We start from the raw sequence: 57,671 nt of genomic DNA on the forward strand, positions 1-57,671 counted from the left end.
ACTGTCGCTAAAGAAAAATTTAAAAAATAAAAAACAATAACGCCGATTGAAAAATGTTTCAATCGGCGTTATTGTTATAATTTCAAACAGCTCCGCTGTTGTCTAGAGTCTAAATATCTTTACCCCTAAGAGTAAGTTTATCCTTCACAACTTTCACAGCTTTTCTTCTGCTTAAATTTTTGTGCAGCATTCATACTATGCTGGTAGTACAATGACTTTAAGCCCAAACGCCAAGCGGTAACGTGGATTTTATTAATCTCTTTTACAGGCATGTCTGGATGTACAATTATATTTAACGACTGCCCTTGATCGATGTGGTTTTGACGGTTGGCCGCTTGGTAAATAATCGTCATTTGGTCAATTTCTGGATAAGTTTTAAATACAGCTTTTTCATTTTCTGTTAAAAAATCCAAATGCTGTACCGATCCGTCACGATCTCTAATATCTCGCCAAACCTCTGGTGTGTCCATGCCTTTTTCAGCCAACAATTCCTGTAAATAAGGATTCTTTATTGTGGTTTTTAACTTGGCAATGTCTTTAACATAAATATTAGACCAAATAGGTTCGATACCTTGAGATACTTGACCTAAGATAAAAGCGGACGATGTTGTTGGCGCAATGGCATTAAGCGTCGTATTACGTCTTCCATAGCCTTCCAATACTTTTGGCTCACCAAATTTTTCAGCCAATTGCTCAGAAGCATGAATCGAACGCTCTTTAATTTCTCTAAAGATTTCACTATTTAAATCAAACGCTTCTTGGCTATCAAACGCATGCATTTTAGATTGCAATAATGAGTGCCAGCCCAAAACGCCCATACCCAATGCACGGTTTTCTTTGGCAAAGTTGTAGGCGCGTTCCATAAATAGGAAGGTTTGTCGGTCTTCACGATCTTCAGAATCTTTGTATGATTCTAATTTCTCAAGAAATTCCGTGATTACAGCGTCTAAGAAAAAGATCATGGTTTCAACAGCATCAGTATCTTTCCACTTATCGTAGTGCAGTAAGTTTATACTTGATAAAACGCATACGAATGACCAGTTATCATTAGATGGTAACATAATTTCGGTACACAAGTTACTTGCATAGATCTTATGCTTTTTATCTTGGTATACGTCTGCGGCACCATTGTTGGCATTGTCATTAAAGAAAATATATGGGTAACCCATTTCGCCGCGACGTTGTAACACTTTTGCCCAAATAGCACGCTTTTCAGAGTCGCCATCAACCATTTGCTGCATCCATTCATTACCAACGGTTACACCATGCGTTAATTGCTGAATTGGGTTACCTTCCGTACCAATCTCCAAAAATTCTCCGATATCAGAGTGCTCAATCGGTAAATACGGTGAAAAACGGCCGCGTCTTACAGAACCTTGGCTAACCACATCGACCATACTTTCAAACAATTGCATAATATGTACGGCACCAGAGGCTTCACCATTATTTTTTACTGCAGCACCGCGATGTCTGATCTTCCCAAAGTATCCTGATGTACCACCACCAAGTTTAGACATCATACCAACTTCAGATTGTGTATACAAAATGTTGCCCATGTCATCGGCAATGTGCGATCCAAAACAACTAATTGGTAACCCACGCTCTTTCCCAAAATTAGACCATACTGGTGATGCCAAGGAATAGAATCCGTGTGACATATACGTGTAAAACTTATCCGAAAAACCAGGCATTTGTAAAATTTGCTCGGCTCTATCTGCTACTTCACGGATGCGTTGCTCCGCCGTAACACCTTCAATTAGGTAACCTGCACCTAGAAATTTACGGCTGTTGTCGTTAAGCCATTCAAAATTACCTAAGGGTAATGTATTGTTCTTTTTTAGCGCTTCTGTACGTGCTTCTTTTAATGGATTAGTTTCTTTTGACGTTTGGTGGGACGCGAGGGTTTTGTTTTGCATAGCCAGTGATGTGTTTGTATGTCGTTAGTGTAGTTAGTGTTTTTAAAATAAATCGTCTCCAGAGAAACTTTGGGTCTTTTTACTGTAATTGATAGAGCGTTTTACGAAGAAATCACCGTGCTTGGTACCAATAATTTCATCGTCGAACCATTCCGTTTCGCCTACAAGCGCCTCATCAACCTCAAAAATAGTATCGATACCAATGCTTTGTAATGAACGGTTGAACCTGTTTTTGATGAACTCAATCACTACTGCTTTTGGTAAGAAATCTAATTCGCCTTCCTCAAAAATCCAATCCACAATCTCAGCTTCGGCCTCGTAGGCGGCGTAGCACATATCCTTAATGTGGTTATTGTACTCTTCGTTAAACCATTCTGGGCGCTCGTCTTTTAATATTTTAATTAAATCGATACCAAAATCGCCGTGGATTTGCTCTTCTTTAGACGTTGCTTCAACCACGTTAGAGATGCCTTTCAACATGTTTTTATGTTTGTTGAAAGCCATAATGATTAAGAACTGAGAGAATAGCGATACATGCTCAATAAATAGAGAGAAGAGCAATACAGACTCCGAATACTCCTGGAGCTCTTGGCTTTTTGAATTGCGCAACGCTTGTTCCAGGTACTGAACACGCTTCATTATGACAGGTTTGCGTTTCAGTTGTTCAAATTCTCCGTTTAATCCCAAGATTTCCAAAAGGTGCGAGTAAGCATCGGCATGTCTCACTTCACTCTCGGCAAACGTGGCACCAACCGATCCAATTTCTGGTTTTGGCATACGTTGGTAAATATCTCCCCAAAAACTCTTTACCGCGACCTCAATTTGAGAAATGGCAAGCATTGTATTTTTAATAGCGCTTCGTTCTACTTCGGTAAGTCCAGATTTAAAATCTTGGATATCGCTTGTAAAACTAAACTCAGAATGTATCCAATACGAATGACGAATTGCAGGAACATATTCATACAATTGTGGGTACTCGTATGGTTTTAGGTTAATACGCTTTTCAAAGATGTCCGATTTGCGTTTTTCGGCTTGTTGATTTCGATAAATAATATAAGCTTTCGCCACTTGATGGAAGCCACCTTCCATAAGTTTGCTCTCTACATTATCCTGTATCTCCTCAATGGTAGGAATATAGTCTGCATCTACCGTTTTACGGCTTTGTAATGCTTGGTAAACAGCAAGTGCAACATTCTGCGCATCTTCTGTATCGCCCTGATTTACAGCACTCATAGCCTTAAAAATGGCGCTTGTTATTTTTTCTAGCTCAAATTTTTTAGTCGAGAAGTCCCTCTTGACCACGAAATCAATTTTTGTCATAATTGTAAAATATTGGAGATTCTTGGAGTTGTAAAGATTGGATTTTTTGTCTTCGATATTCCACGAAACCCAATTTGGTTCTCAACATTTTATTAACATTGCCTTCACACTTTGCTATCATTGAGATTGTGGCAAAAATTTTTTTCTAGAGGTATGATTTTGAATAAATTTTGAACACTATTTTTCAGTTTGAAGTCAAAAAATTAATAACTCAAAAATTGAATTTGGAAGTTGCTAAAGGAAATCTGACAGTCATATATTGGCTGTTTCTTTTTTAAAAGAACTAGAGGGTCGGAAGAGCTGACTTTTTTATTGAATAAACTGAAATTAAGACTAGAAAATCACGGATAATATTACATATAAGAGAAGACTCGTTAAAAAAATATAATTTAAGATGTAATTATTGAGCTATTATGTTAACATATTCGATGGATAGAAGAACTATCCACTTAGTTATGATTCATTTTTTGAAAAATATAACAACCTCAGGTAATAAAAGACGAAATCAAAGTAGCTATTGAGCAACGAACAACTTGAAATAGAATTTTCAAAACGTATCCAGGAATCACAGGGTATTATCCACAAGGTGAGCAGGATGTACTGTGATAATGAGGAACACCGTAAAGACCTATTCCAAGAGATATTAATTCAACTTTGGAAATCCTATTCTTCATTCCGAGGGGATTCAAAATTTTCTACGTGGATGTACCGTGTAGCTCTTAATGTTGCCATTCAAGATTTACGTAAGACCAAAAGGAAACAACAGCTCTTTTTTCAAACTAACAAATTTAAGGACACCTCTGAAGAAAGTAAATCAGATCTTCAAAATGAAAAATTAAAGCTAATGCACGTGGCAATTGCAAAGCTAAATAAAGTAGAAAAAGCGATTGTGATGTTGCATCTCGAAGAAAAATCAAATGAAGAAATAGCAGATATTATTGGGATTACTCAAAACTATGTCCGTGTTAAAATGAACAGGATAAAAATAAAACTGTCTAAAACACTAAAGAAAAACTAAGATGGAACTACTGGAATTAAAATCGGTTTGGACCAAAGTTGTTGATAATGACCAGACGCTTTATACAGTTGCTGAACAGGACATTAAAGAAATAATTTCGAATAAATCAAACGCACTGTTTTCAAAAATTATTCGTGAACTTAAGCCCAAGCGTTGGTTTATGGGGGTGATTGGTGTACTGACGCTACTTTCTTCAAGCGTTTATCTTTTTAGCGATGATAATAACCACATATTTGATGATATTTTTTCAAAAGAAGAGATGGGATTCTTTGCATTTACCTTGGGTATAGTAATTCTTATACTGTTTGTAAACATTGTTCGTAGCTATAATCAGTTTAAAGCTTTCGAAGAATCAGCCCCAAACCTTAAAATGGCCTTGTATGATTCAATAAGTTTATTACGACGAATACAGAAGCTTGCTATTTTCTCAGATAGTGTAACCGCTCCCATAGTAATTGGATGGTACACATATAGAAAGTTTTTTAAGGAAGACGTATTTTTTTGGGATAAACGTGTTTTTTATATTATTCTATCAATAGTGATTTCACTAGTTCTTTTCTACTTATTTTCTAGAGCCATGCAACACAGAAAATTTGGAAAATATATTGAGCAGGCAACGCAAAATCTTTCCGATTTGGAAGCCCTAGAGAAAAAATAAACCTTTAAAAATGTAATTCTGAAAAGCGACTTGTAACCTATTGGGTAAACAATACTAAATTCAGATGAACACATCAACAAAATTCAGAGATTTTAAGACAATTCAAAAGATAGGTTTTATTCTAATTGTACTAGGTGCAGTAATTATACTGTTGAAAATTATCGGCCTATTGTCGGCAAGCCATTTTATAGAAGAAGATATACCAAACTATTTATTTTTAACTGGCGCATTTTTATTCTTACTGCCTATGTTAAAAAAGCTATTAATGGGTAGAAAGGGGTCTAAAAAAGCTTCGATTTTACTACTTGCCCTTAGTATAGGCATAAGTAGTACGGCACAGAATTATTCTAAGCAAATTGCTGCTTTTGAGCAAAGTTTTACTGAGAAATCTGTTAGCCCAATACAAGCGTATTTGAGTCCAACCTTGAAATTTGACCCAATACCCGTAGCAAACACTCCAGCGATACTCAAGAACATTGTTTCCAATCTGCCCAAACTGAACTCAATGACCATTTTGGAAAGTGCAGAAGGAAAGGCAAAAATAAAGTATGATTTTGTGGGATTAGGTGTTCGTGAATCTTATGTTCATTTTGATGAAGAAGGCAAATTTACGCGTATCGAGTTGATAGAAAATCTCATCAAAATGGAATTGGAAGCCCAGAAAAAAATGAGGGAAAGTGTTCAAACTCCAACGCCAGGACCATTAGGCGAAAAATTCCAACCTAAAAATATTGAATTTAAGACTTCAGATGGGCTTTTGGTCAACGGAAACCTCTATGAGGTAGGAGAAGATAAGCCTGTAATATTATTATGCCATCAAGCAGGGTATAATCGTGTTGAGTATGCCGACATAGCGCCCAAACTTAATGAGATGGGGTATAATTGTCTTGCCATTGACCAGCGTTCAGGTGGAAATTTTGCCGACAAACCAAATGTTTCAGCAGAAAGCGCCAAAGAGAAAGGACTGCCTAATGAAATGATAGACGCTCGTGCTGACATCAAGGCGGCAATTGATTTTTTACATAAAAGATACAAGCAAAAAGTTATCGTATGGGGGAGCTCCTATTCGTCAAGCTTGGCTTTACTTGAAGGTGTTTCAAATGATAAGGTCAAAGCTATTATTGCTTTTAGTCCAGGGGACTATTTCGGTGATGCAGCACCATCATTGAGCACTGCCTTCTCAAAAGCGGATAAACCCTTCTTGGTAACCTCATCCAAAGAAGAAGCTTCAGCATTGACAACTTTGATGGGGACTATAAAATCAAACGAAAATCAATCACAGTTCATTCCTGAATCCAGTGGCTTTCACGGTTCAAAAGCCTTATGGACAGGTCAAAAAGGAGCTGAGGAATATTGGAATGCTGTAACCGCCTTTTTAAATAAAATATAAAATGAAAGCAACATCTTGGAAAACAATAAAAGAGAGAGCTAAAAAACGCAAAATATGGATTGCTTTTGGTAACACACTATTTATTGCTGGGTTCCTATCTTTTAGTAATCATCCAGATTGGGGTATTTGGTGTTCTGCGGTTGGTTTTGTGATTACTGCGGTAAGTCTTGTTAAATAATGACACCATGAAATTACTTACCGTCATTCTTTTTACAATACTTATAAGTGATGCAACTTTTGGTCAGTCAATGATTACGGAAAACTCATATTTGGAAAATGAAGATGGGAAAGAAATAAGCTATGCAATTTTCGTAACGAAAATGGATTCAGGAAGGTTTACGATGATTCCTTTAAAGGATGAGACAAAAAAAGTAATTGGTTATAGGCTAGAACCGTTAACGTCTATTAAAAGCGTTTCTAAGACTACAAACAATCCTAAAATTGAAATTGGTGAGATTATGGAATTGGATGTCATTTACCATAAACACATCTTTATTCTTGTGACGTTCAATTCTGAAAGTGAATCTAAAGCGGGTTGGATGATATTTGATACAGGTACTTTTGTACCTATCATAATTACCAATGAAAAATTTAAAGCAAAACTAGGAGCTGTAAAAAGTGTTGAAGTAAACGGGTTTGAAATAAAAAATCCAAGAACGGGTACTTATGGATTTCCAGAAGTCATTCAACAATATCATGAGACGTATACTAAAGAGATTGGCGATTTTCTTGGAGGAAAAGAAATAATCGGAATTATGGGTTATCAATTGTTTAAGGATTACTTGGTGAGCATTGATTTGAGTAAGAATAAAATATACTTAAGAAATCCACTTACAAAAGAGAAATCAATTATAACAAATAAAACATACAAGGTAAATTACCGAGACGATTTACAGAATATTTGGCTTCCTGTAACAATTAATAATAAAGAAGGATTGGCACACTTGGATACAGGCTACCCATTTACTTGGATTGAAGAAAGTATAGTAAAAAATGAGGTGGAGAGCTTTACGATTGATGGACTAGATGTCTTTGAAAAAATAGATTTTAAGTATAAAATGGCTCAACAGTCCCAAAATTATGCTAACCTTAAATTCCCATTGATCGCTAATATTGGAAATGATTTTTTAAGTCATTTTGTGCTCACTATTGATTCTGTTAACAAGCAGTTATTATTTGAATTGATTAAGGATTAAATAGAACGAGGTGTATAAAACAGATTAAACCATGAGAAATAAACTAATTAAATTCTCGGTATTTGTACTTATAATATTTTTTAGTGCATGTAAAACTGATAAACCTACTTCAAATAAGAATAATTCTCCAGATAAAGATAGTTTATACCTTGGTCAAAAACCACCAGGTTTAACACCTGAAATTTTTGCTCCTGAAATTGTTTCAATCCAAGGAAGAAATGCCTCGACTATTTCGGTTTCTCCTAATTTAGATGAAATGTATTTTTCAGCTCATGAAAAGGGTGAAGAAGCATCATCTATCTATTTCTCAAAATTTAAAGGTAATAAATGGACTCCCGCTAAAAGAGTAAATTTCACCGATGGAAAAAAAAATGAAGAATTGTATCCATCCGTTAGTCCTGATGATAGAAGGATTTATTTCACAGCTTTTGATTCTATTTTTTCGGATGAGAAAATTTGGTACGTCAACCGTTTAGAGGACTCCTGGAGTGATGCAAAACAACTTGATTCACCTATTAATGATGATATAGTTTTTTATATCAATCAAGCTAAAAACGGAGACCTTTTTTACACAAGTATTTCAAAAGGGAAAGTGTATTATGCACCTAACAGAAATGGTGAATTTCCCGAAGTACAGGAAGTTGAACTAGAATTTGGTCATCACGGGTTTATTTCCCCATCTCAAGAGTATTTGCTAGTATTTACTCGAAACAAAGTAAATAAAGACCATGATATTTTTGTCTGCTTCAAGGAAAAAGACGGTACATGGACAAAACCAATCCCTTTTGGAAAGGAAGTGAATTCTAATTTTAGCGAATCGTGCCCGAGTATTACTCCAGATGGCAAATATTTCTTTTTTAATAGATCCAACGAAGATGAGTCATCAAATGTGTATTGGGTGAGCACAGAAGTTATTGATAAGTTAAGACCAAAATCCCCAAATTTTGAAAATCGTTATTTTGGGCAAAAACCACCTGGTTCAACACCAGAAGTTTTTGCGCCCGGTATTGTTTCTATCGACGGAAGGTTCGAAGGCACCGTTTCATTTTCTCCCACATTGACAGAAATGTATTTTGCTGCGGATGATGGAGACGATATAACATCTATCTATTTCTCAAAAATCCAAGATGATAATTGGACTCCAATTAAAAGATTAGAATTAACCAAGGGCAAAAAAAAGGAAGAAATGCATCCGTTTGTGAGTCATGATGGTAAGAGGATTTATTTTACAGCTATGGATGCCGCTTTTGCAGATGAAAAAATTTGGTTTGTCAATCGTTTAGGGGATTCTTGGAGCGATGCAATAATGCTTGATTCATCTGTAAATGATGACCTGGTGTTTTATCCTAATCAGGCTAAAAACGGGGACCTTTATTATTTCAATTTGTCAAAATTCAAAACATATTATGCTCCTTTTGTAAATGGCAAATTCGAAGAACCAAAGGAAGTTCAACACGAATTTGGCCATCATGCGTTTATTTCCCCATCTCAAGATTATATAATATTTACTGGGAAAAGTCAAGATGAAGAGCGTAAAGACAATGATATGTATGTTTGCTTTAAACAAAAAAACGGAGCATGGACAAAACCCACAAATCTTGGAGCTACCATAAATACTAATTTTAATGAAAAAGGGCCAAGAATTACTCCTGATGGTAAGTATTTGTTTTTTGGCAGAGATGAAAGAGATGTAGAACCTGGACTAGCTAATATTTATTGGGTGAGTACGGAGATTATTGAAAAGTTAAGACCAAAGCAATAAAATTGAATCTATTTTTTAAAGACAAAAATAGGAGAATTTGACTTGGTCATTCTGATTACACGAAATCATTTAACTTAAACCCAGAAAGTATGAAGCCAAGCCGTTATTAATTAAAAAAATATGAAAAATACAGCAATACTACTTTTGACTATAGTTTTTCTTTCATGTAAAAACGAATCAAAGGAGGAGTCAATTACTGAAAGCACTAAAGGTCCAAAATATGAAACTTATAATTATACCGGATTTACAAAAGAAGAGAAATACGCCTTCCACAAACATATTTACGATGGTGGCAGTTGGACCGTCTATGGCGATACCGAACGGTATTTTTATCTCAATTTTTCAGAAATAAAGAATCATTCTCACATACCCAAGTCACACACTACAAAAATTCTTGAAGAAACACCAAGAGACGATGTGAAGAACTTCATAACTCCTCCGAACTTAAAAAAAGGAGGTGGACTTTCATTAAACGACTATGTGCAACAAGTAGAAGTTAACGGTCTCATAATTATTCATAAAGGCAAGGTTGTATTTGAGGGCTATCCAAGAATGTTCCCAGATGATTTGCATGTCAATTTTCTAATAACCCAAGTGTATGTTAGCACTGCTGTTGCTATTTTGGAGGATAGAGGGCTAATCGATACAAGTAAACCTATTGATCACTACTTTGGTGAGCTTAAGGATTCCGGTTGGGAAGGTGTACCTATTGTAGATATATTGTCCATGAGTTCTGGAATTGATCGAGCATCTTTGGATATCTTTGAGGCTAGTTTTGACCCAGTACAAGATTTAGCTACTGCAAAATCTGCTAAACCTTCAGGAACTGAGCACCAATTTAACAATGCCGATGCTATGCTATTAACGCTATTGGTCGAAAAAATGAGTGGGCTTACTTTTCGTGATTTTTTGGAACAGGAAATTTGGCACAAGATTGGTGCCGAACATAGTGCTCTTTTAGCAATTAATATAAACGGCCTCTCTCTTTCGTACCTAGATGGATTGTCAACATCACTTCGGGATCTGGCTAGATTTGGTCTTACTTTTACACCAAGTGGTAGAAAAAGTGCCAATCCAATAATTTCCGAGGCGCACTTAGCTAACATCCGTAATGTAAACGAAAATCTAAAAAAGGAATCACGTCATACGGGGGAAACAATATATAGTAGCTACCAATGGAGTGCCGTGTATGAAGATGGTGATTTTTATAAAGGTGCACATGGGGGGCAAGGCCTTTACATATCACCCGCAAAAGATTTGGTAATTGCGTTTTTCGGAACGTCTAATACTGATCGTGAACGAAATCAACTTGACGTTATTTCTAGACAGCTTTCCAAATCTGGATTATTCGGTCTCGAGTAAAAAATCTTATATCGTAAAGGCTAAGATATTAATGCCAATAACTAATAAAAGCAATAACTATTAGAGCAACTTTAGTTTCTGAATGTTTGTAAAGCCAGCTCGGGAGAGTTGTTTTTCTACTGCAGGGTATCCGTCCCCAAATACTCATCATTCTTATTATAATACCAGGCTCTAACCTTTGGCATTTTAATATCGTTGATGGTCGTTTCTTCCGTAAGCAAGATATATTCGCCGGTATCTAATTTTGGTTGGCCATTATCATCGATTCTGTAGAACTGATAGATTTCCATTGCGTAGGTTTCTGGATTAAAATAGAAATACCAAGCATCGCTACCTACAGCTTCGTCATAAGTAGCTTTGAGTACTAAATAGTCTTTGCCTTTAAAGAATTTGCGTTCAACCTTAGGGTCGATGTTGGTGCCTGGGTCGTTCAATTTCATGGGTAAGCCATAGAGATAGGTATAGTAATTTTTCATAAAGTCTCCACGCTCGCAAGTCATCTTTTTGACTTTGGCATCGTCTTCGGACAAAAGCGTTCCGTTTGCAAACATTTGGCATTGGCCTTTATTTAGCTCGTAACTTGTGGTTTCAGAATCTCTTGTAGCATCCACTTTAAAATATTCTGACGGGAGATTTATGGTGATTCTGCTTGTACGAGGGCTTCGATTCGGGGTTGTCATAACCACGGTTAGTCCTCCGTTAAAGGTAGCCCAATTGCCGTTAGGGTCATGGTAAGCAATGGCTTTTTCGAGAACTTGAGTTCCTGTTAAGGTTTGAGATTGGCCAATGCTTCCAACGAAAAGAATAAAAGCTAAAACGAAGATTTTCATAGTTTCAAAATTTGAAAACTAAAGGTATAAAAAAAGCACTAGCTCAGTTGCCTGAGTAGTGCTTTGATGCTTACCAAATAGCTCAATGGATTAATTCGCCTCCATAAGTGCGAAGAACTTATCAATATTTGGTAAAAGAATGATGCGCGTTCTTCTATTTTTAGAACGGTTATCTCTAGTGTCATTATCTACCAAAGGCTGATAACTGCTTCGCCCAGAAGCAATTAATTTTTTTGGAGCTACATTGTATTTGTTTTGTAGTTTTCTAACAACTGATGTGGCTCTCAAGACACTTAAATCCCAGTTGTCGGCAATTTTGTCGGTACTTATGGTTCTAGAATCGGTGTGGCCTTCTACCATCACATCGATACTTTCTTCAGAATTAATAACATCGGCCAATTTCTGTAAAATATCATTGGCTTTGTTGCTGATACGGTAACTACCGGTGTTGAATAACATCTTATCCGAGATTGAAATCATCACTACAGTTTCATTAATGTCAACCGCGATGTCTTCATCTTCATCAAGATCACTTGTGTCCATGGCTTGGGCTAAATTGTATTGCACAGCAAGGTTCATAGAGTCTTTCAAGGTTTTAGCATTTGCCAATTCTGCTGGATCTACCTTTGCTAATGTAGCGCGCATTTTACGCTTGCTTTCATTTGACATTACTGAGCCATCGTCATTTACTTCTAATTTAATATCGTTTTCAATCTTAAGTCCCTCAACATCTTCGTTTAAAGAGGCTATCTTTTGATTGTAATTGTCAACTCTAACTTGTATAGCTGCAAACTTGGCTTCTAAGTCTTCTTTTGCGACTCGTGTTTTGGTCAGTTCACTTTTTAATTCTCCATTTTCCTGTTCTAAGGCGACGTACTTTTTCTTTGAGACACAAGAGCTCATTAAGAGCACTGTGACAAGAACTATTGAAATTTTCTTCATAATGTTTATTTAGGTTTTCTTTGTTTAAAATCTATATACGCATAGTATAATATCTTAGACGTTTAATGGATTAAAAAATCCGATTAGAGACAAAAAATCTAGCATATGGACACTTTACCGCATAAAAAACCCGAAGATTCATCTTCGGGTTTAAATTATTCTAAAGACTAGTATTAGTTATCTTCCGTATTTATAGTTGCAGGAGGTACCGAGCTGTCATGCGAATTATGGTACTCTTCGAGCAAGTTCATCGTTGCCGTTAAGAAATCTTTGGTCTCTAATAGTAACCCGAAATAAAGCGTAGTGTTCTTAGGACTTGACTCTTCATTTCTGGTGCGCTCTACTTGTTTAGCAATTTTAGCTTTAACCATATCGAAAAGCTCTTTCTTCTTGTCAACAATAGCACCAATCTGTTCAAAAGAATGTGAATCAAAAGCTGATTTGGTATCGTTAAGTAGTTCTTCTAACGCATCATCAATTTCTTTAAGCTCTTTAATCTGACTAAATTTTAGCTTTTTATGATTGTTGTTAATATGCTTATGGCTGACTTTTGAAATATATTCCAATGACTGCGTCATATCTTGAAGATAGCCCAAGATGTTTATATAGAAGCTACTAGCTCTTAGACTTGTTTCATCTAAGTTTTTTATAAAGTAAAAGATGTTATCTCTAAGACTATCCACCTCTTTAGACAGTTTATCGACTTGTTTCTTATTCTTTTTAAGTAAGTCCAAGTCTTGTTTTGCCAATCCGCTTACGGCATTGGTGTAAATTTTATTGCCTCGTTTAACAACATTTGAAATGTTTTTGGCACTTTCTAAAATGACACCCTGAACTGATCTGCTTCCTGTTTCTTTTAAGCTGTCTTCTTCAATAACTTTATTTGACTTGGTCTGGTGCGATTTGTAATTTCTATAGAGCAGAAAAGCGGTTATTAACAATAAAATAGGAACCATAACCTTTGGATTCCAATTGATTAAAAACACAACCGTTCCTGCCGCCAAGAAAGCGCCGATTGCAGTACCGAACCAGCCACCGATGACATTTAAAACACCAGCCACCCTGTAGACTGCACTTTCTCTACCCCAAGCGCGATCGGCTAACGAAGTACCCATAGCCACCATAAAGGTAACGTAGGTGGTAGACAAAGGAAGTTTCATTGATGTTGCAATAGCAATCAATACACCAGCAACCATTAGGTTAACGGATGCTCTAATCATATCAAATGCCGGAGCATCGATACTTTGGTCCTTTGTCATTACAACGGTAGGCTTATCAAAGCTTTTGTTGATGCTATTTTGCAAGGATTTTGGTACTATAAACGATAAATAGGTTGAAAGGCTTGACGTTCCTTTTACAACGGCTCTCGAAAGCGCGTTTGGTTCAAATTTTTCATGTGTTTCTCCTTGACGTGACAAACTGATTTCAGTTTCTGCTACGGATTTAGCTTTCTTTGAAAACCATAATGTTAATACCATAATTGCCCCTGAAATAAATAATAATAGCGGTTCAGCAGGTACTTTCTTTTCTAAAACAGACATTGACATTGTTACATCCATGCCACCTGCAATCCATGCTTCATATGAATGGTACGCCGCCATTGGTACACCGATAAAGTTTACCAGGTCATTACCAGAAAACGCTAAAGCCAAACCAAAAGTTCCAACCCCGATTACTACGAATAATACAGTCTTCTTGGCTAGTTTTTCGAAAATAAATGAGAACAATGTCCAGAATAAAAAACTACCGATAATGATATAGATTTCATTGCCTTCAACAAGGGCTTTTAAATCACTGTAATATGGTGTGCCTTTAAGTCCTTTTAGGAAGATAAAATAAGTGATGGCCGTTAAAGCAACGCCACCGAAAAAGATACCGAAACTCTTAATTTTATGTTCATAATTGAAGGTAAACAACAATCTTGAAACCCATTGCACAATAGCACCAACCGTAAATGCAATGACTACGGAGAGCAAAATACCAGAGATAATCTCTATGGCCTTTTCAGTATTGATGTATGATGCAATATCTGCAATGGTCTGTGTGTCTGAGTTATTGATTTTTATAAACGACATAACCACTGCCGCACCCAATAAGTTAAATACAATGGAAACGGTTGTTGAGGTTGGTAAACCAAGCGTGTTGAAGAAATCAAGTAACAGAATATCGGTAATCATCACCGCCATAAAAATGAGCATGATTTCACCGAATTCAAATTGCCCTGGGACGAAGATACCCTTCCGTGCAACCTCCATCATACCGCTAGAAAATACCGCGCCAATAAAAATTCCTAAACTTGCAATAATCATTATGGTTCTTAAGGAAATGGCCTTAGAACCAATGGCTGAATTAAGGAAGTTAATGGCGTCATTACTAACACCAACAATAATATCAGCTACAGCTAAAACGGCTATAGCAATGATCATTAATAAGTAAATATTATCCATAATTTTTGTTTAATCAAGGTTTGCAAATATCCGATGAATGCCCGTGTGCAACGTTACCTAATTGTTATATTTTAAAAGTGAATATCAAATCCTAATCGAAACCTAATATTGTCTTCGTTACCATCAACAGAAGTATAACTAATATCCGATTGTACTTTGAGTTTATGTCCGACAATAAATTTATTGAACCCTAGGGTGTACTGTCTTTCAGGAGCTCTATTGGTAATAGCCTCAAAATTGGTTTGCGTATATCGCCCCGCTATTTCGTAATTGCTTTTGAATAAATATCCAGCCTGAAGGTTTAAAGCGTTACCCGTCAATACAACATCTCCTGTAGGTGTAATATCATCAGCCTCAATGGCTATTTCATCATCTGCCGTTCGTTTTGCATATTCTCCCATAAAAGAGAAGCCGTTGTACTTAAACATGGCATCAGCAAATACAGTAGTTTGGTCTGTTTCATAAAGTGTCCCGTCAGTACGTAACATATAGTCACCTGCAAAACCTCGCTCTCTAACGGCATCTTGATTGTAGTTATACGTAAAGCCAACCATAAGTTTTGGTTGTTCTTCGCGCTTTAAATCAGACTGAAAATAATCGCCTTTTGATTTAAAAGTTCCGAAGGGCAAAAATTCCAACCTAGCAGTGTATTGTAATCCACCTTCATTTCCTTGAGTCACGTTTCGCCCTTCTCCTTGCGACAATGACAATTTTTCACGCATTAAGAAGTCTTTTCCAAGTTTTGTTTTGTGGCGTAACTGTATGCCTAAATCACGGTCTATGTTAAAACGACTGTTAAGTAGGGAACGGTCAACGAGTTGCATATTGGCAGAAGACACCACACGTTCAACGTTACCGGGTAATTTTGTTTGTCCGGCCCAAAGTTCCCAATTGCCAGCAAAATTCCACATGATTACAGCATCTAAAATATAACGTGGTGTATTTCTATTAAAATCATTTGCGCCTGCAATGTCTCTATTTGATAAACCTAATTCAATTTTGTATTTAAGCTTTGGGCTATAAGCAAAACCATCGAACTTTAAACGTGCACGACGCACTATAAAGTTGTGTTCTGAACTTCCATATTGATTTCCGTCGTGGTCCCAAGAAGAGATGGAACGCACCTGAAATCTTGGCGCGAATTTTACACTAAACGAACTGTCTTTAGCCGTAAAATTTATAAGACCTTTTCCGAACGACGTATCACTGATTTCTTGTGCTTTAACCGTGGAAATGCTTGCACATAAAATTAGAGTGGCAATAATTCTCAAACGCATAATAAGTATTAGTTTTTGTCGCTGCAAAGGACACCATAAAAAAAAACTTCAATGTTTCCTTAATGTTAAATGTCCAATGAAAAAGGCCACTCTTTTAAGAGTGGCCGTTTGAACTAATGATAATGTAGTCGACAAAAACTAATGTATTATCATTTGATATCTTTCGATATGGGCAAAAATCCTACTTATTTATGACTACAGCATGAATTAAACATTAAGTTAATATTATTAAAACAGCCCACTAATAGAAATTTTAAATTATTGAAATACAGATTACTACACTCCAATGTTAATTTAATGTTACCTAATTGTTGATTTTATGTAAAAATTATTTAAATTTGATTAGTAATAATAATAAAGGCCCAAATTCATATGAAAAAGTTTATCACCTTAATAGCCATTTTAGCAGTCTCATTTTCTTTTGCTCAAAAAGAAAGAAGCTTAACCTTAAACAAAAAGACCGACTTAATCGATGTGGTTTATTATCATGATAATGGTAAAATAAGTCAGACAGGTTCTTACACTAAGGATGGTAAATTACATGGTGATTGGTATAGCTATTGTGAAGAAGGTAATAAAATTGTGTCTGCGAGTTATGAAAACGGAAAGAAAGTCGGTAAATGGTTTTACTGGTCTGGAGACACTTTAAAAGAAGTAGACTATTCTAACAATGTCATTGCGAGCATTAATGAATGGACGGAAAAAACACCAGTAGCAACAAATAAATAAACAAGCAATCATAGTATATAAAAAAGCATCCAAATCGGATGCTTTTTTTATGATATGGAGCGACTAACTCTTTTAGGAAAGTTTAGTTTCCAACAGTCCAACCAGCGCCCCAAGTGGCGTAGTCTGTTCCTGTTCCGTTACCTACACCGCTTAGAAAATCAGAATCCATAAATGTTTCGCCTGTATCGTTTTTAACTTGCAATGTCACATCTGTGAATAGTACGTCTGTTACAGAAAGGTCACCATTGATAACGCCAGTTCCTGTTGGGTTATCGCTAGTAGCACCTGCATCACCGTCTAGGTCAAAACCTTCAGCGAAACCTTCTAAAGCCACATTGGTAAAGATACCTTGTGTCCCTGCGCGTAATCTGATAGCCTCGTTACCCGTGTCAGAACCGTTCCCGATGATGGTTAAGTTGTTGACGTTTGGCTTTGAAAAGAAGATAGGGTCAGAGTTGTTACCAATATCTGTATTGTATCCATCAGCTTCAATACCCTTATCGTGCTCAGCACCGTGTTGTACGTAAGCATTGGTGATAGTTCCTGTATAACCTTCTGTCCAGTCGATTGAATCATCCTGAGCATTAACTACAGAAACAAAATCTACATTTACAGTACCGCCAAAAAATTCAACACCATCATCCTTGCCTTCAAATACTTGAATATACTCCACAGTAGTACCGTTTCCTACACCGTAGAAAGAAATACCATTGTTCTCTGACTGTCCATCAGCAGAACCACCAGAATATTGTACACGTACATATCTTAAGATACCAGAGTTATCATCAGAAGCTGTACCGCCGTAAGGTAAACTTGCAATTTCAGAAGTTGCTGTGGCCGTACCTGTTACGGAGTTGATTGGTGCATTTCCTAATAAAATCAATCCACCCCAGTCACCAGCTTGTGGTGCAGAAGAGTCGGATGTCATTACGATAGGAGAACCAGAAGTTCCGTTAGCAATAATTTGAGCACCAGCAGAAATAGCAATATAGATGTTAGACCCTTGAGCTAAGGCATTGATTGTTGTCCCCGCAGGGATAGTCAATGTTGTCCCAGAAGCCATAATCAAAGCACCGTTTAGCTTATAGGTGTTGTTAGGGTCTAAGGTTAAATCTTCGGTAAATGTTCCTGAAAGGAAGATTGTCTCAGCACCACCGCCGTTGTTGCCACCACCATTATTGTTTATAACGCTATTGTCGTTGATGATGATGTCAGCCGTATCGTCTGATGTACATGATGTAAAAATCATTCCGACGATGGCCAAGCCTAATAAGAAGTTATGTTTCATTGTTATTGATTTTAAATTTTTAATATGAATTTTTGGTTTATGGTCTGTTGTTAGAATTTGTACTTCAAATTGAATCCAGCATTGATGCCTCTTTTGTAATCCGTGACGTCTTTTCCATTTGGAGAAGTCACTAACACATCACCGACGGAAGTTCCTTCCCTGAAATACTGAACGGTTGGATTTAATATATTTTTGATGCCTACGTCTAAGCTTAGTTTTTCAGATAGTTTATTCTTCAAAATAAAATCTAATGTTGGGATGCCTTTTTCAATGACGTTACCTAATTGGCCAGAACCAAGTGCGTCGATTCTATCTGAGAAATAAGAGAAAATAAGGTTGGCCGTTGGCTTGTAATTTCCGAAAGTTGGTGAGTAGCTTATATCGGCATTTACGATAAATGGCGAAGCACCCTGCAATTCTTCTTCAGACTTATTGAAACTTACACTGTAGGTTCCGATGATGGATTCATATAAATCCTGATTAGTATACATATAAGTAGCGTTAAATCCTGTAGATAATTTGGCATCATCCTCATCGGCCGTAAGTATAGTTTTACGCAATTCAACTTCAACACCGTAGATTTCCGCTTTTTCACCAGTTCTAAAGAAACGCTGTGTTCCTGTGGCATCAAAAGCTACGACTTGGTTAACTGGGTCATTGATTTGTTTGTAGAAACCACCGATGGAGAAGATTTCAGACTTACTCATAAACCATTCGTACTTCAAATCGAAATTGAAGATTTTAGAGAAAGCCACATCATTAACATTGGTGTAGTTGATGTCTCCAGAACGGCCCAATAAATCTGGGTTACCACCGATACGTTGTGAAATACTTTCGTAAACAAACGGCGCAACTTCTTTAAATTCTGGAAGAGAAATGGTCTGGCTGGCAGATAACCTTAAGTTTTGGTCTTCGTTAGGTGCATATTTTACACTTAAACTCGGTAAGAATACTGTTTCTTTTGAAGAGACTTCGTTTTTACCTAAAGAGCCAAGGTTAATTACGTCATAAGAAATGTCTTGGTTGATACCTTCAAATCGAACACCAGGAACAAATAACCAATCACCTGTTTTGTATTCTAGATTGGCGTAACCCGCGTAGACATCTAACATACCATTGTATGTATTTTCCGGAAGCCCAGGTCTGTTGGTGTTACTGATGCCTGGCACAGCGTTGATGACTCTCAGCTGATACAGACCATTTTGGTTTTCAGACGTTTTAAGATTGTCTAGTGTGAAGAAATCATTTAAATTTTTGACGTCAGCAATTGGCGTATTGGCATTGACCAAATCGTAACCATATCTAATATTTTCAAAATCACGCTCTTTTGAACGGCCATTATAGCCTACGTTTAATTTAATATCGTCATTGAAATTGTATGCAAAATTTAATCGGCTGTTGAATTCGTCATCGTTAATCTTTTGGAAATAGCGTTGGTTATCAAAAACAACATTACTATAAAAAGACGGCATTGTTGATGGGTCATTATCTAGCGCAAATTGATAGTTCTCAACACTGATACGTTTACGGTCTGGCTCATGAGCGTTAACGCGGTTATAACCAATACCCCAATCCACGTTTAGCTTATCAAAATTGTGCTTACCTGTTAACTGATTGACGTAAATAAGGTTTTGGTTAAACTGACCGTTCATTTGGTAAAACCCTTGGTCGGTATCTAAAATCGCATCACGATTTCGCCCTTGACCATCGATTCCAAAATAACCCACTTTATCCGACGCATTGTTGATGAATAAGGATGTAAGTGCAAAGGTATTTTGGTCATCGAATTTGTAAGTGGCGTTTGCCATTGCGGTGGTTTTTGTAGAATATTCAAACTCTTCGGCATCTTCAAAAGCTTTCTTCTCTACGTTGGTGTAATCCACGTTAGAACCTCTGCGATATTCATAACCGTTTTCAAAAGAGCCCGTACCATAAAAACTTAAGCGCGACCCGTTTTCAAAATCAAAAGACTTTCCGAAAGACCCGCCAAAAGAGGCATTAATCGGTGTGCCACCTTCAACAGGGTCAAAACCATGGGATAAAACGACTGCAAACGGATTGTTATCATAACGGTTATAAAACCCAAAAGCACTTGTGCCTTCACTCTTTACAAAGGATTGTCCCGATGCTTCAGAATTAACCGAAGAGCCAATTCCAAAATCAAAGAAGCCCTTTCCTTTGTAGTCTTTGGAAGAAATATCAACGTTACCCGCAGAAAAATCGCCATAAAATTTTGAAGAATACGCCTTAGAAATGGAGACGTTTTCAATAATGTCCGAAGAGAATAAATTTAAATCAATATTCTTCTTGTTAACATCGTTTGAAGGCAGTGTCAACCCATTCATCGTGGTGTTTAAATAACGGTCACCCAATCCACGAACATAGACGTTGCTAGAACCTTCTTGCTTAGAAACCCCAGAGATTTTGGCCACTGCGCCAGACGCATCACTAACCCCTTTTCTAGATAGTTCTTCAGCACCGATACTTTGCTTAATCTCAACAGCTTTTTTCTGGTCTAATAATAAGGCCGCTTCGCTCTCTTTACGTGTTGTTGTGGTAATGATAACTTCATCAAGACTCGCTGCGCTCGCCCCCATAGTAACGTTTACAGTGGAAACTTTTCCGGCAACAACGGTTACTGGGATTTCTTGGGTTTCATAACCCACAAAACTGAAAACCAAAACGTAGTCACCAGCTGTAACATCGGCAAATTCATAAAGCCCATCAACGTCCGATGTTGTTCCTGTTGTTGTGCCTTTAATTAAAACGTTAGCAAACGGAAGCGGTTCGTTGTTAAACTCTTTGTCAATCAATTTACCTGCAATAGAGCCTGTGTTTTGGGCAAATGCTAGCGTAGTTACTAGAGCAAATAAAAGTGTATATAATTTAGTCATTAGTGTCATTATAATTGATGGTTCAAAGAAACCACACAACTATAGCTTAGAGGTTAATCCAAAATTATCTATGAGTGATGAAAAGGTTAGCTAATGGTTAGAGAAACATTAAGAGAATCCTCAGTTAAGAAACAATTTGGTAACATTGAAAAATGCTGGCTAATCCGCTATATTTGTGTAACTCACTAAACGCTAAATCATGAAAATCAAATGCTTGCTGTTGTGTTTCGCATTGACTGGAACGCTCTTCGCCCAAAAAAAAGTCCTAGACCATAAAGACTACGATATTTGGAATACCATTCAGAATAGAACCATTTCTGCTGACGGTAGCTATGTGCTTTACCAAGTTGAAAAAGGCGAAAAGGACAATAATTTGAAGATAAAATCGTCATCCGGAAGCCTAGTTTTTGAACACGAAAGAAGCGAGCGAGGTACATTTACCTACGACGGAAAATATGCCTTGTTTTCGGTTAAACCTTGGAAAGATTCTATCGTTGAATTAAAACGAAAAAAGACCAAAAAGGATAAAATGCCAAAAGACAGCTTGGGTATTTACAACCTCAATACTAAGTCGCTAACCAAAATTGCCAATGTAAAGTCGTACAAGATGCCTGAAAAATGGTCGTCACACATCGCATATCTTTTAGAAGACATTAAACCCGAAAAGAAAGCGACAGATAGTTCCGAAACCAAAGACGAAAAACCTAAAGATGACAAAACGAAAAAGCCAAAAAAAGTCGAGAAAGACAATGGCTACCATTTAGTCGTTCGCGCTTTGGCAACGGGTAAGCAAGACACCATTAAATTTGTAAAGGATTATACTTTTGCGGAGCGAGGTAAAAGTCTGGCGTATACAACTACAGGGAAAGATAATGACTCGGATGGCGGTGTTTATGTCTTAAATTTTGAGAACAATCAAACTACCGAATTACACACGGCAAAAAAAGCAAAATATTACCAACTCAGTTTCAGTGAAACAGGCGACAACCTGGGCTTTGTCGTCGATGCGGATACCACCAAAGTTCAAGTAAGACCTAACGAACTGTATGTGTGGCGAAAAGGCCAAAATCAAGCAGTTAAGCACTTAGATGCGAGTTCAGCACCTTTGGGTTATCGGGTGTCTTCAGATGGAAGTCTTTATTTTTCAAAAGACGAATCTAAATTCTATTTCGGTTTGGCAACCCCACCAGTGGTAAAAGACACGACTTTAATCGATGAGGAAATTGTCAATGTTGAGGTCTGGACCTATGATGAGCCGACTTTGTATACCGTACAAGAGCTTCAGGTTGAAAACGACAAAAAGAAATCTTACTATACGCTTTTGGATTTAGAATCCAACAATATCACCCAATTGGCAACCACCGAATATCCCGATATTGAAATTGGTAACGAAGGCAATGCCAATCTTGCGTTGGTAAATACCAATGCACCCTACGAAATCAACCAACAATGGGATGGCGGTACAGCAAGAGACTATACGGTTGTAGATGTAAAAACAGGCGCAACCAAGGTCATTGCCAGAGATTTTATAGGTGGAATGCGATTGAGCCCCCAAGCGAAATACGCTTATGGCTATCACATGCGTGACAGCACCTGGGTTGCTGTAAACCTTTCGAATTCAAAATACATGGAGCTGACAAAAGGTAGAAAATTTTACAATGAGTTACACGACTCACCGAGTAACCCGTGGTCTTACGGTGTAGCTGGTTGGGCTAAGGATGATGCAGGAATTATTTTATACGACCGTTACGATTTATGGCTCTTCAATCCAGATACCGGAAAAAGAGAACGCCTTACCAATGGACGACCGAGTAAAACCGTATACAGGTATTTAGAATTGGACAGCGAAGAACGTTTCCTGCCAGATGAAGGCCAATGGATACTGTCGCAATTCAATGAAAACACAAAAGCGTCTGGTTTTGCATCACTCAATTTGAAAAACGGAAACCTGAAAACCCTTATTTCCGGACCGTATGCGTATTCTAGATTAGAAAAAGCGAGATTATCTGACGACGTTATTTACTCCAAAGAATCTTTTGAAAAATATCCTGAAATTCAATATTCAGATTTAAGTTTTAAATCCGAAAAAAAGTTAACCAACACAAACCCGCAACAATCACAATACAATTGGGGAACTGCAGAATTGATAAATTGGATCTCATTGGATGGCATAGAATTAACAGGAATGCTCATTAAACCTGAAAATTTCGACCCCAACAAAAAGTACCCAATGATTGTCAATTTCTATGAGCGAAGTTCTGACCGCTTGAATAGACATCAAACACCAAATCCTGGGCGCTCCACTATAAATTATAGTTTTTATGCGAGTAGAGGGTATGTTATTTTTAATCCGGATGTGCAGTATCGTGATGGTTATCCGGGTGAATCGGCCTACAATTGTGTGATTCCAGGCGTCACCTCTTTAATCGAAAAAGGATTTATAGACAAGGACAATATCGGTGTACAAGGACACAGTTGGGGAGGTTATCAAATTGCGTATTTGGTTACAGAAACTGATATTTTCAAGGCCGCTGAAGCCGGTGCTCCAGTACCAAATATGATAAGTGCCTATGGTGGTATCCGTTGGTGGACGGGGCTTAGCCGACAGTTTCAATACGAACATACCCAAAGTAGAATCGGAGGTACGCCATGGGAATATCCACAGCGTTACATTGAAAACTCTCCGATTTTTAATATCGATAAAATCAATACGCCAGTGTTAATTATGCATAACGATGCGGACGGCCACGTACCATGGTATCAAGGGATTGAGTTCTTTATGGCCTTAAGACGTCTTCAAAAACCAGCTTGGTTTTTAAATTATAACGAAGAGCCCCATTGGCCATTAAAAATGCAAAACCGAAAGGATTTCAATATTAGAATGCAACAGTATTTCGATTACTATTTGAAAGGTGCACCAATGCCGGTTTGGATGAAACGCGGTGTCCCAGCTATTGAAAAAGGTATTAATCAAGGCTACGAATTGCTAGATAAGAACTAAACAAGCCCTTTTGAAAACTTATTCAATTTTGCCTCTTTTATCTTCTTCGATTTTAGGGGCATTATTTATCTTGCTAGTCTAATATTGCGATATGAACTGGGAACAATTACTATCCTTAAAACGCTACGGCGATACCAATAAACGGTTAAGACAAGAACAGGATGAAGCCCGACTGGGTTTTGAAGTCGATTACGACCGAATTATATTTTCTACGGAGTTTAGAAGCCTTCAAGATAAAACACAAGTGGTGCCATTGTCTAAAACCGATTTTGTGCATACACGTTTGACGCATAGTCTGGAAGTGAGCGTTGTCGGAAGGTCTTTAGGACGTCAAGTAGGTCGTCTTATTTTAGAAAAACACCCGCATCTCCAAACGTCTTTGGGCTACCAAATGAATGATTTTGGAGCTATTGTGGCCGCCGCCGCTTTGGCACATGATATTGGTAATCCGCCGTTTGGCCATTCAGGCGAGAAGGCTATCGGTTCATTTTTCAAATCGGGAAAAGGAATGGCTTTTAAATCAAAACTCTCAGATGCTGAATACCAAGATTTATGTGATTTTGAAGGTAATGCTAACGGATTTAAAATTTTAACCGAAAGCAGAACGGGCCGAGAAGGTGGACTTCGTTTGAGTTATGCCACTTTAGGCGCTTTTATGAAATACCCAAAAGCCTCGTTGCCAAAGAAACCAACCAGCCATATTGCGGATAAAAAATTTGGTTTTTTTCAATCTGAAGAAAGTACGTTCAAAGATGTGGCTGAAGAACTCGGATTACTGTCACGTTCTAAAGATTACACCTCTTATTGTCGTCATCCTTTGGCCTTTTTAGTAGAGGCCGCTGATGATATTTGTTATACCATTATCGATTTTGAAGATGGTATCAATCTTGGTTTGATTGAAGAGGAATACGCTTTGGAATACCTCATAAAACTGGTAAAATCGTCTATCAATACTAAGAAATATCAAGCTTTAAAAAACACGCAAGACCGTGTGAGTTATCTTCGGGCTTTGGCAATAAATACGCTGATTAATGAAGCGGTCTCCATCTTTATGCAAAATGAAGAGGCCATTCTTAACGGCACTTTTGACCAAGCGCTTTTAGATGTTAGTCAGTACAAGGCACAAATTGAAGATATCATTTCAATAAGCATTAAAAATGTGTACCAATCTAAGGAAGTAATTCATAAAGAGTTAGCCGGCTATAAAGTGTTAGACGGCCTTTTGGAAACATTTACGGATGTAGCACAAGCAAAACTAGAAAACAACTTATCTAATTATCAAAGTTTGGTTGTCAAAGCACTGCCAGAAAGCGTAGAGCTCTCAGATAAAAGCTTGTATAACAACTTAATGGCAGTCTGTTTATACATTTCCAAATTATCGGACTCTAACGCTATGTCGCTGTACCACAGGCTGAAAGGTAGTTTGGTCTAGCTTACAAATGTTAAATTAATTGCATTTCATCGTATTTATTTGTTTTTAAACGATATAATGCTTTAGTTTAGAATCTCAAAACCCCAAATCTTGAGATATGAAAAATAATATACTCGGTGCACTCGTCATCTTTTTTGCCGTAGTTGCGTGTTTATTGATTATCGATGACTTAACCTATAGTGGTGAATCGCAACTCAATTACCCTACACAAAAAGAGTTAGCAAAGGTTAAAACGGATACAGAAAATCTAGCAACCACAGATTTAGAGACTGAAGATTAATTCTTTGATAACTTTGGAAATTTGCTCAGGACGCAAGCCAATGTGGTGTTGCAATTCCTCTGTTTTACCATGGTCTATAAAGGCGTCTGGCGCACCTAATACTTTAATAGGAATCGTATAGCCATGCGCAGATGCGAATTCTAATATGGCGCTCCCGAAACCACCGACTACCGTTCCATCTTCTACGGTAATAATGGCTTTATGAGTCTTGAAAATCTCATGCAACAAGGCTTCATCCAATGGTTTTACAAAGCGCATGTCATAATGCGAAACGCTTTCGTTTTCATCCAAATTTTCAATAGCAATTTCGGCATTATGCGCTATGGTTCCGATAGTCAATACCGCAAGCTCTTTCCCTTTCTTTAAGCATTCCCCTTTTCCGATGTGAATCTTTTTAAAAGGCACTTTCCAATTTTTAATTTGTCCACGGCCACGAGGATAACGGATGGCAATCGGTAAGTCCAAGCCTAATTGGGCCGTATATAAGAGTTGGCGTAATTCAATGGCATTTCTTGGTGCTACAATGATTAAGTTTGGAATGCATCTTAAGTAAGCCAAATCGAACATGCCATGGTGGGTCGCCCCGTCTTCACCTACCAATCCGGCGCGGTCTAGACAAAATATCACAGGGAGTTTTTGCAAAGCCACATCATGAATAATCTGGTCGTACGCCCGCTGTAAAAAGGTAGAATAGATGTTGCAAAACGGGATTAGACCTTGAGTTGCCATTCCAGCCGATAGAGTCACTGCATGTTGTTCCGCAATGCCTACATCAAAGGCGCGGTCTGGCATTGCATCAATCATCAATTTTAAGGAGCTACCTGTTGGCATTGCCGGTGTAATCCCTACAATTTTTGGATTGGTCTCGGCGAGTTCTAATAGAGTTTTCCCAAACACATCTTGAAATTTAGGTGGCAAATGTGCTGAACTACTTGGTTGTAAATCACCTGTTTTGGCATCAAACTTTCCTGGGGCATGGTATTTTACTTGGTCGGCTTCGGCTTTTTGCAAGCCTTTCCCTTTGGTGGTAATCACATGTAAAAACTTGGGGCCTTCAATCTTTTTAAGTCGTTTTAATTCTGAAATCAAAGCATCTAAATCATGACCATCAACGGGACCTGAATAATTAAAATTTAAAGCTTCAAAAATATTGTCTTGTGTCTTTTCTCCTTTTTTTACGTTGGTTAAATATTGCTTTAGGGCGCCAACACTTGGGTCAATGCCAATGGCATTATCATTAAGAATAACGAGCATATTGGCATTTGTAACGCCGGCGTGATTCAAGCCTTCAAAGGCCATACCGCTGGCAATAGAGGCGTCTCCGATAACGGCAATGTGTTGTTGGTCTGTATTGCCATTGATTTGAGAGGCAATCGCCATTCCAAGTACCGCCGAGATAGATGTTGAGGAATGACCAACGCCAAAAGCATCGTACTCACTTTCGCTTCGTTTCGGGAAACCACTGATACCACCAAGTTGCCGGTTGGTATGAAAAATTGATTTGCGACCTGTTAGGATTTTATGGCCGTAGGCTTGATGCCCCACATCCCAAACCAAAATATCATTAGGTGTGTTAAAAACGTAGTGCAAGGCAATCGTCAATTCCACAACACCCAAACTAGCACCCAAATGGCCTTCTTTAGTAGCGACAATGTCAATGATAAAATCCCGAAGTTCTTTAGTTAAATGCGGTAAGTCTTCGGGCTGTAATTGCCTTAGGTCTTTAGGGAAGTTGATATGGTCTAACAGTGGTTTTTGCACATAGCAAAGCTACATAAAACCCCAAGATTTTTCTTATAGTAAAATATTGAAGTATTTTTCTAATTTTGGACAATGATAAACCCCTTCGACGACACTTATTTTATGAAGAAAGCCCTGCAAGAGGCAGAAACTGCTTTTGAAAAAGGTGAAATCCCGGTAGGTGCTGTTATTGTAATTAAGGATAAAATCATTGCCCGGTCGCATAATCTTACCGAGCTACTAAATGATGTTACTGCCCACGCCGAGATGCAGGCCATAACTTCGGCGTCTAATTTTTTGGGAGGCAAATACCTTAAGGGTTGCACCTTGTATGTAACGTTAGAGCCTTGCCAAATGTGTGCTGGTGCCTTGTATTGGAGCCAGATTTCTAAAGTGGTTTATGGCGCGTCAGATGATAATAGAGGATTTATTAAAATGGGCGCTCAACTGCATCCTAAAACAAAGGTAGTCAAAGGTGTTTTGGAAGACGAAGCTTCAACCTTACTGAAACGTTTTTTTATTGAAAAACGGAATTTAAATTAAATAAAAAACGCCCAACCATCGGTTGAGCGTTGAAACCTTGTAAAAAATATACTTACAGTACCTGCACGTTTGCAGCTACAAGTCCTTTTCTTCCTTCTTCTTCTGTGTACTCTACGTTATCGCCTTCTCTTAGCTCTACGCCATCAAGATTTGATACATGGACAAAGATGTCTTTTCCTGTTTCTTCGTTGGTAATGAATCCGTATCCTTTAGAGTCATTAAAAAATTTAACTGTTCCAGTCATTATGTAATAAAATAAAAATTAGCCTCAAAGATAAGGCAAAAAATAATTCAAATGTTAAATTAATGTTTCTTTTTGAACTATTGAAGGTCAATATTTTTTCTCTTTTTGGTTTTGCTTCATCTTCTCAATGTTCTCTTGGGTAAGCATATAGTCCTTAAAATCCTTGTCTTTCCAGCGGTGATAAATGAATAAAGGAAACACAACAAAAAACAATCCGAGCACCCCAAAACCAATAAATTTTTGGGAGTGTTCTAAATCGAAAACAAAACCACCGATGATGCAACCAAGGCAGATAAGTAGTAGTATGAAGATAAGTCGATTCACGATGTAAAATTAATCAATTCTTTACGGTAGGCGGTCAATAATTTCGATTTTGAAACAAAGCCGTAGTATTTGTCATCCTTGATTACAGGAAGATTCCAAGCGCCAGTATCTTGAAATTTATTCATGATAACTTGCATAGAGTCCTCATTATAAAAGATGAATGCAGGTGGACTATGCATAAAGGTTTCAACGGTTGTGGATTCGTAAAGAGATTGGTCAAACATCACCGTTCGGATGTCATCTAAAAGAATAATTCCCACAAAACTACCATCATTTAGAGTCACGGGAAACAAATTACGACTCGATTTGGAAACGCCTTCATTCAACATGGTGCCTAAACTCATTTCGGGATGAAGCTGGATGAAATTGCGTTCTATCACATTATCCAGTTTCATCACCGTTAGTACATTTTTGTCTTTATTATGCGTAAGTAATAAGCCTTTTTCTGAAAGCTCCTTGGTGTAAATGGTATGGTCTAATCCATTCTTATTGATAATAAAGGACATGGATGCCGTAATCATCAATGGGACAAAAAGCTCGTAGCCACCCGTTATTTCAGCAATCAAGAAAATTGCGGTCAACGGTGCATGGAGGACGCCAGCAATCAATCCTGCCATACCAACTAAAGTAAAATTGGATTCCGATACTGAAAATCCAAAGCCTAAATTATTGATGATTTTACCAACCACGTTGCCCAAAGCGGAGCCCATAACCATAGTTGGGATAATGATTCCCCCAGTACCACCAGCGGCAAAGGTCGTGGTCATAGCAATAGCTTTAAATAAAGTAATGCCAATGAGTAGAGCAATGACCATCCAAATACTATCCAAATGCTCATCAAAAGGCGTACTTCCCAAAGCTTGCAGGTCATTACCTAGCATTAAATCATTTATGAAGCCGAAGCCTTCACCGTATAGCGGCGGAATAAAATAAAGCATTAATCCAATGGCTAAACCGCCAATCACCAAACGACCTCTAGCAGATTTTATCTTTTGAAATAATTCCGTTATCGCAAAATGGATTTTAGTAAAATAGATGGAAGCAAAGCCCGTCCCAACACCTAGAATAATAAAGAATAACGTATCACTAATCTGAAATTTTTCAGTTACCGTAAATTTGAAAAGTACCTCGTCGCCAAGAAAAAAATACGAGGTCAATACCGATGATACCGAAGCCATCAATAAGGGTAACAAAGAAGCAAAGGTCAAGTCCAAACTAAAAATTTCAATCGCGAAAATGATAGCTGCAATCGGGGACTTAAATATGGAAGCAATAGCACCTGCAGCAGCACATCCTATAAGCAGTGTTCTGGTTTTCCGATTAATATGAAGCAATTGACCTAAATTAGAACTTATTGCAGATGCAGAAGCAATTGCTGGCCCAAGAAGTCCGACTGACCCTCCAAATCCAACAGTTAAAGGCGCTGTAAAAAAAGGCAACACCATATTTCTGCGATGAATCAGGCCGTCTTTCTTAGACAAAGCGAAAAGGATATTCGGGATGGCATGGCCACTAGGTGTTTTAGAAATATGCTTTACAAAAAGGTAAACTAAAAACAGTCCGATAATCGGCAATATAAAATAGAGCGAAACTGTAGTCCAATCCGTAAATGCTTGTAAAAGTGATTCAATACCATACGTGATATTCTTGATGAATACAGAAACCAATCCTGCGAGTAAGCCAATAAGCACACTCAGCAGAAACGTAAAGTTCTTTTCAGAAATATGCTTATATCTAAGAATAAGTAATCGTTTATAGAACTTGGATTTTGGCATAACATAAAACTAATAAAAAAGTCCTGATACAATCAGGACTTTTTATTAAGACTTTAAGTTAAGGCTTAGATGTAATTCGTTGAGTTGTTCCTCATCAATCGGTGCCGGAGCATCAATCATCACATCACGCCCGGAGTTGTTTTTAGGAAAAGCAATAAAATCCCGAATCGTTTCCTGGCCACCGAGAATGGCTACCAATCTATCCAAGCCAAAGGCAATACCACCGTGTGGCGGTGCACCATATTCAAAAGCATCCATTAAAAAGCCAAATTGCGCTTTTGCCTCCTCATCGCTGAATCCAAGATGTTTTAACATTATGGCTTGTGTCGGCTTATCGTGAATACGAATAGAACCACCACCAATTTCGTTTCCGTTTAATACCAAATCGTAGGCATTGGCTTTAACAGCGCCTGGGTCAGTATCCAATAATTCTATCTGTCCAGGTTTTGGCGAGGTAAAAGGATGGTGCATCGCGTGATAACGCTCTGTGTCTTCATCCCATTCCAATAACGGGAAATCTACAACCCATAGTGGTGCAAATTCATTAGGTTTTCTTAAACCTAAGCGCTCTGCCAATTCCATACGCAACGCACTCAGTTGCGCTCTTACTTTATTAGTTTCGCCAGAAAGCACACAGATTAAATCACCCGGTTTTGCGCCCGTGACTTCTGCCCATTTGGCTAAGTCGTCTTGGTCGTAGAATTTATCGACGGACGATTTAAATGTACCGTCTTCATTATAACGGCAATATACCATACCGAGGGCCCCAATTTGTGGACGCTTTACCCAATCGATAAGTTTGTCTATTTCTTTTCTTGTATATGTATTGCCTCCAGGCACGACAATACCCACGACCAATTCTGCACTATTGAAAACGTTAAAATCTTTGTGTTGGGCAACAGCGTTTAGTTCCCCAAACTCCATCCCAAATCGGATGTCTGGTTTGTCGTTCCCGTAAGTTTTCATGGCGTAGTCAAAGGTCATTCTTGGGAAAGACGCAATATCTACATTATGAATAGACTTTAGCAAATGACGGGTTAAGCCTTCAAATGTATTAAGGATATCTTCCTGCTCAACAAAGGCCATTTCACAGTCAATCTGAGTGAATTCCGGTTGACGGTCCGCTCTTAAATCCTCATCCCTAAAGCATTTTACAATTTGAAAATACTTATCCATGCCACCAACCATTAACAGTTGCTTGAAGGTCTGAGGCGATTGTGGTAAGGCGTAAAACTGTCCTTCATTCATTCGGGACGGCACAACGAAATCTCTGGCGCCTTCAGGTGTGGACTTAATTAAATACGGTGTTTCAACTTCAATAAAGTCTTGCTTGGATAAATAGTTTCTAACCTCTTGTGCTACCTTATGTCTGAAGATAAGGCTGTTTTTAACTGGATTTCTTCGGATATCGAGATAGCGATATTTCATGCGTAAATCATCCCCGCCATCAGTGTTGTCCTCAATAGTAAATGGGGGAACGGCCGATTTGTTCAAGATGTCTAAATCAGAGACCAATAATTCAATCTCACCCGTTGGGATGTTTGGGTTTTTTGAAGCACGTTCGGTAACGGTACCTTCTACTTTAATAACAAACTCACGACCTAGTTTTTTTGCTTTCTCCAAAAGTTCGGTAGAACTCTGCTCTTCATCAAAATACAATTGTGTGATGCCATAGCGGTCCCTAAGGTCTACGTACACCATAAATCCTTTGTCTCGTATCCCTTGCACCCAGCCAGAAAGTGTGACCATTTTATTGACGTCTGATGCTCTTAAAGCACCACAATTATGACTTCTAAACATAGTTGTATTTGAATGAATTTTAGTAGGCGACAAATTTAAGATATTAATGAGAGTTTAATGGTATGGCCATAGTATTTATTGCAGGAGACAAATCTTGCAATTTGTAGGAATTGTTAATTACTCATTTGATAATTCTTAAGGTTTTCTTAAAATGTTTGAAATAAATTCAGATATTTGAAAGAATTAATCAATTAATATCAAAGAAATGAAGAAAAAATTACTTCTCAAATCCTTGTTGTTTTGCTTGTTTTTATGTCCTGTAATGCTTTTTGCACAGGAGGTTACGGGTAAAATGACGGATAAAGCCACAGGCATTCCTATTGCTGGTGGAACGGTGCTTGTTAAGGGCACATCGAACGGAACATCAACCGATTTTGATGGAAATTACAGTGTAACGGTAAATTCGTTTCCAGCGACACTAGTCTTTTCCTACCTAGGTTATGAAACTCAAGAAATTTCAGTGGCTTCAGCCTCTACAGTTAATGTGGAGATGACTGAATCTGCCGAGGCTTTGGATGAAATTGTAGTTACAGGTTTGGCTTCCTCAACAAAAAGGTCTAATGCTGCAAATGCGGTTGCTTCGGTTTCCGCTGAGGAATTAACAGGTGTTACTGTACAATCTGGTTTGGATGGCGCGCTTTCAGGAAAATTTACAGGTGCAGAAATAAAAGCTAATTCTGGAGCGCCTGGAGGTGGTATTTCTATGAGATTAAGGGGTGTTACCTCAATCTTTGGAGACCAGCAACCTCTATTTATTGTAGACGGTGTTTATGTAGATAATTCTTCTATCGGGTTGGGTAACAATGTGGTAAGTCAAGCCGCAGGTGGTGGAAACGCTTCTACTAACCAAGATGATGCTTCTAATAGGATTGCAGATATTGACCCAGAAGATATTGAAAGCGTAGAAATACTTAAAGGTGCTTCTGCTGCTGCAATTTATGGTTCTCGTGCTGCAGGTGGTGTTGTTTTAATTACAACTAAAAGAGGTAGACAAGGAAAGCCTCAAACCTCATTTTCTCAAGTTGTAGGATTAAGGAGTCCAACACAATTATTAGGGATTAGAGATTATACTCAAGAACAAATTACAGCTCTTGGAGGACCGCAAAATCCTGTTTTAAGAGATTATGAAGCAGAGTTATTTGATAATACGGTCATATCATCAACAACGAGATTTTCAACATCTGGAGGAAGTAATAATACGGATTACTTTTTTGGCGCAACTCATAGAGATGAGCCAGGTTTAGTAGATAATACTGGATATGAAAAAACATCAGTTCGTTTAAACTTAGGACAACGTTTTAATGATTGGTTAGATTTATATGTAACGACAAACTATATCAACTCGCAATCAGATAGAGGGTTTTTTAATAATGGAAATGCTAATAGAACAGTTGGTTACGCTCTTGCTTTTACATATCCATGGGAAGATTTGTCTCCCGTTGACGGTGTATATCCTGCTGGAGGAGCTGGGTCAAATGTTTTAGAGACTGTGGCATTAACAACCAATAGAGAAGAAGTAAATCGTTTTATAGGAAGTGCCAAAACAAATATTAAACTATGGTCTGATGACAACCAGAGATTAAAAATGGTTTTAGAAGGTGGTTTTGATCAATATACCTTAAGGACTACAAGTATTTTTCCAGGTGGACTGACTTATTTTAGAGATCCTACTTCTTTAGGCGGTGTTTCAATTTCGGGTTCCACAATAAACACAAACTACAACTTATCTGCCTTCCTTGTTCATAATTTAGATTTGGATAATGGTTTAAGCTTTACTACGCAAGCAGGTAGTTTCTTGCAAGATTTTAATAGAAATACTGTTATTACTATTGCTACAGGTCTTAATGGTTCTCAAACAAACCTTGGCCAATCAACAAATGTGTCAACACAACAAACCATCAGGCCACAACGTGATAAAGGATTCTTTGTTCAAGAAGAAATAAATTATGATGATAAGATCATTGGTACTTTTGGTATTAGAGGTGATAAGTCTACTAATAATGGTGAGGCCAATAAAATGTATTATTATCCAAAGGCTAATTTAGCCGTGAACTTAAATAAGTTCGACTTCTGGTCATTTGATGATATCAGTTATTTTAAACCGAGAATTGCCTATGGTGAAGCTGGAAGATTCCCTAACTTTAATGATCGTTTCTCATTAATGAATCCACAGTTTATTGGAGGGTCATCAGGATTGAGCCCAGGAAATTTACGAGGTAATCCAAATATTGGTCCTGAGAGACAAACAGAGTTGGAATATGGTATTGATTTTGGTTTATTTGACAATCGTCTAAATTTCGAAGTCTCTATATATAATAAGACTGTGAAGGACTTATTAATTCAATCACAATTCCCTACATCGTCGGGCTTCACAACAGAAGTAGTTAACGGTGGAGAGCTTGAAAATAGAGGGATTGAACTTGGCTTAAATGCTTTGGTAATGGAAAAAGATGATTTTTCTTGGAATGCCAACTTAAAGTGGTGGAAAAATAAATCTGAGATTACTCAATTGGATGTGCCATCATTTACAAATGGTGGATTTGCCGCATCTTTAGGGACATTTTTGATTCAAGAAGGCAAGAGCGCAACCCAAATTGTAGGAACATATAATCCCGCAGATTTTACTGCCGAGGAGATTGCTCGTAGAGATCCTGAGGGAGATGGTTTCTTTGTATACGGGAATGCAGAGCCAGATTTTCAAATGTCATGGTATAATGAGATCAGTTATAAGAATTTTGACTTCACATTCTTATGGCATTGGAAAAAAGGTGGTGACAATATTAATTTAACTACTTTACTGTATGATTTAGCTGGAACAACATGGGACTATAACGACACTGGCCTTGACCCTAATGGGCAGCTTTCAAATGGAGATTATAGAGCTAGTCAGGCATTTGTTAATCCAGATCCAGTAATTGAAGATGCAGGTTATTTAAAATTAAGAGAAATCGGTTTGTTCTATACGTTACCTGATGGCTTAATTAAATATGCAAGTAAGATTCGAGTGGGTGTTTCTGGTCGAAACCTAATCAATATTTTTGATTATAATAGTTACGACCCTGAAGTATCTAATTTTGGAAATAATGTATTAGCCAACAATGTTGAGGTAACACCTTATCCGTTATCTAAGTTCATTAACTTCCATTTAAATGTTAACTTTTAAAAAGAAATTGATATGAAAAATATAAAGATCACATTTCTATTGTTATTGGCTATGGCAGTCAATCTTAGTTGTGAGTTAGAAGAAATTGAGAACCCAAATGCTCCAACGGTGAGCAGTTTTGAAGATGGAGCAAGTGCTGCCGATATACAGTTGTTGGCAACTGGTTTGGAGGCTATAATGCGAAATGACTTGGCTTTTCACTATGATACGGTGAGTATACTTGGAAGAGAGTATAATGACCTTACGGGAGTTGATCCCAGATATACGGGCGAAATTTTAAAAGGCCCTTTAGACAATAATGGATTTTTAACGACACGTGCTTACGCGGCATGGTATAAGGTTGTTCAGTCAGCTAATGTTTTAATTGAGGCTGTTGAAAATTCTGTTGCTGGTTTTAGTGATGGAGATAAGAATAATTATTACGGTTATGCTAAGACTCTAAAGGCTTACGCATTATTAATGGTAGCTAATCGACAATTTGATAACGGAATACGCTTAGATACAGCAGACCCTGACAATCTTGGACCATTTGTTGATTATGATGCAGCATTAGCTGGTATTTTAAGTTTACTAAATGAAGCAAGTTCCGATTTAGCTTCAGGCTCTGATAATTTCGTTGCGTTAAGTTCTGGTTTTGCTGGTTTTGATACATCGAGTACTTTTAATCAATTCAATAGAGCTATTGCTGCGAGAGTAGCTTTGTACCAAGGCAATATGGGTATGGTGATTTCAAACTTAAACGATTCTTTTTACGATCTAAACGGAGATTTATTTAATGGCCCAGCCCATGTTTTTGGATTAACAGGTAATGATATTGTAAATGCTCAATTCCATGTACCGCTTCAATCTGGTCAAGAATTTATGTTAACTAATGATTGGATCGCAGATGCTGAAGCTGGAGATATGAGAGTTGCAGAAAAAGCTATTGAGTTACCAGGAGGCACCATGTTCGATGGCTTAACTGCTACACACCAAATTGCAGTGTATGATAGTAATACTGCACCAGTTTATCTTATACGAAATGAAGAATTGATTTTGATGTTTGCGGAAGCGAGTATAGGTACATCAAATGCAGATGCCGTGGCAGCAATAAATGTAGTTCGAAACGCAGCAGGATTGGGTGATTGGATGGGAGATGATACAGATAACAATGAAATATTGTTAGAGGTTCTAAATCAAAGACGATATTCATTAGTGGCTGAAGGCCATAGGTGGATTGATTTAAGACGTTTAGGGCTTTTAAATGATGAATTTGCTCCATTAGAACGTGCAGGAGACAATCACATAGATGCCTTCCCTACACCGTTTACAGAAAACCAGAATTAATATTCATTATATGTTTTAAAAAGAGTTTCAATTTTGAAGCTCTTTTTTTTATGCCTAAAAGAAAACCCCAACAGATGTCGGGGCTTTCCAGCTATTAACCAAATGCGCCAATAGGCGTCTTCGATTATCGTTATGCGGTTTGTAGTTCTTCTTTCGCTTCAGAATTAGAACTGAATTTTGTTCTTAACCACATCTTAAATCGTGTGATGATGTAAAACAATATAGGAACTACAATTAAGGTCAGGAACGTAGCAATTAGCAATCCATAGATGACCGTCCATGCTAATGGACCCCAAAATATAACATTATCACCACCCATATAAATATTCGGGTTAAAATCTGAGAACAGGGTGAAGAAATTTATATTAAGACCTATAGCTAAAGGAATTAACCCGAAAATGGTTGTAATGGCGGTCAATAGAACAGGACGTAAACGTGCTTTTCCGGCTTTGACTATACTTTCAAATAAATCTTCTTTTGTAAGATACTCATCTTTTTCTAATCCGAGTTCGTTTTTCTTTCGGTCTATAAGCAACTGCGCATAGTCTAAAAGTACTACGCCGTTGTTGACTACAATACCTGCCAGAGAAATAATCCCCACCATAGTCATCATAATCACAAAAGGTTTCCCTGTGATAACTAGACCTCCAAATACACCGATTAAACTTAGAAATATGGCCAACATAATAATTGTTGGTTTTGAAACCGAGTTGAATTGGAAAATGAGGATAAAGAATATCAGTAATAATCCAGTGCCGAAAGCACCCATCAGAAAGGCCATTTGCTTGTTTTGTTCCTCTATTTCTCCGGTATAATCGACATTTATGGTCTCTGGAATGCCTTTATAACTTTGCATTTCTTCTTGAATTTGAGCCACAACCGCTGCGGGGTTATATCCGGGTTCAAGAGAAGAATATACGGAGACTACACGTTTGGTGTCTTTGTGCTTAATGGCACTATAGCCCGAATTGTTTTTTTGTTTTGCCACAGCAGATAATGGAATCTCTTTAATCTGTCCTGTATTGTCCCTAAATGTGATATTCTGATTAAATAATGCACTAGTATTGTATCTTAAATCCTCATTAAAGCGGACATAGATATCAAAATCATCACCGTCTTCTTTATAGATACCAGCTTTTGACCCAAAAATTGAATTTCGTAATTGTTGCCCTACCTGTGCAGCACTGACACCCAATTCACCAGCCTTTTCACGATCAACTTCAACAAGCATTGTTGGCTTGTCTTTGTTGACATCGATTTTAAGTTCGTCAATGCCAGCGATATTTTTAGAATTAATGAATTCTCGCATTTGTTCAGCCGTTGCAATCAATTGATTGTAGTCTGGCCCTTCGAGCTCGATATTTACCGGTGGTCCAGCAGGTGGTCCGTTGGCATCTTTTTCAACAGAAATAAGAACGCCTGGATATATCCCTGATAAAGCCTGTTGAACTTTTTTTCGAAGTTCTTCACTATCTTCAAACTCCCTAAACATACCACTGTCTTTTGGACGCCTGTACTTAAATTCTCGCATCGAAGCCGTAATCTTGGCTTTATGAGGCATTTCGGCAGCTGAACCTCCGTCCGTTTGAGGGTTACCTGCTCCTTCTCCGACTTGTGAGACAGCACTTTCTACTAGAAAGTTATTGCCATTATTTATATATTGATTCTGATTGATAACATCATAGACCCGTTTTTCTATTTGCTTGGTAATGGCATTGGTTTTCTCAATGGATGTTCCTTCCGGGTATTCTATGTAGACAATGATTTGATTCGGCTTATTTTCCGGGAAGAATTCAAATTTGGTGCGTTGTGTCATCAAAGAAACAATGAAAATTCCGAATGTAGCAAACAGCAATATAAATGTACCAATACTCAATATGTAAGGCCACTTTTTACTCAACGCACCTCTTAGTCGTTTTTCATACCAATTTTCTAAATTGACCAAAGCCTTAGTTTGAAAATTATTGGCAGCGCCTCTCAAAAATAAACGGTATACCCAAAGCATAATAGCGGTAAAGATCATTGCAGTTCCAAGTCCACGATAGGTGCCTCCAAAAATGAGTATAAGAACACCAATAGCAGCGACAATGATTGTCGTTTTTATGATTTGCTTTAGTGGCATTTCCTTGTCTTCGGTTTTCATGAACTGAGATACCAATACGGAGTTAAAGAAAATGGCGACGAATAATGAGGAGCCCAAAACAATGGAAAGTGTTATTGGTAATATCTTCATAAACTCTCCCATGATGCCAGGCCATAAACCTAGAGGTACAAAAGCTGCAACTGTCGTCAATGTAGAAATGATAATTGGGAATGCAATTTCACCAATTCCTTTTTTGGCGGCTTGTATTCGAGATAGACCTTCTTCGTCCATTAATCGGTATACATTTTCAACAACTACGATACCATTATCCACAAGCATACCAAGACCCATCACCAGTCCGAATAAAACCATGGTATTTAAGCTATAGCCGATGAGGTTTAATATCATAAGCGACATAAACATGGACATTGGTATGGCAAACCCAACGAATAAGGCGTTTTTAAATCCTAGGAAAAACATAAGGACGGTAACCACGAGAATAACCCCAAATATAATATTGTTGACCAAATCATCTACCTGACCAATAGTTACGGAAGATTGGTCATTTGTAATGCTTACCTCTAAGTCTTTAGGGAAAACATTGTCTATAGCATTGTTTACTATAATTTCGATCTGCTCTGCAGCGGCTACCATATTTTTACCCGCCCGTTTTTTTACGTCGAGCATTACTACAGGTTTACCTGATTTACGCGCAAATGTTGTTTTGTCCTCTTCCTTAAACGTAACATTGGCAATATCCTTTAAGTAAATGGCATTACCATTTTCAGCTTTAACAACAAAATTTTCAAGCTCGCTAGGGGATTCAATTTCACCTAAAACGCGAATCGTGCGACGCTGACCGCTAGCAATAAGGTTTCCGGCAGACATGGTCATATTTCCATTTTGAATAGCACCCAAAACATCATTGAAGGTGACTTTGGCCGCCATCATTTTATAAATGTCTACGGCAACTTCAACTTCTTTGTCTTGCGCCCCTCGAATATCTGCTTTTTTGATTTCAGATAAGTCTTCAATTTCATCCTGAAGGTATTCTGCATATTCCTTCAATTTTTCAACTGGATAATCGCCTGAAATATTAATGTTTAGAATTGGCATTTCTTCAGACATACTCAATTCAAACACATCGGGTTCTACTTTAGCACCATTAAAGGTTGGCCAATCCTCACTTGAGGTTTCACTTTCAATTTCGTCCTTAACCTTTTGCTTGGCTTGTTCAACAGTGATATTTTCATCGAACTCTGCAATCACAATACTGTAATCTTCTTGTGAGGTTGACGTAATTTCAACAAGATTACTAACCGTTTTTAGTTGGTCTTCTAACGGATCCGTGACCAGCTTTTCAATATCCTCAGCCGTATTTCCAGGATAAACTGTGCTGATGTAGATTTTGGTTTCATTGACCTCAGGAAAGTTCTCTCTTGGCATGCTGAAGAAAGCAGATATCCCTAAGTAGAAAAAGACCAAAATTAACACATACATCGTGGTTTTGTTATTGATTGCCCACGAGGATAGCGCAAATTCCTTATCGATGTTTTTTTTCTTGTTAGTCATTGGTTGCCTCGTTTTGATAGTTGATTACTTCCACCGACTGCCCATCCCTTACACTTCTCGCACCTTCCTGAATTATCTCATCACCCTCATTGAGACCCTTAAGAATTTCAATCACGTCACCTTGCGTACGTCCAGTTTCAACTATGACACGTTTAGCTTTTCCTAAGTTGTCCTTACCTTTTCCATTGACGACGTAAACGTATTGTTCGCCTTCAGCATTTTCTGAAATGACACTCTGTGGAATTAAAATTGCATTCTCGTTAGTGTAGTCGTTAATTTTGAGTCGAGCTGTGAGATTAGGTTTTATACTATTGTCTTTGTTTGGCAAATCAATCTCTACCTGGTACGTTCTGTTCGCAGGATTAATGAAATCACTGGTTTGACGGATTTTGGTGTTGATTGTTTTTCCCAAAACAGGAATACTCACTTCAACCGTTTTCCCCTTCGTGACATCAGTAACATAACGCTCTGGCACCTCGGTTTCAACGTACATATCATTGAGGTTAACGATACGCATCAATGGTGTTTGGCCAGCGCCTACAACACTCCCTTGTTCGGTTATAATGTCATCAATGGTTCCTGAAAATGGTGCTCTAACTGTGGTTTTTCCTATCTGTTGTTGTAATTGGTTAACGGCAGCTTGCTGTGCTTCATAATTAGATTTAGCTTGAAGAAACTGAATTTCACTCCCAATTTTTTGATCCCATAGTCGTTTTTGACGTTCGTAAGTGGTTCTGGCCAAGTCTGCCTGAATTTTTATTTGCGCCAACTGCTGTCCTAATCCTCCATCATCTACTTTTGCTAGCAATTGACCTCTATTGACGCGCTGTCCTTCTTTTACATAGACTCTCGTCAAAATACCACTGTATTCAGGTGTTATCGTCAAAAGATCACGGGTTGTGACATTACCCTGTAATTCCAAATAATGATTAAATACTTCAGGTTTTACTGAAACCGTGGTTATTAGCGGTACATTCTTAGTGCTATCTAAAGCTTTTATGCGGTCATCTAACTGCTTTAGCTGTGTCGCTAAGGCTTGCTGTTGGCTGACCAATTCGCCACGTTTTTTTCGGATAGTTTCCAAATTTTCAGACGCTAGTACAGTATCTAGATCATTGTTGTTTTCGCCTGAACAAGACACTAATATCAATGCTGTAAGAGCGCTGTATAATATATGTTTCATTGGTGTTGGTGTTTTAATTGTTTGGTAGATTAAGAGCCGTTTCTAACTCTGTTTTTTGATTGATGACGGCGAGCATCGCCTCTAAATATTCGTTTTGAGCTGTGTATAATTGCAATTGCGCTTGGCGGAGTTCAAAACTAGACCCTATGCCTTCAAAAAATTTGGTTTGGTTTTTCGCTTCTATGCGTTCTGCCAATTGAAGGTTGTCCTTTTTGATTTCAAAATCTTCAATAGCGAAACGGTAATTGCTTCGTGCTGTTTCAATTTGAAGTAAGGTCTGCTGTTCAACATCCGATAGGTTCAATTGTGACTTTTCAAGATTGATTTTGGCACGTTCTGTCTTTGCGGCTCGACCTCCAGAGCTGAAAATAGGGACGTTTAAATTCAGACCAAAAGACGAAAATCCTGCCCAGCGCTGGTCGCTATTAAAAAAGGTAAAGTCGTCACTAAAACCGAGATAGCCACCGTTGAGGTAGGCCGCCAATCTTGGAAGTGCTTTACTTTTTTCTAGCTTAACCAAAAGCTCCTTGGATTTTACATCGTTTTCAGCAATTTTATAATCAATAGTATTCTCTATTGAAGTCCGCGCATTGAGGAGTTCTAAAGACACAAAATCTTCAGACAGTGTTTCCAAGGAATCCGTTAATGAGACATTGGTATTTAAGTCAATTCCCAAGGTAATATTGAAAAGCTGTAAACTTATTTTTTTTAAGCGTGTGGCATTATTCAAAAGACTTCCTAAACCAGCCAAGGTAATTTGAAGTTGCTCTACACTTTCTTCTTCGCCCAATCCATTTTCATAAATCTTTCGGGTTTCATCCAGATTTTGTTGAAGTACATCACGATTATTAATTAAAATGGCTTCACTTTCTTGAGCCAACAATACGTTGCCGTAAGCGTTAATGACGGCTTTTCTAATTTCGAGATCGGTCTTTACTTTGGCGTTTTCAGAAATTTCCAAAAAGACTTTTGAAGCTTGAAGGCCAACGATGTAAGAGCCATCAAACAATAGTTGGTTTAATTGGGCTGTTGCATTAACGCTTTGTTTTGCTCCAAAAACAATTTCTGAAAATCCATCTCGTGTTTGCGGAGAACCATTTGCAGTTAAATCGAAAAATTCTTCCACAGTGTTTATTGTACTTTGTCTGTTGTCAAAGAACGCATTAGGTACAACGGACACCTGTTGCTTTAAAAAGTTTTGATAATTGGCTGAAAAATCCACTTGGGGTAGACCCGTCGCTATGGTTTCCCATTGTTGTTTTTCGGCGGCGTCAATATCTAACTGCGCACTTAGCGCCATTCTACTATTGGCTAAGGCAAAGTCAATTGCTTCTTGCAAGGAAAAGCGTGTGGCATAATCTTGTGAAAACCCAAAGGAGCTCAAAAGTACCAGTAGGACAACGCTAATTTTAATTTTTGTCATTGGTCACTATAGTTGATTTGTTGATGAAATTATTGAGTATGGCCATACCGTCTTGTGTGATAATGGCTCGTAAATGATATTCTAAAAAGCTTTCCATAAGGTATTCCATGGCGTATTGGGGTTGCGGAAAAATGGTCTCATCCTTAATGCCGGTCATACCGTTAAAGTAGAGTCGGGAAATAAAATCAAAATCAATGTTAGATCTAAACACGCCCATCTCAACACCGCGTTTAAGACTGTCTTTAACGGAGTCGTGCATTTTCTCGAATTGCTTTTCGCGTAAGCGCAAATAAATCTCTGGATAGTATTTTTTAAGTTGAAATTGAGGTGAAGCTTTTTCGTTTTTCAAATGCATCATCACAAACATCTTAATATCGTAGAGTTCTTCAATAGGGTTTTGAGACGTGTCACAAATATGGTCGATGCCGTCACAGATATTTTCAAACAGATGAAATGTAACTGCCTCTACTAACTTCGTTTTGTTGGGAAAATGAACGTAAATCGTTTTTTTAGACATGCCTAACGCATTGGCAATATCATCCATCGTTACACTCTTAAAACCAAGTGTAAGAAACAGCTCCGTTGACTTATCTATTATCTTTTCTTTCATAATGGACTGCAAAAATACGCATGGAAACTTTAAAAACATTAAAAGTTTCCTAAGTTTTATAAATTTTTTAACATTGAAAACTGAATTTTAAAGTCAGTTGAAATCTTATTTTTGTGGTATGTACAACATCCAACACTATCAACAGGGTTTTCTAGAATATCTTAAGCAATACACCATTGACAGAGAACCCAAAAACCTTTACGAACCCGCAAATTATATATTGAATTTAGGTGGTAAACGTCTTCGGCCTGTTTTGGCATTGATGGCTTGCGATTGTTTTGGAGCCAATTATAAAAAGGCGTTGGATGTGGCTTTGGCTATTGAGGTGTTTCATAATTTCACATTGGTGCATGATGATATTATGGACGCTGCCCCATTGAGACGTGGCAAAACAACGGTACATAAAAAGTGGGATGAAAACACGGGTATTTTATCGGGTGACGCCATGCTCATTATGGCTTATCAATGTTTGGAGAGCTATGAGCCAACGATTTTCAGTGCGTTAACGAGGTTGTTCAGTAAAACGGCTTTGGAGGTCTGTGAAGGCCAGCAGTACGATATCGATTTTGAAACACGACAAGACGTTTCAATCATTGAATACCTAAAGATGATTGAATACAAAACGGCGGTTTTGGTCGGTGCGACCATGCAGATGGGCGCACTTGTTGCAGGTGCTTCAAACGATTCTCAAAAAGCGATTTATGACTTCGGAAGATTCCTCGGAATAGCCTTTCAACTACAAGATGATTATTTGGATACTTTTGGGAATCCTGAAACTTTCGGCAAACAGGTCGGAGGTGATATTATTGAAAACAAAAAAACCTATTTGTATTTAATCGCCCAACAAAATTTGAGTGCAACAGATGCCGATAGATTGAATGTACTTTTCAAAACCCAACCTGAAGACCCTTCACAAAAAATTGAATTAGTCAAAGCTTTATTTGAAAATTCTGGTGCAAAATCTGAAATTTTAAAAGCCGTTGAAAACTATACGAAGCAAGCTTTTGAGGTGTTGAAGAGGCTGAATATTTCAGAAGAAAACAAAGCGGTGTTGAAGCGTTTTGGGCAGGAGTTGATGGGACGCTCTGTTTAATTGGTTATTTTGATTGAAGTCAAGTTATTGTGTAAAACTCAAAGCGTTTAATTTTACTCTAAGTAAATTTTATGTATCTTCATAAATTAAAGAGAAGTCATGGGAGCGCCAGAATTGAGAGATAAATTAATACGCATCATTAAAACGTCTGATGAGAAGTTTTTAAGAATGGTGAATGCTTTGCATATGCATTATGCTAATGATGAAACTACGGATTTCTATGGAGAACTTCCTCATGAAATTCAAGATATTTTAATGGAGAGCCGAGCTCAAGCTCAACGTGGCGAAACACGACCGCATGCCGATGTGATGCAGGAATATCGTGAAAAGTATGGTATTGCGCGTTAAGAAAAATGACCGTAATTTGGACACCTACCGCGGAAATCACATTTGCTGAAGAATTGGCAATTATAAGTAATCAATGGACTATTATAGAATTGACGAATTTCATTGATTTGGTAGATGATTTTGTTAGAAAGTTGGAATCTGGGGTCATTGAAGGAAAAATATCGGCCAAAACTAACATTTATTCATTTGTAATATCTAAACAAACCACCTTATATTTTGATGTCCATACGGATACTAAAATTATACAGCTACTCTTATTTTGGAACAATAAAAGAGACCCCAAAACCTTGAAAAAGTTAATCGACCGTTTTTAATTTTTAAATTATTCGAGTTGGAAAGAAGTTTAAAAGAACACCCTAACAAAAGGTAAAAACGCCGAGTTGTAAATACTTCGGTTTTCGTCGTAGAGTATATCATATCGTATCCCAAAAGTCACATTATTAGTGCTATAACCAATGCCCATAAATAGTGCAGGATAATAATAGGAATCGTCATTATTATTGGGGTCAAAAAAACCATCTTCAAAATTCCGGTTAATAAATAGGTTTTCAAACTCTGCGGATAACTGAATTTCATTTATGGGATTCACTAAAGTGATAATACTTGCGCCAAAAACAGTAGAATTAAATACATTTTTTTGAGAGCTATATGAAGCATTTAAACCAAGGCCCGTTGCAACTGTAGGGTTAAACCGATAAATGGCAGAAGGCGCCAATGTGCCACTAAAAAAACCATCACCAAAGTTAAGGCCTATGCCACCACCAAACTGAACATTGTTCCAAAAATTATTGGCTTCCGCATTGTTATTCTGACTGTTTACAACGTTCGAAAAACAAATAAAAAGCGTCAAAACGAAACCTATTTTCCTTAAATGAATCTTCATGGTTTTTTAAATTTAAATAGTGCTTTAGAGCGCGTTATAAATATACTAAAATAAGGACTCTTAATGTCAAAAGTTGTACTTTTGCTTTGTTGAAACGAAACCGTCTCAAATAATAAAATGGATAAATATTCCTTTCTTAACGCAGCACATACAGCCTATTTTGCTGATTTATACGAACAATATTTAAAGAACCCCGATAGTGTAGAACCGAGTTGGCGCGCTTTTTTTCAAGGCTATGACTTTGGCTCAGAGTCTTACGGCATGGATGGTGAAATAATAGAGGGCGTGGAAACGCAGATTCCGGGACACGTTCAAAAGGAGTTTCAGGTCGTTCGTCTTATCGATGGTTATCGCAGCCGAGGACACTTGTTTACCAAGACCAATCCGGTTAGAGCACGACGACAGTATGCGCCTACACTAGAGATTCAGAATTTTGGATTGAGCGCTTCAGATTTAGGGACCGTTTTTTCTGCCGGTGAAATTCTAGGGATAGGCAAAGCTACTCTTCAAAATATTGTTGACCATCTAGAACGCATTTATTGTGATTCTATCGGTGTGGAATATATGTATATCCGTAAACCCGAAGAGATTCAATGGATTCAGAATAAACTAAATATCAACGATAACCAGCCGAAATTTTCAAACGAAACAAAGAAAACCATTCTTAAGAAGTTGAATGAAGCAGTATCGTTCGAAAACTTCTTACATACCAAATATGTTGGTCAAAAACGTTTTTCTCTTGAAGGAAATGAATCTTTAATTCCTGCGCTAGACGCCATGATTGAAAAGGCGGCTGAGCTAGGCGTTAAAGAATTTGTTATGGGTATGGCCCACCGTGGGCGACTAAGTACCCTAACCAATATATTCGGAAAGTCGGCCAAGGATATTTTTAGTGAATTTGATGGTAAAGATTACGAAGAAGCTGTTTTTGATGGGGATGTAAAATACCATCTTGGCTGGACGAGTAGCCGAGAAACAGATTCGGGTAAAAATATTCACCTAACCATCGCCCCAAATCCGTCGCATTTAGAAACTGTCGGTGCAGTTGTAGAAGGTATAACCAGGGCAAAACAAGACAGTACATCTATTGAAGATGCCTCTCAAGTACTACCAATTGTAGTTCACGGTGATGCGGCCATTGCCGGTCAAGGCTTGGTTTATGAGATTGTGCAAATGGCGCAGTTAGATGGTTACAAAACCAACGGTACGGTACATATTGTGGTGAACAATCAAATTGGATTTACCACAAATTATTTAGATGGTCGCTCAAGTACCTATTGCACAGACGTGGGGAAAGTGACATTGTCACCAGTTTTACACGTTAATGCCGATGATGCCGAAGCCGTAGTGCATGCCACGCTTTTTGCATTGGATTTTAGAATGCAATTTCAGCGCGATGTGTTTATCGATTTGTTAGGCTACAGAAAATATGGTCATAACGAAGGTGATGAACCAAAATTTACACAACCGTTACTCTACAAAGCCATTTCAAAACATAAGAATCCAAGAGATATTTATGCAGAGAAATTATTGGCAGAGAATGTAATTGATAACGACCACGTTAAGAAGATTGAACAAGCCTATAAAGATAAGCTCGAAGAAAAATTAGACGCCTCTAGAAAAGAAGATAAAACGGTCATTACCGCTTTTATGGAAGAGGACTGGAAGGATTTCCCTAGAGCAACGGAGGTTGAAATGATGCAACCGGTAGATACAACAGTCGCAAAAGCAGATTTAGCTTCTATTACCAAAATCATTTCAAACTTACCGAAGGATAAAAAGTTTATAAGAAAAATACAGCGTTTGGTAGAATCTCGCCAAACCATGTTTGACGAAGACCGATTAGATTGGGCTATGGCCGAGCATTTGGCTTATGGCACCTTGCTTAAGGAAGGTTACGGCGTTCGTATATCTGGTCAGGATGTAGAACGAGGGACTTTTAGTCACCGACACGCCGTGGTTAAAGTTGAGGACAGCGAAGAGGAAATCATTCTCCTAAAGGACATAGATGACAAGCAAGGTGAGTTTAATATTTATAATTCTCTGCTTTCAGAATATGGGGTCGTTGGTTTTGATTATGGTTACGCCATGGCAAAGCCGAAAACCTTGACCATTTGGGAAGCACAGTTTGGGGATTTCAGTAATGGCGCCCAAATTATGATAGACCAGTACATCTCTTCAGGCGAAGATAAATGGAAAACCCAAAATGGTTTAGTGATGTTATTGCCTCATGGTTATGAAGGTCAGGGCGCGGAGCATTCTTCTGCGCGTATGGAGCGATACCTTCAACTTTGCGCAAAGGATAATATGTATATGGCCGATTGTACAACGCCAGCAAATATGTTCCATTTGTTACGTCGCCAAATGCTGTCGACCTTTAGAAAACCATTGGTGGTATTTACGCCGAAAAGTTTGTTGAGGCATCCGAAAGTTGTGTCTACGGTTGAGGAATTTGCCAATGGAAGCTTTAAAATGGTTTTGGATGATGATGGCGTAGAAACAAAAGATGTAAAAACGCTGGTATTCCTTACCGGAAAGTTTTATTACGATTTAGATGAACAGCGCGAAGAGTTAAAACGCAAAGACATTGCCTTTGTTAGAATAGAGCAGTTGTTCCCATTACCGATTGAAGACTTAGAAGCTATTTTGAAAAAATATCCAAATGCCGACGATGTGGTATGGGCCCAAGAGGAACCTCGGAATATGGGGGCTTATGCACATATGTGGATGCATTGGGATAAAGTAAAAACTTTTAGAGTGGCAAGTAGACGTCCTTATGGCGCGCCTGCGGCAGGAAGCTCAACACGTTCAAAAGCAAGACACCAAGAAGTCATGGACTTTGTCTTTGACAAAACAAAAAATAACCAACGATAATTAAAGTATCCGCATAAATAAGTTTATACGATGATTTTAGAAATGAAAGTGCCTTCTCCAGGCGAATCAATTACAGAAGTAGAAATTGCAGAATGGTTAGTAGAAGATGGGGATTATGTAGAAAAGGACCAGGCCATCGCAGAAGTCGATAGTGATAAAGCAACCTTAGAATTACCTGCTGAAGCTAGTGGTACTATTACTCTTAAAGCCGAAGAAGGTGATGCCGTTGCCGTAGGAGCAGTTGTTTGTCTTATTGACACAGAAGCTACTGCGCCAGAGACTGATACCTATAGCGGTGGAGATGAAGGTGGGAATTCTGACGATGTTGCTTCCGAAATGAAGAAAAAGCATGAGTCAACGCCTAACACCACAGACCATAAAAAAGCTCCTGCACCAACAGATAAAACCTATGCATCAGGAACTCCAAGTCCTGCGGCGAAGAAAATATTAGACGAAAAAGGAATTTCTGCCACGTCTGTTTCTGGAACTGGGAGAGACGGTAGAATCACCAAGGATGATGCGGTGAATGCTGTACCATCTATGGGAACACCAACAGGTGGTAATCGTGGAACATCGCGTAGCAAAATGTCTATGCTACGTCGTAAGGTTGCCGAGCGTTTGGTAGAAGCTAAAAATACGACGGCTATGTTGACCACCTTTAACGAGGTGGACATGTCGCCAATTTTTGAACTGCGTAAACAATACAAAGAGGACTTTAAGGCTAAGCACGGTGTAAGTCTTGGTTTTATGAGTTTCTTCACTTTGGCAGTGGTGAGAGCATTGAAACTTTATCCTGCAGTAAATTCCATGATTGATGGAAAAGAAATGCTGAGCTATGATTTTGTAGATATTAGCATTGCAGTGTCTGGCCCAAAAGGACTGATGGTGCCTGTTATTCGAAATGCAGAGAATTTATCGTTCAGAGGTGTTGAATCTGAAGTAAAACGCCTGGCCATTAGAGCAAGAGACGGACAAATCACTGTAGATGAAATGACAGGTGGTACATTTACCATTAGTAATGGAGGCGTTTTTGGTAGTATGCTATCCACGCCAATTATCAATCCGCCACAGAGTGGTATTTTAGGCATGCATAACATTGTTGAGCGTCCAGTGGCTATTGATGGAAAAGTTGAGATTAGACCAATAATGTATGTGGCTTTATCATATGACCACAGAATTATTGATGGTAAAGAGTCCGTAGGTTTCTTAGTTGCAGTTAAGGAAGCTCTGGAAAATCCAACGGAATTATTGATGAATAATGATGTTAAGAAGGCTTTGGAAATGTAATCCATCACCCATCACAGAAAAGAAAAGCGCAATTTAGACCAAATTGCGCTTTTTTATGCTCTTAACTAAAAGAGCAAACTAACTAAATTAACTAAAGAATCATTTAACTTGTGAAGTTCACTAAAATGTTAGCCGTAATTATGGCTACTGAACTTATAATTAATAGAACAAAGAATATTTTATCATTTTTACTCATATCTCGCATATTTTTTGGGATTTGAATAAAAAGGCTTAAGACTAGGTTCGGTCCAAAGCCTTTTTTAACTCAAAGGGGCATCGATTAATAGCTTTGTAAAATTGCATATAAAATCAACACGACACAATACGTAGTTCTACGTATATTTTAAAAAAGATGCTAGGCGAAACGCGTTTTTTTTCGACGAACAGCAATGGCAACAAAAAACCCCGAGCAGGCGCTCGGGGTACATCAATCCTTTCGGATTAATCAATAGCTGTTATTTTACCCTATATAATTAAAATAACATTATAAATATCTGTAATATAAATAGATAAAACAAAGGCATTACTGCTAAAGTCATGTAATTTAACATTAATTTAATACTACATAACTTACGAAAAAAAAACTCCAGTTGTCGCCAACTGGAGTTTAATCCCTTTTGATAAATTAATAGCTGTTATTTACCCTAAAATTTAAATAACACTTCAAAGGTGCGTATAATTTTGAAGGATTCCTATACGTAGTTCTACGTATTTTTTAAAAATTTTTCAGTTTGTTTAGCAAAAAGAATAAGGCTTGTTGGTGATGAATCTAGTTTTAGCTTAGACCTGATGGTGCTTTTGTGTTTTTCAACCGTTCTATCTGAGATAAACAAAATATCTGCAATCTTCTTCGCTGTTCTGTTTTGTCCCACAAGCCTCAAAATTTTCGATTCAGTATCAGTAAGTAATGCTAATTCTTCAGGAGGGGTTTCAGCTTCGATAAAATCTTCGAGCTCTGGGCTAAAATAGGGGTCATTATTACTCATGGCTTCTATACAAATCTCAATTTCATCAAGCGCAAATTCCTTTAGAATATAGCCATAGATGTTATAGGTCAGTGCTTTTTTATAGAAAGTTTCATCCTTTTCAAATGTAATTAGGGCAATTTTTGTTTCAAGGTTTAGGGAGTCGCAAATTTCAGCGACTTCTAAGCCCGTTAAAAATGGCATTTGTATATCTAGGATGGCAATGTCTGGCTTTAATTCTTTAATTAACTCTAAGGCATCACGTCCATTTTTGGCGCTGGCAACAACATTGTAGTTGTTTTCTTTGAGAAAGTCTTCTAAGCCTTTGAGTATAAGTGGGTGGTCGTCAGCTATTAAAATAGAAGGCGTCATAATGTGCTATTAATTCATCGTTGGACGACTAAAATAAAAAAATCAAATGGTTTGTGCTATTTAAGATAGAGGTACTTTTTTTCGTAATCAATAATGGCATTTCCTAGCCTTAAAATGTCAGCGCCCAAAATACCATCAACACGATTTGAACCATGCAGAATCAATCCTTCATTAACGTGGTCTAGATTGAACAGCACCAAGGACACATCTTCGGTTTTCCACTTACCGATGGTCACGGTATTGCCTTCCGCAACTTTGGTCATTAAATCCGAAGCTCCGGCACCAACCGCTTTGATATCTGATGCTTCTGCTTTAAGAAGAAATTGTTCAGCCATTTCAAAACCCAAACAGCTATTGGAAGCGCCTGTATCTAAAATAAATCGCCCTTTTATACCATTTAGTGTAGCGGTGACTTCAAAATGATTGGTTTTGGTTAGTTTTAGCTTTCGTCTTTTATACCCTCGTTCGGTTAAGAAGTCCTTAAGTAATGTCATCCATCTATTTTTTGTAAATATAAGTCGCTAAACATTTACTTTTGCGCTATGATTATTACAGATACGCACACCCATTTGTATAGTGAAGCTTTTGACGAGGACCGTGACGCCATGATGCGACGTGCGCTGGACGAAAATATCACCCGGTTTTTTATTCCAGCAATTGATTCTACGTACACTGAAGCAATGTTTCAGTTAGAAAAAGATTATCCCGAAAACGTATATCTAATGATGGGCTTGCACCCCACACACGTTAAACCCGAAACTTATAAAGGTGAAATGACGCATGTTGAAGCGCAATTAGCATCGAGAGACTTTATAGCAATAGGAGAAATTGGAGTAGACTTGTATTGGGACCAATCAACATTGCAATTACAGCAAGAGGCTTTTAGATATCAAATTCAACTAGCGAAGAAATACCAATTACCGATTGTTATTCACTGCCGGGATGCTTTTGATGAGGTCTTTGAAGTTTTGGATGCCGAAGCTGATGATGAGTTATTAGGAATATTCCACTGCTTCACCGGAAGTTTAGAACAAGCCCAACGCGCCATAAACCTCAACATGAAACTGGGTATTGGTGGCGTAGTCACTTTTAAAAATGGAAAGATTGACCAGTTTTTAAATCAAATCGATTTGAAACATATTGTTTTGGAAACCGACTCGCCCTATCTATCGCCAACGCCATACCGAGGGAAGCGTAACGAAAGTTCATATATTATTAAGGTGTTGGAAAAATTATCCGAACTTTATAAGCGTTCAAAAGAAGAGATAGCTGAAATCACTACGCAAAATTCAAAAGACGTTTTCGGGATATGAGTAAAACCAAACCAAACATATTATTGATTTATACCGGTGGCACCATTGGTATGATTAAGGATGCGGATACGGGTGCGCTCAAGGCATTCGATTTTAAAAATATTATAAAACGCATTCCAGAGTTGAAATTATTGGATTGCCAAATAGAAACGGTTTCTTTTGAAAAACCCATAGACTCGTCTAACATGAGCCCAAAGTATTGGGTAGACATTGTAGATATTATTGAAGCACATTACGACACTTTTGATGGTTTTGTTGTTTTGCATGGTAGTGACACCATGAGTTATTCGGCATCAGCCCTAAGTTTTATGCTTCAGGGCTTGACCAAACCGGTTATTTTTACCGGAAGTCAGTTGCCTATTGGCGATTTAAGAACGGATGCCAAGGAGAACTTAATTACGACGATTCAAATGGCATCCCTTCAAAAGGAAGGAAAACCATTGATACGTGAGGTCGGGCTATATTTTGAATATAAACTCTACCGAGGTAACCGCACCACCAAATTAAATGCCGAACATTTTGAAGCCTTTGAGTCGATGAACTATTCGCATTTGGCAGAATCCGGCGTGCATCTTAATGTTAACGAAGAGACATTATTGCAAACGCATGCCAATTCAAAATTGAAAATATTTAGAAATCTTGAAACCAATGTGGGGATTTTAAAATTGTTTCCAGGTATTTCAAAACCTATTATAAAGACTATATTAAAAAGTCAATTGATTAAAGGCTTGGTTTTAGAAACCTATGGTTCTGGAAATGCAACAACAGAAAAATGGTTTATAGACGAGTTGAGAAAAGCTGTAAATCGTGGTTTGCCTATTATTAATGTAACGCAATGCTCTGGAGGCGCTGTGAATATGGGACAGTATGAAACCAGTAGTCAGCTGAGAAAGATAGGTTTAGTCTCCGGAAAAGATCTCACTACCGAAGCGGCTGTGACCAAACTTATGCATGTTTTAGGGAATCCAAATCTTTACAAAAACTTTAAAGAATCGTTTGAAACGCCTATCTGTGGGGAATTGTCCTAAAATTAACGCCACAAATTTTAGGAACTAAAATTATTTTTGTTATTTCACGGACTGTAATTTTACTGAGATAAAGAGAGGTGGCCGAGTGGTCGAAGGCGCACGCCTGGAAAGTGTGTATACCTCAAAAGGGTATCGAGGGTTCGAATCCCTTCCTCTCTGCTAATTTTCCGTAGTAGTTACAATTTATTTTTTATCTTTAACACTTTAACTAATAAAATTAAGATTAAGAACAATGAAAAGATTATTTTCTATCCTAGCCATTACGTGTTTAATGGCCATCGGAACTGTTAATGCTAATGCAACAACAGTAGCGACAACGGCAACTACTGTTGCAGCGGTAACTCAAGACACAGCTGAAGAGCCAGCTGAAGAAGAATTGGGTTTTCATCAAGAATTAAAGAAACGTTTTATTGAAGGTGGCCCTGGTTTTATGGGGATTGTATTGTTATGTTTAATTCTTGGTCTAGCCATCGCTATTGAGAGAATTATCTATTTAAACTTATCTACAACCAACACTAAGAAGTTAACTCAGAACGTAGAAGATGCACTTCAGTCTGGAGGAATTGAAGCGGCTAAGGAAGTTTGTAGAAATACAAAAGGACCTGTTGCTTCTATATTCTATCAAGGTTTAGACCGTGCAGATGAAGATATTGACGCTGCTGAAAAAGCTGTTGTAGCCTACGGTGGTGTACAAATGGGACAGTTAGAAAAGAATGTATCTTGGATTTCATTATTTATCGCTTTGGCACCAATGCTTGGTTTCATGGGTACGGTAATTGGTATGATTCAAGCCTTTGATAAAATTGAAGCCGCTGGTGATATGCAACCTTCTTTAGTTGCAGGTGGTATTAAAGTAGCACTTTTAACAACGGTATTCGGTCTTATTGTGGCGATTATCCTTCAGATTTTCTACAACTATATCATTGCTAAAATAGATAGTATTGTTAACGATATGGAAGATGCTTCTATTACGTTGATGGACATGTTAGTGAGATATAAAAGAAAATAAAAGCAGATAAATATTATGCATAAAATATTAAAAATACTAGTTGCACTTCTTGGACTTGCGGGTATTATTTTCCTAGTGAGAATAATAGCTAGAGGTGATGAGGAGATCAAAGCAGCAGCAGAAGCAGGAGACTCTGCTATTGTTGACCCTATGGCATTTGTAGCATACATCATGCTTGGGTTAATATTAGCGTTTGTATTGTTCTTCGTGCTTAAGAACTTATTTACCAATACAGCAAACCTTAAGAACACATTGATTGGTGTCGGGGCATTTGTGTTGGTATTGGCCATAGCATATTTCGCCTCTGGAGGCGATGCTACACAGTACAAATTACAAGATGGTGGATTTGCTACAGACGGAACCTCACAAATGGTAGGAGCCGGTTTAGTAGCCTTTTACATCTTACTGGCAGTAGCCGCTGTGTCTATGCTATTCGCAGGAGCTAAAAAAATAATCAGTAAATAGTAAATTATGGCAAAACGATCAGCACCAGAAGTTAATGCAGGATCAATGGCTGACATTGCTTTCTTACTATTGATTTTCTTCTTGGTAACAACAACTATTGAGAAGGATAAGGGTATTCTTAGAAGTTTACCACCTATTGATGAATCACAGACCGAGCCTCCTGTTATTAAGCAGAAGAACCTTTTTACGGTAAATCTTAACTTTAGAGATCAACTTCAGGTTGAAGACGAAGAGATGGATGTAAAGGATTTAAGAGAAGCGGCCATTGCCTATTTAGATAATGGTGGTGGTACCAATGCTGAGGGACAAACCTGTGATTACTGTCAAGGTAAAAAAGACCCGTCGTCTTCGGACCATCCGGATAAAGCGATTATTTCGCTGAAGCACGATAGGGAAACTTCTTATGGTAAATATATTGAAGTGCAAAATGAATTGGTTGCAGCGTACAATTTTTTACGTGAGCGTGAAGCACAAAAACGCTACAACAGATCATTTGCTGATATGCTAGAGGAGAAGGAAAAGAATCAGTTTAAGAAAGACGAGAAGCTCAATGAGCAAATTCAGGCTATCAAGGATTTATATCCTATGAAGTTGTCTGAAGCTGAGCCGACACAAAATTAAAAAGTAACAATTATGTCAAAATTTAAAAAAGGAAAACAAGGTGACTTGCCAGCGATTTCAACGGCATCCCTTCCTGATATTGTATTTATGTTGCTTTTCTTTTTCATGGTCGCAACAGTAATGAGAGATAACAGTCTTAAGGTAAAAAATGAATTGCCAACAGCAAGTGAGATAGAAAAGCTTGAAAAAGATAGAACTATGCTCATCTACGCTGGTAAGCCAAGTGATGCTTATAAGAATGTTGGTACTGAAGCGCGTATACAAATCAATGATGATTTTGCGAGCTTAGCCGACGTTAAACCTGCTGTTTACGAATTTATCAATAAAACTCGTGAAGAGTTAAGAGAGAAAATCGTGGTAGGTTTTAAGGTCGATAAAAATACCAATGCTGGTTTGGTTTCAGATATTAAACAAGAACTTAGAGAGGCCAACGCCCTCAAAGTGATGTATTTGACTAACCAAGCTACGGAAGAGTAATATAAAATCTTAATTTAAGAAAAGCGTTATGTTAGTTCATAGCGCTTTTTTATATCCTGTCGTTTAAATTATTTGTAGTTTTAGATTATGAAACAGCTTCTTTTAGCCTTTATTGGTTTCCTTCCCTATATCGCTTTTAGCCAAGCCGATAGTTTGCAGGACAATTATGATAGATTGTACCGAGAAGACCAGTTTTACGCTTCTATTTCTTACAATTTATTGTCCGGAACTCCAGAATCCATTAAACAAAATGGGATATCTACGGGTTTTCATTTTGGATTTATAAGAGACATGCCTATTAATACGTCTAGGCGATGGGCAATTGGCTTAGGTTTTGGCGTATCTACAAACTCCTATAACCAAAACCTTCAGATTTCTGAAACTACGGAAGGCTATTCTTATGCCATAACAGATGAAGACTTAGGCAATATCACTAAAAACAAGTTCACACGCTATCTGGTGGAGTTTCCGTTTGAATTGCGATGGCGTAGTTCTTCTCCGTCCGACTATAAGTTTTGGCGGATCTATTCAGGATTTAAAGTAGGCTACTTATTATATAACACGAGTAAGTTCCGAAGCGATTTCGGAAATATTGACTTATCTAACATTGATGATTTCGAAAAATGGAATTACGGTCTAACGCTAAGCGCTGGTTATGGCACTTGGAATTTTCAATTGTATTATGGCTTAAACTCCCTTTTTGATGAATCTGCCCAACTTGAGGGCGAGCAAATAGACCTTTCTGCGATTAAGATAGGGATAATGTTTTACATTTTATAACCAATAGTTCAGAAGCAGAAGCTGAGGGAATAATCCCAAAAATGCCCCTATAATCAATTCGGAATTGGTATGCGCTTTAAGATGTAATCGGGAGGTGGCAACCGCGCCAATCACCAACATCATTAAGGCAATAGTTCCGTTGATATTAATCTGAAAGTGAATCCCAACTGCCACCGCAAACATAAAAAAGCCACATACTGCTAACATGTGGATGCTCGCCTTTACCTTTAATAAGGCCAAAATTAGGCAGGCGACGGTCGAACAGAGAATACCGATAAAGAAATAGTATAGTTCCAAAACTTCATCATAAGGAAAGACTTTAATGGCAATCATGGCAATGATAATAGCATTTACCAATAATGGAATAATACGCTCCTTGGTGCTCGATAGGTGAATGGTCTCTACCTTTTTTATAGTCTTCAATAAAAAGTACATCAAAATCGGAAGTAGAAAGGTGAGTATAAATACCGAAAACAACTTGGCATACATCAGTTCTTGAGGGATGAATAAGCGTGTTTTGTGAAAATAATAAATTACACCAAGCAAAGGCATCACAATAGGATGGAAGATGTAGGATATACTTTTTAGGATGACGTTCATACGCCGGTTTACAATTCCTTTCGTAATC

At 37.8% G+C, this 57,671-nt stretch carries 49 protein-coding genes and 1 tRNA gene (2 of these 50 only partly in view); 28 read left to right on the forward strand and 22 right to left on the reverse strand.

The features are described 5' to 3' along the window. Positions 1-30, forward strand: the 3' end of a protein-coding gene (locus tag ACFOSX_RS04350; RefSeq protein ID WP_386097380.1) for a DUF3109 family protein. It extends 543 nt beyond the left edge of the window; only the last 30 of its 573 coding nucleotides appear in the window; its start codon lies beyond the left edge, outside the window; it ends in the stop codon at positions 28-30. 107 nt (positions 31-137) lie between these two features. Here the strand turns inward: ACFOSX_RS04350 and ACFOSX_RS04355 are convergent, their stop codons facing one another. Next, on the reverse strand, positions 138-1,916 hold the full coding sequence (locus ACFOSX_RS04355; RefSeq protein WP_386097382.1) for a ribonucleoside-diphosphate reductase subunit alpha: 1,779 nt from the start codon (positions 1,914-1,916) through the stop codon (positions 138-140). A gap of 42 nt (positions 1,917-1,958) precedes the next feature. Further along, positions 1,959-3,236 carry a ribonucleotide-diphosphate reductase subunit beta gene (locus tag ACFOSX_RS04360; protein WP_386097384.1) on the reverse strand — a complete coding sequence of 426 codons (1,278 nt, stop codon included), beginning with the start codon at positions 3,234-3,236 and terminating at the stop codon, positions 1,959-1,961. Between the two features lie 517 nt (positions 3,237-3,753). On the opposite strand from ACFOSX_RS04360, the gene ACFOSX_RS04365 reads away from it, so the two are divergent. From ACFOSX_RS04365 to ACFOSX_RS04395, 7 genes are all read left to right on the forward strand, one after another. Continuing rightward, positions 3,754-4,254, forward strand: coding sequence for an RNA polymerase sigma factor (locus ACFOSX_RS04365; protein ID WP_386097386.1), 501 nt, complete (start codon positions 3,754-3,756; stop codon positions 4,252-4,254). Position 4,255: 1 nt separating this feature from the next. Then, entirely contained in the window at positions 4,256-4,912 is a 657-nt protein-coding gene (locus tag ACFOSX_RS04370) for a hypothetical protein (protein ID WP_386097388.1), read from the forward strand. A 64-nt stretch (positions 4,913-4,976) separates the two neighbouring features. Beyond that, a complete protein-coding gene (locus ACFOSX_RS04375; protein WP_386097390.1) occupies positions 4,977-6,302 on the forward strand; it encodes an alpha/beta hydrolase in 1,326 nt (441 codons plus the stop codon). Between the two features lies 1 nt (position 6,303). After that, complete coding sequence (locus ACFOSX_RS04380) at positions 6,304-6,480, forward strand: hypothetical protein (protein WP_386097392.1); 177 nt, start codon at positions 6,304-6,306, stop codon at positions 6,478-6,480. Positions 6,481-6,487: 7 nt separating this feature from the next. Continuing rightward, the gene (locus ACFOSX_RS04385; RefSeq protein ID WP_386097394.1) at positions 6,488-7,498 is read left to right on the forward strand and encodes a hypothetical protein; all 1,011 of its coding nucleotides are present in this window, start codon (positions 6,488-6,490) and stop codon (positions 7,496-7,498) included. A 31-nt stretch (positions 7,499-7,529) separates the two neighbouring features. Beyond that, complete coding sequence (locus tag ACFOSX_RS04390; RefSeq protein ID WP_386097396.1) at positions 7,530-9,260, forward strand: hypothetical protein; 1,731 nt, start codon at positions 7,530-7,532, stop codon at positions 9,258-9,260. A gap of 120 nt (positions 9,261-9,380) precedes the next feature. Beyond that, on the forward strand, positions 9,381-10,622 hold the full coding sequence (locus tag ACFOSX_RS04395; protein WP_386097398.1) for a serine hydrolase domain-containing protein: 1,242 nt from the start codon (positions 9,381-9,383) through the stop codon (positions 10,620-10,622). A 116-nt stretch (positions 10,623-10,738) separates the two neighbouring features. On the opposite strand, the gene ACFOSX_RS04400 is transcribed toward ACFOSX_RS04395, so the two are convergent. The 4 genes from ACFOSX_RS04400 to ACFOSX_RS04415 form a co-directional block, all read right to left on the reverse strand. Continuing rightward, complete coding sequence (locus ACFOSX_RS04400) at positions 10,739-11,452, reverse strand: DUF6503 family protein (RefSeq protein ID WP_386097400.1); 714 nt, start codon at positions 11,450-11,452, stop codon at positions 10,739-10,741. A gap of 90 nt (positions 11,453-11,542) precedes the next feature. Next, on the reverse strand, positions 11,543-12,394 hold the full coding sequence (locus tag ACFOSX_RS04405) for an OmpA/MotB family protein (RefSeq protein WP_386097402.1): 852 nt from the start codon (positions 12,392-12,394) through the stop codon (positions 11,543-11,545). Between the two features lie 173 nt (positions 12,395-12,567). Further along, positions 12,568-14,841: an inorganic phosphate transporter gene (locus ACFOSX_RS04410; protein ID WP_386097404.1), complete on the reverse strand. Its 2,274-nt coding sequence runs from the start codon at positions 14,839-14,841 to the stop codon at positions 12,568-12,570. Positions 14,842-14,912: 71 nt separating this feature from the next. Next, the gene (locus ACFOSX_RS04415; RefSeq protein WP_386097406.1) at positions 14,913-16,118 is read right to left on the reverse strand and encodes a porin; all 1,206 of its coding nucleotides are present in this window, start codon (positions 16,116-16,118) and stop codon (positions 14,913-14,915) included. Between the two features lie 372 nt (positions 16,119-16,490). Between ACFOSX_RS04415 and ACFOSX_RS04420 the strand changes: the two genes are divergently transcribed. Further along, positions 16,491-16,847 (forward strand): toxin-antitoxin system YwqK family antitoxin, encoded by a 357-nt coding sequence (locus ACFOSX_RS04420; RefSeq protein ID WP_386097407.1) that lies wholly within the window; start codon positions 16,491-16,493, stop codon positions 16,845-16,847. Positions 16,848-16,929: 82 nt separating this feature from the next. On the opposite strand, the gene ACFOSX_RS04425 is transcribed toward ACFOSX_RS04420, so the two are convergent. Both ACFOSX_RS04425 and ACFOSX_RS04430 read right to left on the reverse strand, forming a co-directional pair. Further along, positions 16,930-18,135 (reverse strand): multidrug transporter, encoded by a 1,206-nt coding sequence (locus ACFOSX_RS04425; RefSeq protein WP_386097409.1) that lies wholly within the window; start codon positions 18,133-18,135, stop codon positions 16,930-16,932. A gap of 50 nt (positions 18,136-18,185) precedes the next feature. Then, entirely contained in the window at positions 18,186-21,029 is a 2,844-nt protein-coding gene (locus ACFOSX_RS04430; protein WP_386097411.1) for a TonB-dependent receptor, read from the reverse strand. A 199-nt stretch (positions 21,030-21,228) separates the two neighbouring features. On the opposite strand from ACFOSX_RS04430, the gene ACFOSX_RS04435 reads away from it, so the two are divergent. From ACFOSX_RS04435 to ACFOSX_RS04445, 3 genes are all read left to right on the forward strand, one after another. Further along, entirely contained in the window at positions 21,229-24,030 is a 2,802-nt protein-coding gene (locus tag ACFOSX_RS04435; RefSeq protein ID WP_386097413.1) for an alpha/beta hydrolase family protein, read from the forward strand. A gap of 91 nt (positions 24,031-24,121) precedes the next feature. Further along, positions 24,122-25,462 carry a deoxyguanosinetriphosphate triphosphohydrolase gene (locus ACFOSX_RS04440; RefSeq protein WP_386097415.1) on the forward strand — a complete coding sequence of 447 codons (1,341 nt, stop codon included), beginning with the start codon at positions 24,122-24,124 and terminating at the stop codon, positions 25,460-25,462. 97 nt (positions 25,463-25,559) lie between these two features. Then, positions 25,560-25,742 carry a hypothetical protein gene (locus ACFOSX_RS04445; protein ID WP_386097417.1) on the forward strand — a complete coding sequence of 61 codons (183 nt, stop codon included), beginning with the start codon at positions 25,560-25,562 and terminating at the stop codon, positions 25,740-25,742. On the opposite strand, the gene dxs is transcribed toward ACFOSX_RS04445, so the two are convergent. Beyond that, entirely contained in the window at positions 25,725-27,503 is a 1,779-nt protein-coding gene (gene dxs, locus ACFOSX_RS04450) for a 1-deoxy-D-xylulose-5-phosphate synthase (RefSeq protein WP_386097419.1), read from the reverse strand. The two genes, ACFOSX_RS04445 and dxs, sit on opposite strands and share 18 nt — an antisense overlap. Positions 27,504-27,575: 72 nt before the next feature. Between dxs and ACFOSX_RS04455 the strand changes: the two genes are divergently transcribed. Beyond that, complete coding sequence (locus tag ACFOSX_RS04455) at positions 27,576-28,025, forward strand: nucleoside deaminase (RefSeq protein ID WP_386097421.1); 450 nt, start codon at positions 27,576-27,578, stop codon at positions 28,023-28,025. Between the two features lie 52 nt (positions 28,026-28,077). Here ACFOSX_RS04455 and ACFOSX_RS04460 read toward each other — a convergent pair whose 3' ends face one another. From ACFOSX_RS04460 to aspS, 4 genes are all read right to left on the reverse strand, one after another. Then, positions 28,078-28,269 (reverse strand): cold-shock protein, encoded by a 192-nt coding sequence (locus ACFOSX_RS04460; protein ID WP_386097423.1) that lies wholly within the window; start codon positions 28,267-28,269, stop codon positions 28,078-28,080. Positions 28,270-28,356: 87 nt separating this feature from the next. Continuing rightward, the gene (locus ACFOSX_RS04465) at positions 28,357-28,593 is read right to left on the reverse strand and encodes a hypothetical protein (protein ID WP_386097425.1); all 237 of its coding nucleotides are present in this window, start codon (positions 28,591-28,593) and stop codon (positions 28,357-28,359) included. Continuing rightward, positions 28,590-30,368, reverse strand: coding sequence for a chloride channel protein (locus tag ACFOSX_RS04470; RefSeq protein WP_386097427.1), 1,779 nt, complete (start codon positions 30,366-30,368; stop codon positions 28,590-28,592). The genes ACFOSX_RS04465 and ACFOSX_RS04470 overlap by 4 nt, the downstream gene beginning before the upstream one ends. A 45-nt stretch (positions 30,369-30,413) precedes the next feature. Next, positions 30,414-32,168: an aspartate--tRNA ligase gene (aspS, locus tag ACFOSX_RS04475; RefSeq protein WP_386097429.1), complete on the reverse strand. Its 1,755-nt coding sequence runs from the start codon at positions 32,166-32,168 to the stop codon at positions 30,414-30,416. 205 nt (positions 32,169-32,373) lie between these two features. On the opposite strand from aspS, the gene ACFOSX_RS04480 reads away from it, so the two are divergent. Further along, a complete protein-coding gene (locus ACFOSX_RS04480; RefSeq protein ID WP_386097431.1) occupies positions 32,374-35,331 on the forward strand; it encodes a SusC/RagA family TonB-linked outer membrane protein in 2,958 nt (985 codons plus the stop codon). A gap of 12 nt (positions 35,332-35,343) precedes the next feature. After that, entirely contained in the window at positions 35,344-36,657 is a 1,314-nt protein-coding gene (locus tag ACFOSX_RS04485) for a RagB/SusD family nutrient uptake outer membrane protein (RefSeq protein ID WP_386097433.1), read from the forward strand. A 130-nt stretch (positions 36,658-36,787) separates the two neighbouring features. Here ACFOSX_RS04485 and ACFOSX_RS04490 read toward each other — a convergent pair whose 3' ends face one another. The 4 genes from ACFOSX_RS04490 to ACFOSX_RS04505 are packed head-to-tail and all read right to left on the reverse strand — an operon-like array spanning position 36,788 to position 43,528. After that, the gene (locus ACFOSX_RS04490; protein ID WP_386097435.1) at positions 36,788-40,312 is read right to left on the reverse strand and encodes an efflux RND transporter permease subunit; all 3,525 of its coding nucleotides are present in this window, start codon (positions 40,310-40,312) and stop codon (positions 36,788-36,790) included. Further along, positions 40,305-41,495, reverse strand: coding sequence for an efflux RND transporter periplasmic adaptor subunit (locus tag ACFOSX_RS04495; protein WP_386097437.1), 1,191 nt, complete (start codon positions 41,493-41,495; stop codon positions 40,305-40,307). The genes ACFOSX_RS04490 and ACFOSX_RS04495 overlap by 8 nt, the downstream gene beginning before the upstream one ends. A 13-nt stretch (positions 41,496-41,508) precedes the next feature. Further along, positions 41,509-42,918, reverse strand: a complete 1,410-nt coding sequence (locus tag ACFOSX_RS04500; RefSeq protein ID WP_386097439.1) for a TolC family protein — start codon at positions 42,916-42,918, stop codon at positions 41,509-41,511. Further along, positions 42,905-43,528 carry a TetR/AcrR family transcriptional regulator gene (locus tag ACFOSX_RS04505; protein WP_386097441.1) on the reverse strand — a complete coding sequence of 208 codons (624 nt, stop codon included), beginning with the start codon at positions 43,526-43,528 and terminating at the stop codon, positions 42,905-42,907. The genes ACFOSX_RS04500 and ACFOSX_RS04505 overlap by 14 nt, the downstream gene beginning before the upstream one ends. 118 nt (positions 43,529-43,646) lie before the next feature. On the opposite strand from ACFOSX_RS04505, the gene ACFOSX_RS04510 reads away from it, so the two are divergent. The 3 genes from ACFOSX_RS04510 (at position 43,647) to ACFOSX_RS04520 (ending at position 45,283) form a co-directional block, all read left to right on the forward strand. Beyond that, the gene (locus tag ACFOSX_RS04510) at positions 43,647-44,621 is read left to right on the forward strand and encodes a polyprenyl synthetase family protein (protein ID WP_386097443.1); all 975 of its coding nucleotides are present in this window, start codon (positions 43,647-43,649) and stop codon (positions 44,619-44,621) included. Between the two features lie 99 nt (positions 44,622-44,720). After that, the gene (locus tag ACFOSX_RS04515; protein WP_386097445.1) at positions 44,721-44,969 is read left to right on the forward strand and encodes a hypothetical protein; all 249 of its coding nucleotides are present in this window, start codon (positions 44,721-44,723) and stop codon (positions 44,967-44,969) included. A gap of 5 nt (positions 44,970-44,974) precedes the next feature. Next, positions 44,975-45,283 carry a hypothetical protein gene (locus ACFOSX_RS04520; protein ID WP_386097447.1) on the forward strand — a complete coding sequence of 103 codons (309 nt, stop codon included), beginning with the start codon at positions 44,975-44,977 and terminating at the stop codon, positions 45,281-45,283. Positions 45,284-45,312: 29 nt separating this feature from the next. On the opposite strand, the gene ACFOSX_RS04525 is transcribed toward ACFOSX_RS04520, so the two are convergent. After that, a complete protein-coding gene (locus ACFOSX_RS04525) occupies positions 45,313-45,852 on the reverse strand; it encodes an alpha-ketoglutarate decarboxylase (protein ID WP_386097449.1) in 540 nt (179 codons plus the stop codon). 117 nt (positions 45,853-45,969) lie between these two features. Here ACFOSX_RS04525 and ACFOSX_RS04530 point away from each other — a divergent pair, with 117 nt between their 5' ends. Both ACFOSX_RS04530 and odhB read left to right on the forward strand, forming a co-directional pair. After that, the gene (locus tag ACFOSX_RS04530) at positions 45,970-48,726 is read left to right on the forward strand and encodes a 2-oxoglutarate dehydrogenase E1 component (protein ID WP_386097451.1); all 2,757 of its coding nucleotides are present in this window, start codon (positions 45,970-45,972) and stop codon (positions 48,724-48,726) included. Between the two features lie 30 nt (positions 48,727-48,756). Beyond that, complete coding sequence (gene odhB, locus ACFOSX_RS04535; RefSeq protein ID WP_386097453.1) at positions 48,757-50,013, forward strand: 2-oxoglutarate dehydrogenase complex dihydrolipoyllysine-residue succinyltransferase; 1,257 nt, start codon at positions 48,757-48,759, stop codon at positions 50,011-50,013. Between the two features lie 704 nt (positions 50,014-50,717). Here the strand turns inward: odhB and ACFOSX_RS04540 are convergent. Continuing rightward, the gene (locus ACFOSX_RS04540; RefSeq protein ID WP_386097455.1) at positions 50,718-51,350 is read right to left on the reverse strand and encodes a response regulator transcription factor; all 633 of its coding nucleotides are present in this window, start codon (positions 51,348-51,350) and stop codon (positions 50,718-50,720) included. Between the two features lie 56 nt (positions 51,351-51,406). Further along, positions 51,407-51,844, reverse strand: coding sequence for a retropepsin-like aspartic protease (locus ACFOSX_RS04545; RefSeq protein WP_386097457.1), 438 nt, complete (start codon positions 51,842-51,844; stop codon positions 51,407-51,409). 48 nt (positions 51,845-51,892) lie between these two features. On the opposite strand from ACFOSX_RS04545, the gene ACFOSX_RS04550 reads away from it, so the two are divergent. From ACFOSX_RS04550 to ACFOSX_RS04585, 8 genes are all read left to right on the forward strand, one after another. Next, positions 51,893-52,663 (forward strand): TatD family hydrolase, encoded by a 771-nt coding sequence (locus ACFOSX_RS04550; protein WP_386097459.1) that lies wholly within the window; start codon positions 51,893-51,895, stop codon positions 52,661-52,663. Next, positions 52,660-53,691 carry an asparaginase gene (locus tag ACFOSX_RS04555; protein WP_386097461.1) on the forward strand — a complete coding sequence of 344 codons (1,032 nt, stop codon included), beginning with the start codon at positions 52,660-52,662 and terminating at the stop codon, positions 53,689-53,691. Before ACFOSX_RS04550 ends, ACFOSX_RS04555 begins: the two co-directional genes overlap by 4 nt. Positions 53,692-53,762: 71 nt before the next feature. After that, positions 53,763-53,850: transfer RNA gene (locus ACFOSX_RS04560), tRNA-Ser, on the forward strand. Positions 53,851-53,923: 73 nt separating this feature from the next. Further along, positions 53,924-54,700, forward strand: a complete 777-nt coding sequence (locus tag ACFOSX_RS04565) for a MotA/TolQ/ExbB proton channel family protein (protein WP_386097463.1) — start codon at positions 53,924-53,926, stop codon at positions 54,698-54,700. Between the two features lie 75 nt (positions 54,701-54,775). Further along, positions 54,776-55,165, forward strand: coding sequence for a hypothetical protein (locus tag ACFOSX_RS04570; protein WP_386097465.1), 390 nt, complete (start codon positions 54,776-54,778; stop codon positions 55,163-55,165). A gap of 6 nt (positions 55,166-55,171) precedes the next feature. Further along, entirely contained in the window at positions 55,172-55,786 is a 615-nt protein-coding gene (locus ACFOSX_RS04575; protein WP_386097467.1) for an ExbD/TolR family protein, read from the forward strand. A gap of 12 nt (positions 55,787-55,798) precedes the next feature. Next, on the forward strand, positions 55,799-56,263 hold the full coding sequence (locus ACFOSX_RS04580; protein WP_386097469.1) for an ExbD/TolR family protein: 465 nt from the start codon (positions 55,799-55,801) through the stop codon (positions 56,261-56,263). A gap of 87 nt (positions 56,264-56,350) precedes the next feature. Next, positions 56,351-57,043 carry a porin family protein gene (locus ACFOSX_RS04585; protein ID WP_386097471.1) on the forward strand — a complete coding sequence of 231 codons (693 nt, stop codon included), beginning with the start codon at positions 56,351-56,353 and terminating at the stop codon, positions 57,041-57,043. Here the strand turns inward: ACFOSX_RS04585 and ACFOSX_RS04590 are convergent. Continuing rightward, the gene (locus ACFOSX_RS04590) at positions 57,038-57,643 is read right to left on the reverse strand and encodes a hypothetical protein (RefSeq protein ID WP_386097473.1); all 606 of its coding nucleotides are present in this window, start codon (positions 57,641-57,643) and stop codon (positions 57,038-57,040) included. The two genes, ACFOSX_RS04585 and ACFOSX_RS04590, sit on opposite strands and share 6 nt — an antisense overlap. Before the next feature lie 8 nt (positions 57,644-57,651). Further along, on the reverse strand, positions 57,652-57,671 hold the end of the coding sequence (gene rpoN / locus ACFOSX_RS04595; protein WP_386097475.1) for an RNA polymerase factor sigma-54. 1,444 nt of this gene lie beyond the right edge of the window; the window shows 20 of its 1,464 coding nt (coding positions 1,445-1,464); the start codon falls outside the window, past its right edge; it ends in the stop codon at positions 57,652-57,654.

Source organism: Winogradskyella maritima, from assembly GCF_042650215.1.
Classification (GTDB): Bacteria; Bacteroidota; Bacteroidia; order Flavobacteriales; family Flavobacteriaceae; genus Winogradskyella; species Winogradskyella maritima.

Coding starts and splice junctions, on each gene's coding strand:
- ACFOSX_RS04355 (WP_386097382.1), bottom strand. CDS start 1,916: ATGCAAAACAAAACCCTCGCGTCCCACCAAACGTCAAAAGAAACTAAT.
- ACFOSX_RS04360 (WP_386097384.1), bottom strand. CDS start 3,236: ATGACAAAAATTGATTTCGTGGTCAAGAGGGACTTCTCGACTAAAAAA.
- ACFOSX_RS04370 (WP_386097388.1), top strand. CDS start 4,256: ATGGAACTACTGGAATTAAAATCGGTTTGGACCAAAGTTGTTGATAAT.
- ACFOSX_RS04375 (WP_386097390.1), top strand. CDS start 4,977: ATGAACACATCAACAAAATTCAGAGATTTTAAGACAATTCAAAAGATA.
- ACFOSX_RS04380 (WP_386097392.1), top strand. CDS start 6,304: ATGAAAGCAACATCTTGGAAAACAATAAAAGAGAGAGCTAAAAAACGC.
- ACFOSX_RS04385 (WP_386097394.1), top strand. CDS start 6,488: ATGAAATTACTTACCGTCATTCTTTTTACAATACTTATAAGTGATGCA.
- ACFOSX_RS04390 (WP_386097396.1), top strand. CDS start 7,530: ATGAGAAATAAACTAATTAAATTCTCGGTATTTGTACTTATAATATTT.
- ACFOSX_RS04395 (WP_386097398.1), top strand. CDS start 9,381: ATGAAAAATACAGCAATACTACTTTTGACTATAGTTTTTCTTTCATGT.
- ACFOSX_RS04400 (WP_386097400.1), bottom strand. CDS start 11,452: ATGAAAATCTTCGTTTTAGCTTTTATTCTTTTCGTTGGAAGCATTGGC.
- ACFOSX_RS04405 (WP_386097402.1), bottom strand. CDS start 12,394: ATGAAGAAAATTTCAATAGTTCTTGTCACAGTGCTCTTAATGAGCTCT.
- ACFOSX_RS04410 (WP_386097404.1), bottom strand. CDS start 14,841: ATGGATAATATTTACTTATTAATGATCATTGCTATAGCCGTTTTAGCT.
- ACFOSX_RS04415 (WP_386097406.1), bottom strand. CDS start 16,118: ATGCGTTTGAGAATTATTGCCACTCTAATTTTATGTGCAAGCATTTCC.
- ACFOSX_RS04420 (WP_386097407.1), top strand. CDS start 16,491: ATGAAAAAGTTTATCACCTTAATAGCCATTTTAGCAGTCTCATTTTCT.
- ACFOSX_RS04425 (WP_386097409.1), bottom strand. CDS start 18,135: ATGAAACATAACTTCTTATTAGGCTTGGCCATCGTCGGAATGATTTTT.
- ACFOSX_RS04430 (WP_386097411.1), bottom strand. CDS start 21,029: ATGACTAAATTATATACACTTTTATTTGCTCTAGTAACTACGCTAGCA.
- ACFOSX_RS04435 (WP_386097413.1), top strand. CDS start 21,229: ATGAAAATCAAATGCTTGCTGTTGTGTTTCGCATTGACTGGAACGCTC.
- ACFOSX_RS04440 (WP_386097415.1), top strand. CDS start 24,122: ATGAACTGGGAACAATTACTATCCTTAAAACGCTACGGCGATACCAAT.
- ACFOSX_RS04445 (WP_386097417.1), top strand. CDS start 25,560: ATGAAAAATAATATACTCGGTGCACTCGTCATCTTTTTTGCCGTAGTT.
- ACFOSX_RS04455 (WP_386097421.1), top strand. CDS start 27,576: ATGATAAACCCCTTCGACGACACTTATTTTATGAAGAAAGCCCTGCAA.
- ACFOSX_RS04460 (WP_386097423.1), bottom strand. CDS start 28,269: ATGACTGGAACAGTTAAATTTTTTAATGACTCTAAAGGATACGGATTC.
- ACFOSX_RS04470 (WP_386097427.1), bottom strand. CDS start 30,368: ATGCCAAAATCCAAGTTCTATAAACGATTACTTATTCTTAGATATAAG.
- aspS (WP_386097429.1), bottom strand. CDS start 32,168: ATGTTTAGAAGTCATAATTGTGGTGCTTTAAGAGCATCAGACGTCAAT.
- ACFOSX_RS04480 (WP_386097431.1), top strand. CDS start 32,374: ATGAAGAAAAAATTACTTCTCAAATCCTTGTTGTTTTGCTTGTTTTTA.
- ACFOSX_RS04485 (WP_386097433.1), top strand. CDS start 35,344: ATGAAAAATATAAAGATCACATTTCTATTGTTATTGGCTATGGCAGTC.
- ACFOSX_RS04490 (WP_386097435.1), bottom strand. CDS start 40,312: ATGACTAACAAGAAAAAAAACATCGATAAGGAATTTGCGCTATCCTCG.
- ACFOSX_RS04495 (WP_386097437.1), bottom strand. CDS start 41,495: ATGAAACATATATTATACAGCGCTCTTACAGCATTGATATTAGTGTCT.
- ACFOSX_RS04500 (WP_386097439.1), bottom strand. CDS start 42,918: ATGACAAAAATTAAAATTAGCGTTGTCCTACTGGTACTTTTGAGCTCC.
- ACFOSX_RS04505 (WP_386097441.1), bottom strand. CDS start 43,528: ATGAAAGAAAAGATAATAGATAAGTCAACGGAGCTGTTTCTTACACTT.
- ACFOSX_RS04510 (WP_386097443.1), top strand. CDS start 43,647: ATGTACAACATCCAACACTATCAACAGGGTTTTCTAGAATATCTTAAG.
- ACFOSX_RS04515 (WP_386097445.1), top strand. CDS start 44,721: ATGGGAGCGCCAGAATTGAGAGATAAATTAATACGCATCATTAAAACG.
- ACFOSX_RS04520 (WP_386097447.1), top strand. CDS start 44,975: ATGACCGTAATTTGGACACCTACCGCGGAAATCACATTTGCTGAAGAA.
- ACFOSX_RS04525 (WP_386097449.1), bottom strand. CDS start 45,852: ATGAAGATTCATTTAAGGAAAATAGGTTTCGTTTTGACGCTTTTTATT.
- ACFOSX_RS04530 (WP_386097451.1), top strand. CDS start 45,970: ATGGATAAATATTCCTTTCTTAACGCAGCACATACAGCCTATTTTGCT.
- odhB (WP_386097453.1), top strand. CDS start 48,757: ATGATTTTAGAAATGAAAGTGCCTTCTCCAGGCGAATCAATTACAGAA.
- ACFOSX_RS04540 (WP_386097455.1), bottom strand. CDS start 51,350: ATGACGCCTTCTATTTTAATAGCTGACGACCACCCACTTATACTCAAA.
- ACFOSX_RS04545 (WP_386097457.1), bottom strand. CDS start 51,844: ATGACATTACTTAAGGACTTCTTAACCGAACGAGGGTATAAAAGACGA.
- ACFOSX_RS04550 (WP_386097459.1), top strand. CDS start 51,893: ATGATTATTACAGATACGCACACCCATTTGTATAGTGAAGCTTTTGAC.
- ACFOSX_RS04555 (WP_386097461.1), top strand. CDS start 52,660: ATGAGTAAAACCAAACCAAACATATTATTGATTTATACCGGTGGCACC.
- ACFOSX_RS04565 (WP_386097463.1), top strand. CDS start 53,924: ATGAAAAGATTATTTTCTATCCTAGCCATTACGTGTTTAATGGCCATC.
- ACFOSX_RS04575 (WP_386097467.1), top strand. CDS start 55,172: ATGGCAAAACGATCAGCACCAGAAGTTAATGCAGGATCAATGGCTGAC.
- ACFOSX_RS04580 (WP_386097469.1), top strand. CDS start 55,799: ATGTCAAAATTTAAAAAAGGAAAACAAGGTGACTTGCCAGCGATTTCA.
- ACFOSX_RS04585 (WP_386097471.1), top strand. CDS start 56,351: ATGAAACAGCTTCTTTTAGCCTTTATTGGTTTCCTTCCCTATATCGCT.
- ACFOSX_RS04590 (WP_386097473.1), bottom strand. CDS start 57,643: ATGAACGTCATCCTAAAAAGTATATCCTACATCTTCCATCCTATTGTG.